Source organism: Pseudomonas sp. NBRC 111139 (assembly GCF_001753955.1).
In the GTDB taxonomy this organism is placed as follows: Bacteria; Pseudomonadota; Gammaproteobacteria; order Pseudomonadales; family Pseudomonadaceae; genus Aquipseudomonas; species Aquipseudomonas alloputida.
The window spans coordinates 113,136-170,806 of record NZ_BCBP01000014.1; the positions used below are offsets into that span (position 1 = coordinate 113,136).

Sequence of the window (57,671 nt, forward strand, 5' to 3'; positions counted from 1 at the left end):
ATACTCACCGCCCAGCGCCAGCCCCTGAAGCATGCGCAGGATCACCAGGATGATCGGTGCGGCGATGCCGATGCTGGCGTAGGTGGGCAACAACCCCACAGCGAAAGTGGACAGGCCCATCAGCACGATGGTGACCAGGAAGGTGTACTTGCGCCCGATCATGTCACCCAGGCGGCCGAACACCAGCGCGCCAAACGGCCGCACCAGAAAGCCCGCAGCAAAGGCCATCAGGGCGAAGATGAAAGCGGTGGTATCGTTCACGCCAGCGAAGAACTGCTTGCTGATGACCGCTGCCAGCGCACCATAGAGAAAAAAGTCATACCACTCGAAAACCGTCCCGAGGGATGACGCGAAAATGATCTTGCGTTCTTCACGGCGGCTGGAGCTGCTGGCCGCCGCACCCTGCTCTTGGATGTAATCCGACATCGTTGCTGTCCTCGGCCCTTAGGCCACAGTGATTATTCTTGTTGTTCCACTGTCGGCGACTTCTGACCGCAAGCCGCCGGTACTGCACGCACCCGGGTCAGGGCGTCGGTAACGCGTCTTCGTTCAGGTAGGTCTGGGTAGCAGCTCCTTTGAGGATCAGTTGCGCCGCCTTTTCGGCGATCATCAGGGTGGGGGAACAGGTATTGCCGGACGTTATCTGCGGCATGATCGAAGCATCAGCCACACGAAGACCGGGGATGCCATGCACGCGCAGCTGGTTATCCACAACGTCCATGGCACCGTTGCCCATGCGACAGGTACCGACCGGGTGGAAGATGGTGGTGCCGATCTTGCCAGCGGCCTCGAACAGTTCTTCCTCGCTTTGCAGCGCTGGGCCCGGCAAATATTCCTTGGGCTCGAAAGCGGCGAGGGCAGGGGCCTGGACGATGCGCCGGGTAAGGCGAATGGCATCGGCAGCAACCCGCAAGTCCTGCGGAGCACTGAGGTAATTGGGGTCGATCAGCGGCGTGCTGTTCATGTCGGTGCTGCAGATGTCGATGCGCCCGCGGCTGACCGGGCGCAGGTTGCACACCGAAGCCGTAAAGGCCGGGAACTGATGCAACGGCTCACCGAAGCGTTCCAGTGACAGCGGCTGCACGTGATACTGAAGGTTGGCGGTGGCCTGTTCAGGGCTTGAACGCACGAACGCGCCTAACTGGCTCGGCGCCATGGCCAGCGGCCCGCTACGGTCGTAGAGGTAACGCAGGCCCATGCCCATCTTGCCCCACAGGCTGTTGGCCATCTGGTTCAAGGTACGGGTGTTGCGGATCTGGTAAATCAGGCGCAGTTGCAGGTGGTCCTGCAAGTTGCCACCAACGCCTGGCATATCGTGGCGAACACCAATACCCAAGCTTTCCAGCAACTGACGCGGGCCGATGCCGGAGCGCTGGAGGATGCCCGGAGAACCAACCGCCCCAGCACAGAGAATGATCTCGCGGCGCGCCGCAAACTCATGCCAGGCCCCTTGCCAGAGCGCCTTCACCGCCCGTGCGCGGGTGTTGTCGAGCAGTACCTGGTCAACCTGCACGCCGGTCAGCACAGTGAGGTTGGCGCGATCCTTGATCGGCCGCAGGAAAGCTTTGGAAGCGTTCCAGCGCACACCACTGCGCTGGTTGACCTGAAAATATCCACAACCCTGGTTGTCGCCGGTGTTGAAATCGTCGACCTTGCCAATACCACTCTGCTCGGCGGCATCACGGAAAGCATCAAGGATCGGCCAGCTGTAGCGTTGGCGCTCGACCCGCCATTCGCCCTCCGCGCCGTGGTGCTCGCTGGCGCCGGCAAAGTGGTTTTCGCTGGCCTTGAACAGCGGTAACACATCTTTCCACGCCCAGCCGTCGTTGCCTTGCGCGGCCCAATGGTCATAGTCGGCGGCTTGGCCCCGCATGTAGATCATGCCGTTGATCGACGAACAGCCACCTAGCACCTTGCCCCTTGGATAACCCAAAGCGCGACCGCCGAGGCCAGGCTGTGCCTCGGTCTTGAAGCACCAGTCTGTGCGCGGGTTGCCGATGCAGTAGAGGTAACCGACGGGGATGTGGATCCAGGGATAATTGTCGCGGCCACCCGCCTCCAGCAGCAGCACGCGGCAGGAAGGGTCGGCGGACAAACGATTGGCCAGCAGGCATCCGGCGGGACCGGCCCCTACGACCACGTAGTCGAAGACAGAATCGGCTGATGGCATGTGCAACCTCGCGCCTGTTTTTTATTCTTGTCCCGATCCATCTTAGTGAGTAATTTCGTGGATGAAACACGAGATTTCGCGCAGCCGCTGTGCGTTTTAGCACAGTGGCAAGCCTGTACCGACCTTTTCGCGGGCTCGCCCGCACCTCAGGGATCACGTTACCTTCAGGGTGTTCACCGCACCTGTGGGGCATGCCCGTGAAGAGGCCGGAACGAACTGCCATAAAGGACAAGCATGTTCGACTGGAATGATCTGCGGTTTTTCCTCGAGTTGCAGCGCAGCGGCCGCCTGCTGACCGCCGCCAAGCGCCTGAACACTACCCACAGCACCGTGGCCCGGCATATCGAGAGCATCGAGCAGAGCCTGGGAACCGCGCTGTTCGTGCAGCATGCCCAGGGCTACGAGCTGACCCCCTCGGGCCAAGCCCTGCTCAAGCATGCCGAAGCCATGGAGAACGTCGCCTTGCTGGCACAGGAGGAAATCACCCAGGCCATCACCCCACTGGGCAAGATTCGCCTGGGGGTAACCGAAGGCATCGGCATCATGTTCTTCACCCCACGCATGAACGCGTTGTTCGAGCGCTACCCCGGCCTGGAGGTGGAACTGGTAGCGGTGCCGCGTTTCGTCAGCATCCTCAACCGCGAGGCAGAAATCAGCATCCATCTGGAGCGACCCAACGCCGATCTGCTGATCACCCGCAAACTCACCGACTACCGCTTGGCGCTGTACGCCAGCCAGGACTACCTGGACCGCGCACCGCCACTGCGCAACCGCGAAGACTTGGCCCGGCACAGCTGGATCGGCTACGTTGACGATTTGCTGTTCAGCCAGGAACTGCTGTTTCTCAACAGTTTCTGCCGAGCACCCAACGTGGTGTTTCGCAGCACCAGCGTGATCGCCCAGCAAGCCGCCGCCCGCGCCGGGCTGGGCATCGCCGTGCTGCCCAACTACATGGCCCGCCACGACCCGACACTGGTGCGCGTGCTGCCGGGAGAAACCATCCAGCGCAGCTACTGGATCTGCACCCGACGCGAGTTGCACAAGTCTGTGCGCCTGCGGGTGGTGTGGGACTACCTGCTGGCGTTGTGCGCGGCCGAACAAAGCGAGTTGCTAGCCGAGTAGTGCCTTGCCGGCCAACAACAGGGCAGCGGCCCAACCTGCCACGGCAAACATCTGCTGCAGACGCGGCCCGGCCAACCTGGCTGCCAAGGGTCGCGACAGCAGCAGGCCGAGCACCGCGCCGACGGCAAACGGGGCGCCAACCTGCCAGTGCATGACGCCCGCAAGGCTGGCGCTGACCACACTGCCGGTAGAGACCAAGGCAATCACCGCCAGCGAAGTGGAAACGATGCTGGCCATGCGCAGGTTGGTGTAGCGGTTCAGGGCAGGGATGATGACGAACCCCCCACCCACGCCGAGCAGGCCGGACAACAACCCGGACAAGGCACCCGTGAATGCCAATGCGCGCGCGCAGGGTAGGGTCCAGCGCAAACGCCCCTGCAACGGGTTCAGCACACACGGCTCGATAAAGCGATGAGCGTCATTGGCTTCGCCACGCAGTTCTTTGGCCGCCTTGCGCCAGATACGCAGGCAGGCATAAACCAGCACGCCGGCGAATACCAACTGCAACGGTGTATTCGGCAGGCGGTGCGCCAGCATCAGCCCGAACGGCGCTGCTGCCACACCAACCAACGCAATGAACAGCGCAGCCCGATAACGCACCAGCCCTTGGCGCAAGCCCAGCACTGCGCCAACCGCTGCAGCCAAACCTACAGCCAACAGGCCCACCGGTGCCGCTTCGACCATCGATAGCCCCAGGCCGAACACCAGCAAGGGTACAGCGAGAATGCCACCGCCTGCGCCGGTCAGCGCCAGCACAGCGCCGATGATTGCGCCAAGGCCCGCCCCTAACAGTTGATGCTCGATCACTGCCCACCCTCGGCTACCAGCTGCGGGCGTGCCAACCACTCGCGCCCCTTGAGCATGCCTTGCCAGTACAACGGTGGCAGCGCCTGTGCCTTGAGCAGCCAGGCCAGGCGTGTCGGCTTGCGGCCATCGAGTAACCAGTTGGGGAAGCTCGGTGCCAGCTTGCCGCCATAGGTGAATTCGGCCAGGACGATCTTGCCGCGCTCGACGGTAAGCGGGCACGAGCCATAGCCGTCGTACTGGGCCAGGGTCGCCAGCCTGCCCAGCGCCACCAGCACATTGTTGGCGACCACCGGTGCCTGCTTGCGCGCCGCAGCGGCGGTCTTGGCATTGCTGGTGTTAGCCACGTCACCCAGGGCATGAACGTTGGTGTATTTGCGATGGCGCAGGGTATGCGGATCGACGTCAACCCAGCCGGAGCTATCAGCCAAGGGGCTTTCGCGAATGAAGTCTGGCGCCACCTGTGGCGGTACCACGTGCAGCATGTCAAAGACCTCGATGCGCGTTTCGCTGCTGCCATCGGGCAAGGTACGCAAGAATGTAGCGCGCTTTCCCGGGCCGTCTACGGCAACCAACCTGTGGGAGAAGTTGAGGTCGACGGCGTATTTTTCGATGTACTTCATCAGCGCGGGCACGTAATCCGCGACACCGAACAGTACGGCACCCGCATTGTAGAAGCTGGCTTTCACCGCCCCCAAATGGCCATGGCGCAGCCAGTGGTCGCAAGACAGATACAGCGCCTTCTGTGGTGCACCGGCGCACTTGATCGGCATGGGCGGCTGGCTGAACAACGCGCGTCCTTGCTTGAGCTTTTGCACCAGTTCCCAGGTATAGGGTGCCAGGTCGTAGCGGTAGTTGGAGGTGACACCGTTGCGGCCCAGGGTCTCGCTGAGCCCATCGATGGCCGCCCAGTCTAGCTTGAGGCCGGGGCAGACGATCAGCTGTTCATAGCTGATGGCGCGACCATCATCGAGGATGACCAACTGGGCCAATGGGTCGAATCCCTTTACCCGCGCCTTGACCCAGCGCACACCGCGAGGAATGGTCGACGCCATGGTGCGGGCAGTGCTGGGTGCCTTGAACACACCGGCACCGACCATGGTCCAGCCGGGTTGGTAGTAGTGCACTTCGGCAGGGTCGATCAAGACCACGTCCAACGATGGGTCGCGGCTGATCAGGCTGGAAGCAGTGGCGATACCGGCGGCACCGGCACCGACGATGACCACCTTGTGGTGGTCGGTATTGGCAGGGGACAACAAGGCAGGCATGGCGGCAAATCCTGGAAATCTGATTATGGGGGCAGGGCGGTTACAGCTTGTTCAGCGGGATCTTCAGATAGCTCACGCCGTTCGCCTCTGGAGGGGGTAGCTGGCCGCTACGCATGTTCACCTGCACCGAAGGCAGGATCAGCACAGGCATTTCGAGCGTCTTGTCGCGGGCTTCGCGCATGGCAACGAAGCTGTCCTCATCGATACCCTGATGGATGTGAATGTTGCTGGCGCGCTGCTCGGCGACAGTAGTGACGTACTGCATGTCGCGGCCACCTGGCAGGTAGTCGTGGCACATGAACAACCGAGTCTGGTCGGGGAAAGCCAGCAGGCGACGGATTGAGCGGTACAAGGTGCGGGCATCGGCCCCGGGGAAGTCGCAGCGGGCGGTGCCGTAATCGGGCATAAACAAGGTGTCTCCAACGAACACCGCGATCTCGCCGGCATCTTCGATCATGAAACTCATGCACGCGGGTGTGTGCCCAGGCGTGTGCAACGCACGGGCCTGCAGGTTGCCAATACGGAAACCTTCCTCATCTTCGAGCAGCACATCGAACTGGCTGCCATCACGGGCGAAGCCGGGCTCTGCGTTGAACAAGGCGCCAAACACTTTCTGCACCTGGGTAATGTGCGCGCCAATTGCGGTATGGCCGCCCAGCTTTTCTTTCAGGTAGGCAGCCGCTGAAAGGTGGTCAGCGTGCACATGGGTTTCCAACACCCACCGCACGCTGGCATTCAGTTCATTCACACGCTCGACCAAGCGATCAGCCGAAGCGCTACAGGTGCGCCCGGACTTGGGGTCGTAATCCAGCACGCTGTCGATCAATGCGCATTGTCGGGTTTCACGGTCCATGACCAGGTAGCTGATGGTCGAGGTCGCCTCGTCGTAGAAGGCGTCCACGTGAAGGTTGTTGCCGATGATCATCACGTTCTCCAATTTATCCGCCCCGCCTTGTACAGGCGTAGGCAGTGACAGGAGCTTTATCAAGATGCATGCCAGGCTCTTTGCCACTCACTGGCCAGTAAAACCGGCCAGTTGCAGACCGCTGTGGGCAAAACTGGCAGCCCAGGTGGCAGTCGACTGACAGCCAATGGCAGTGTTTGGCAGTCCTTGTTACCCTGCGTCGGTCATCCATACGGTGCCGACATGCCTGAAGCCCATCCTCTCATCCTAGCTCTGGTTTCCTACCTCGAGCACGATGCCCTTCCGACCATCGTGTTGGACACCGACTACAACATCCTCGCCGCCAATGCGGCCTATCGCCGTCAGTTTGGCCGGCATGATCAGGCCCCACTGGGCGAGAAGTGCCACAGGGTTTCGCACCACTACGCTGTGCCGTGCGACCAGGCTGGCGAACATTGCCCGATGCGCAAGGCGTGGGACAGCAAGGTACCGGAGCGGGTATTGCACATTCATCACACACCACGCGGCCCGGAGCATGTGGATGTGGAGTTGCGGCCGATCCTGGATGAGCAGGGCAAGGTAGTTGCCTTTGTCGAACGCCTCACCACCATCACCCTCGCTTCGGCGCAGCCACAGGAGCAAGGGTTGGTCGGCCGCGCGCCAACCTTCAAGGCCGCGCTGGCCAGCCTGCAGCGTGCGGCACCGGCGCAGATCCCGGTGTTGCTGCAGGGGGAGTCGGGGACCGGCAAGGAGCTGTTCGCCCGTGCAGTGCACATGGGCAGCCCCAGGGCCAACGGCCCACTGGTGGTGGTCGACTGCACAGGCCTGACCGAGTCGTTGTTCGAGAGTGAACTGTTCGGCTATGAGAAGGGCGCGTTCACCGGGGCGAATCAGCGCAAGATCGGCTTGGCCGAGGCGGCGCATGGCGGCACCTTGTTCCTCGATGAAATTGGTGAAGTGCCGCTGGCGATGCAGGTGAAGTTGCTGCGCCTGATAGAGTCCGGGAGTTTCCGTCCCGTGGGCAGCCTGCGCACTGTGCATTCGGATTTCCGCCTGATATCGGCCACCCATAAACCACTTAAACAAATGGTCGCGGATGGCTCCTTCCGTGAAGACCTGTATTACCGCATCAGCGGCTTCCCGATTCGTCTGCCTGCATTGCGCGAACGGGTGGAAGATCTGCCGCTGCTCGCACAGAGCCTGCTGCAGCGCATGGCCGGCCAGCCGACGCCCAGGCTGAGTGAAGACGCCTTGCAGCAACTTGCGTTGCATCCGTTTCCGGGCAATATCCGCGAACTGCGCAACATTCTGGAACGCGCGCGTTTGTTTGCCGATGACGGTGTGATCAGGCCAGAGCATTTACCGGAAGACACTGGACTGACTGGCGCGGCTAAAGGAAGCGGCCGTCGCAATGACCTGGGTGAGCTGGCGCAGGCGCTGGAGCAGTTCAAAGGCTCGCGCAGTGAACTGGCCAGTCATCTTGGCATGAGTGAACGCACGCTGTATCGCCGCTTGAAAGCGCTCGGGCTGAACTGAAAGAACGCCAGACTTTACCGGACCTTTACCTGCGCCCTGACATTGAAAGGGAAAAATCGTGGTCTGATCAGTTAACCGAACCTGGCAATCAATACTTGCCAGGCGATTACAGGCAGAGGACCGCATCAAATGAAGAAAACCCTAACCGTGATCTGCGCCGCGCTCATGCTCAGCACACCGCTGGCAAGCTTCGCGCAACCGGGCCCGCCTGATCGGCATGATGGCGGCCCATCGCACCAAGGCAACCCGCCACAGGGTCAACCACAGCACCAGGGCCGACATGACAATGGCCCCGGTCCTGCTTACCGTGATCCAAACTTCCGCCCACAACAAGGCATGCCGATACCTCATAAGCAGTGGCAGCGTGGTCATGCCGTTGATCCACATTACCGTGGTGACCGTTACTGGGTAACTGACTGGAAAGCGCGCCACCTGTATGCGCCACCTCGTGATCATCGTTGGCTGTATGTGAATGGCGACTATGTGCTGGTGGCCATTGCCAGCGGTGTGATCGTGAACATTCTCACCGGCTACTGATTGTTTGCAGGCACTAAAAAGCCCGCATCAGCGGGCTTCTTAGTGTCTAGCGAATTACACCTGATCAGAAGTCCAGGTTCGACACCGACAGCGCGTTACTTTCGATGAAGTCACGACGCGGCTCGACCGCATCACCCATCAGGGTGTTGAAGATCTGGTCAGCTGCGATGGCATCTTCGATAGTGACCTTGAGCATACGGCGAACGGTCGGGTCCATGGTGGTTTCCCACAGTTGGTCCGGGTTCATCTCACCCAGCCCTTTGTATCGCTGAATCGTATGGCGCTTGGTGGTCTCGTTCATCAGCCAATCCAGGCCCTCTTTGAACTCGACGATTGCCTTGCGGCGTTCACCACGCTGCACGTACGCACCTTCACCCAACAGGCTCGAAAGCTTGGCACCAATGTTGACTACGGTACGGTAGTCATTGCTGCCGAAGAAATCACGGTTGAACGTGATGTAGCTGGCCAGACCGTGAGAGGTAATTTCCACTTCAGGCAGCCATACGTTGCGCTCTTTGTCTTCACGCAGGCTGGCGTTGTAAGCCAGGCCAGACTTCTGGCTGGAGTTCAGACGCGCCTGGAACTGGGCCAGCCAGGCCTGCATCACTGCGTGGTCACCCAACTGCTCCAGGGTCACCTCAGGCAGGTAGACGAAGTGCTCAGTCAGCTCTTCCGGGTACAAGCGCGACAGGCGCTTGAGAGTCTTCATGACACTACGGAACTCATTCACCAGCGCTTCCAGCTGCACACCGGAAACTGCTGGCGCCGATTCGTCCAGGTGCAGGCTGGCATCTTCCAGAGCCGACTGGGTCATGTACTCTTCCATGGCCTCATCGTCCTTGATGTACTGCTCCTGCTTGCCTCGTTTCACCTTGTACAGCGGCGGCTGGGCAATATAGATGTAGCCACGCTCGACCAGCTCCGGCAGCTGACGGAAGAAGAAGGTCAGCAGCAGCGTACGGATGTGCGAACCGTCAACGTCAGCATCGGTCATGATGATGATGTTGTGATAACGCAGTTTGTCGATGTTGTACTCTTCACGGCCGATACCACAGCCCAGCGCAGTGATCAGCGTGCCCACTTCCTGGGACGAAATCATCTTGTCGAAGCGCGCTTTCTCGACGTTGAGGATTTTACCCTTCAGCGGCAAGATCGCCTGGGTACGACGGTTGCGGCCTTGCTTGGCCGAGCCACCCGCAGAGTCACCCTCCACCAGGTACAGTTCGGAGAGAGCAGGATCCTTCTCTTGGCAGTCGGCCAGCTTGCCCGGCAGACCCGCGATATCCAGCGCACCTTTACGGCGGGTCATTTCACGGGCTTTACGGGCGGCTTCACGGGCGCGAGCTGCGTCGATCATCTTGCCAACGACGGCCTTCGCCTCGTTCGGGTTTTCCAAGAGGAAATCGGCGAAGTACTTGTTCATCTCCTGTTCCACGGCGGTTTTCACCTCCGAGGAGACCAGCTTGTCCTTGGTCTGCGAGCTGAACTTCGGGTCCGGTACCTTCACCGAGATGATTGCGGTCAGGCCTTCACGGGCGTCGTCGCCAGTGGTTGCCACCTTGTTCTTCTTGGCCAGGCCTTCCTGCTCAATGTAGCTGTTAAGGCTACGGGTCAGCGAGGAACGGAAGCCCACCAGGTGGGTGCCGCCATCTCGCTGCGGAATATTGTTGGTAAAGCACAGCAGGTTTTCGTTGAAGCTGTCGTTCCATTGCAGGGCGACTTCAACACCCACGCCATCGTCACGCTGAACGTTGAAGTGGAACACCTGGGAGTTGACCGGCGTCTTGTTGGTGTTCAAGTACTCGACGAACGCACGCAGACCGCCTTCGTACTTGAAGAACTCTTCCTTACCGCTGCGCTCGTCCTTCAGCAGAATGCCAACGCCCGAGTTAAGGAACGACAGCTCGCGGATGCGCTTGGCCAGGATGTCCCAGCTGAAGTGAATGTTCTTGAAGGTTTCAGCCGATGGTTTGAAGTGGATGTGGGTACCCGTGGTTTCACTGTCACCGACAACCGCCATAGGCGCTTGTGGAACACCGTGAACGTAAGTCTGTTCCCAGATCTTGCCGCTACGGCGAACGGTCAGAACCAGCTTCTCGGACAGGGCGTTCACAACCGACACACCTACACCGTGCAGACCGCCGGATACTTTGTAGGAGTTGTCGTCGAACTTACCGCCGGCGTGCAGCACAGTCATGATGACCTCGGCTGCGGAAACGCCTTCTTCCTTATGCACATCGACCGGAATGCCGCGACCGTTGTCGCGCACACTGATAGATTCGTCCGGGTGGATGATGACAGTGATGTCATCGCAGTGACCGGCGAGGGCTTCGTCGATCGAGTTGTCGACCACCTCGAAGACCATGTGGTGCAGGCCACTACCATCATCGGTGTCGCCAATGTACATGCCGGGACGCTTGCGTACGGCATCCAAACCTTTCAGCACCTTGATGCTGGAGGAGTCGTACGTTTGATTTTCGCTCATGCCTTCACTCCCGATGGTCGTGGGTCTGGGTGATACGGCCTTGTTCCACGTGGAACAAAGCAACTGGCGTTTCCGTCTGCCAGCCTTCCCTCAGTAATTCGTGATCTACACAGGTGATGAACACCTGGCAGCGTAATTCTTCAAGCAAGCGGCACAGTGCGCGGCGATGCTGGTCATCCAGTTCGGACGGCAAGTCATCCACGAGATAAATACAGTGACCGCGGCGAGCCTGACTAACGAGGTGGCCTTGGGCAATGCGCAATGCGCATACCACCAACTTTTGCTGACCACGCGACAGGATGTCGGCTGCGTTGTTGCCAGCCAACCGCAAACGCAGATCAGCACGCTGCGGACCGGCCTGGGTATGGCCCATCTGCTGATCGCGAAGGAGGGAGGAGGCGAGCACTTCTTGCAGTTCCCGGTCCTTGTCCCAGCCTCGGTAGTAGCTCAGGGTCAACCCGTCCAGCTCGACCAGTTCGCTCAGGGTTCGCTCGAAGACGGGCTTCAAGGCCTTGATGTAGTTGCGACGGTATTCATCTATTTCCGCGCTAGCCAGGCACAATTCCCGGTCCCAGGCGGCTTGCGAAGCTGGGTCAAGTGTACCATGACGCAACCATGAGTTCCGCTGCCGCAGCGCCTTCTGAAGGCGTTGCCAGGCGGGCAGAAAACGAGGTTCCACGTGGAACACCCCCCAGTCCAGAAACTGGCGGCGTATTTTTGGGGCACCTTCCAGCAGCCGGAAACTGTCTGGGTTGATGAGCTGGAGCGGCAGTAACTCAGCCAATTGCGCGGCGCTGCGCGCATTCTGCCCATCGATGCGGATAGTAAACTCCCCTTGTCGCTCACGGGACACACCCAGGTTGCTCGTACCACCCTGCGTCAGCTGAACCTCGCCGAAAACAGTACAGGCAGCCTGTTCGTACTGAATAACCGGATTCAGGCGGGTGCTGCGAAATGAACGGGCCAGCCCGAGCAAATGCACGGCTTCTAGCACGCTGGTCTTGCCGCTGCCGTTGGCGCCGTAAAGGATGTTGATGCGGGGGGAGGGTAAGAGTGTCACCGGGTGCAAGTTGCGCACCGCGGTGACCATGATACGTCGAAGGGACATTTCGCCTGCTACAGGTTACAGGCGCATCGGCATGACAACGTAGGAAGAATCGTCATTGCCAGCTTCCTGCAGCAGCGCACTGCTGTTTGAATCGGACAGGATCAGACGAACTTGCTCAGTAGTCATCACGCCCAGCACGTCCAGCAAATAGCTGACGTTGAAACCAATCTCCAGCGAGCTACCTTCGTAGTCCACGCTGATTTCTTCTTCAGCTTCTTCCTGCTCGGGGTTGTTAGCCTGGATCTTCAGTTGACCGGCAGCCAGCTGCAGGCGAATACCGCGGTACTTTTCGTTGGAAAGAATCGCAGTACGGCTGAAAGCTTCACGCAGCGCCTGGCGGTCTCCGACAACCAGCTTGTCACCGCCTTTGGGCAGTACGCGCTCGTAGTCCGGGAATTTGCCGTCCACCAGCTTGGAGGTAAAGGTGAACTCGCCGGTAGTGGCGCGGATGTGATGCTGGCCCAGCACGATGCTGACCATACCTTCAGGATCGGTCAGCAGGCGCGCCAACTCCAGGATGCCTTTACGCGGCACGATGACCTGGTGTCGATCCTCCTGCTCGATCGGCGCGCTCATCGAGCAAAGCGCCAGGCGGTGACCGTCGGTGGATACGGCGCGCAACGTGTTGCGGGAAACCTCAAGCAGCATGCCGTTGAGGTAATAGCGCACATCCTGCTGGGCCATGGCGAAGCTGGTTCGCTCGATCAGGCGGCGCAGCTTGCTCTGCTCCAGGTTGCAGGTCAGCGAACCCGGGCCTTCTTCCACAGTCGGGAAGTCGTTGGCAGGCAGGGTCGACAGGGTGAAGCGGCTGCGGCCGGCCTTTACCAACAACTTTTGCTCATCGACCTTGATATCGATCAGGGCGTCGTTAGGCAGGCTTTTGCAGATGTCCATCAGCTTGCGCGCCGGAACAGTGATCTCGCCAGGCTCGGCCGGCTCTTCCAGTTGCACGCGGCCTACCAGCTCGACTTCCAGGTCGGTACCGGTCAACGACAGTTGCTGGCCTTGTACGACCAGCAATACGTTGGACAGGACCGGCAAGGTCTGACGGCGCTCGACGACACCGGCGACCAGTTGCAGGGGTTTCAACAGGGCTTCGCGTTGAATGGTGAAATGCATGGTCTAGTCCCTTGCCTTCAATTAGCTGCGCAGACGGCCATCAGGTCGTCAGCGTCCGCAGCAGGTTCTTGTAGTCCTCGCGGATGTCCGCGTCGGATTCCTTCAGTTCATTGATTTTGCGGCAGGCGTGCAGCACGGTCGTATGGTCGCGACCACCGAACATGTCGCCGATTTCCGGCAGACTGTGGTTGGTCAACTCCTTGGACAGGGCCATGGCTACCTGACGCGGGCGCGCGACAGAACGCGAACGACGCTTGGACAACAGATCGGAGATCTTGATCTTGTAGTACTCAGCGACGGTACGCTGAATGTTATCCACACTGACCAGTTTGTCTTGCAGCGCCAACAGATCCTTGAGCGATTCACGAATCAGCTCGATGGTGATGTCACGGCCCATGAAATGCGAGTGAGCGATAACCCGCTTCAGTGCACCTTCCAGCTCACGGACGTTGGATCGAATGCGCTGAGCGATGAAAAAGGCTGCGTCATGCGGGAGCTCGACTTTGGCCTGGTCGGCCTTCTTCATCAGGATTGCTACGCGGGTCTCCAGCTCTGGCGGCTCGACAGCCACCGTCAGGCCCCAACCAAAGCGCGACTTCAGACGCTCTTCCAGGCCTTCGATTTCCTTGGGATAGCGGTCAGAGGTAAGGATTACCTGCTGGCCACCCTCAAGCAAGGCGTTGAAGGTGTGGAAAAACTCTTCTTGCGAGCGCTCTTTGCGAGCGAAGAACTGGATATCGTCGATCAGCAACGCGTCCACCGAGCGGTAGAAGCGCTTGAATTCGTTGATGGCATTGAGTTGCAACGCTTTGACCATGTCCGCGACGAAACGCTCCGAATGCAGGTACACGACCTTGGCGTTCGGATTCTTCTTCAGCAGATGGTTACCCACAGCATGCATAAGGTGGGTTTTACCCAAACCCACACCGCCATAAAGGAACAGTGGGTTGTAGCCATGCTTAGGGTTGTCCGCAACCTGCCAGGCAGCCGCGCGGGCGAGCTGGTTCGACTTACCTTCGACGAAAGTGTCAAAGGTAAAGGTCCGGTTCAGGTAACTGGTGTGCTTGAGCGCACCTTCAACCTGCACGGTGCGCTGTTCAGCCCGGCCACCACTGGGCGGCGCAGCAGCAGGCTCGGCCATGGCATCAAAGCTGTCACGCGAAGACGTCTCGACCAGTACAGGCTCGGCCGCAGCCACGGCAACGGGTTCAACCGCTGCTGCCGGAGCCGTCTTGTGTGCCTGAGTCTGCGCCAGCGAAGCCGCAACGGCAGCGCTGACCGGCGCGTTGGGCGCAGCCCTTGGGGCCGAGCTGCGACGGCTACCTATTAATAAGGAAAGGGCTGGTGCAATGCCGCTACCGTTCTCACCCAACAGCTCGAGCAAACGACCCAGGTACTTTTCATTGACCCAATCGAGAACGAAACGGTTAGGCGCATAGACGCGCAACTCGTCGCCTTCGGCTTCGACCTGTAGCGGACGGATCCAGGTGTTGAATTGCTGGGCAGGCAGTTCATCGCGCAGAAGCTCCACGCACTGCTGCCAAAGTTCCACTGACACGGATATCCCCTGAGTTTGAAAGCCGGATGAGGCAAAAACAAACCGCCATTGTACCGGTCGAGCGTTCAGTTATCCACATGTGGACACGTTAGGAACCACGACAAAACAGCCATTTATCGACCAAAACGGCTTTTCGCCTCTGTGAATAAGCCCTGTGGATAAACGCCCATGAGGGCTATGCACAACCCCAGCCCTTAGCCTGTTGATAACTCCACTGTGGATAACAGGTGTTTTCATCCACAGCTTTCGCTCACGATGGGAACAAGCGCAGCACGGGTTCAGAACAAAGTTGTAAAACTCTGTACACCCCGTAATTCATGGGCTAGCGCAGGTTATCCACAGAAGGTTATCCACTTAAGAGTTATAAGTTCTTCAAAAAAGCTTTTTATATGTCTCTTCTTTTTTTTCATGTTGTCCCCGATCCGTGTGTCCGATCAAGCACCCCTTGGGCACTGATCAACAGGCACCGTCCATCACATGCTCTATATGGAAAGACTGGTTGGAAATTGACCTATGGGCTTGCTTTCTCTAGAATCGCCGGTCTCTTAAAAAGGGGGCCATCCCGGCCCGTCGTCGACAAACCAGGTAACACGCCATGAAACGTACTTTCCAACCAAGCACCATCAAGCGCGCCCGCACCCACGGTTTCCGTGCCCGTATGGCTACCAAGAACGGCCGTGCTGTTCTGTCGCGTCGTCGTGCCAAAGGCCGTAAGCGTCTGGCCATTTGATTTTTCGGCACAGGTGGTGAGTCAGGACTTCAGTCGGGAAAAGCGACTGCTTACACCCCGGCATTTCAAAGCGGTCTTCGACTCCCCAACCGGCAAGGTTCCAGGGAAAAACCTGCTGATCCTTGCTCGCGAGAACGGCCTCGATCACCCACGCCTTGGCTTGGTAATCGGCAAGAAGAGTGTCAAGCTCGCCGTTCAACGCAACCGCCTCAAGCGCTTGATGCGCGATTCCTTTCGTCTGAACCAGCAATTGCTTGCCGGCCTGGACATCGTGATCGTCGCGCGCAAGGGATTGGGTGAGATAGAAAACCCGGAATTGCACCAACACTTTGGCAAACTCTGGAAACGCCTGGCGCGCAGCCGGCCGACACCAGCAGTCACCGCCAATTCCGCAGGGGTAGACAGCCAAGATGCGTAAACTGGCACTCGTTCCGATCCAGTTTTACCGTTACGCCATTAGTCCTCTGATGGCCAATCACTGTCGGTTTTTCCCCAGTTGCTCCTGTTACGCGTATGAAGCCATCGAAAACCATGGCATCTGGCGTGGTGGGTGGCTGGCCGTTCGTCGCCTGGGGCGTTGTCATCCGTGGAATGACGGCGGTTTCGACCCCGTTCCACCCGCTCCTTCCTCCCGAACTTCTTCGATAGCCGAGTAATCATGGATATTAAACGCACGATCCTGATCGCCGCGCTGGCAGTCGTGTCCTACGTCATGGTCCTGAAGTGGAACGATGACTACGGCCAGGCTGCCCTGCCGACTCAGAATACTGCTGCCAGCACTGTTGCTCCGGGCTTGCCCGATGGCGTGCCGGCCGGTAACAACGGTGCCAGCGCCGATGTACCGAGCGCCAACGCCGAATCGAGCCCTGCCGAACTGGCACCGGTCGCACTCAGCAAGGACCTGATCCGAGTCAAGACCGACGTTCTGGAACTGGCTATCGATCCGGTCGGTGGTGACATCGTCCAGCTGAACCTGCCGAAGTACCCACGCCGTCAAGACCACCCGAACATTCCATTCCAGTTGTTCGACAACGGTGGTGAGCGTGTTTACCTGGCACAAAGTGGTCTGACCGGCACCGATGGCCCGGATGCCCGCGCCAGCGGCCGTCCCCTGTATGCCGCCGAGCAGAAGAGCTACCAGCTGGCCGACGGCCAGGAACAACTGGTGGTAGACCTGAAGTTCAGTGACAACGGTGTCAACTACATCAAGCGTTTCAGCTTCAAGCGCGGTGAGTACGACCTGAATGTCAGCTACCTGATCGACAACCAGAGCGGCCAGGCCTGGAGCGGCAACATGTTTGCCCAGCTCAAGCGTGATGCCAGCGGCGATCCGTCCTCCAGTACTGCCACCGGCACCGCTACCTACCTGGGTGCGGCCCTGTGGACAGCTTCTGAGCCTTACAAAAAGGTCTCGATGAAGGACATCGACAAAGGTAGTTTGAAAGAAAATGTGTCCGGCGGTTGGGTTGCCTGGCTGCAGCACTACTTCGTGACCGCCTGGATTCCGGCCAAGTCGGACAACAACGTTGTCCAGACCCGCAAGGATAGCCAGGGCAACTACATCATCGGCTACACCGGCCCGGTTATCAGCGTACCGGCTGGCGGCAAGGTCGAAACCAGTGCCCTGCTGTACGCCGGCCCGAAGATCCAGTCCAAGCTGAAAGAGTTGTCCCCAGGCCTGGAATTGACCGTCGACTACGGCTTCCTGTGGTTTATCGCCCAACCGATCTTCTGGCTGCTGCAACATATCCACAGCCTGCTGGGTAACTGGGGCTGGTCGATCATCGTGCTGACCATGTTGATCAAAGGCCTGTTCTTCCCACTGTCGGCTGCCAGCTACCGCTCCATGGCGCGTATGCGTGCCGTTGCACCTAAGCTCGCCGCACTCAAGGAACGCTTCGGTGACGATCGCCAGAAGATGTCCCAGGCGATGATGGAGCTTTACAAGAAAGAGAAGATCAACCCACTGGGCGGCTGCCTGCCGATCCTGGTGCAGATGCCGGTATTCCTGGCCCTGTACTGGGTATTGCTGGAAAGCGTGGAAATGCGCCAGGCCCCATGGATACTGTGGATTACCGACCTGTCGATCAAGGATCCGTTCTTCATCCTGCCGATCATCATGGGCGCCACCATGTTCATCCAGCAGCGCCTGAACCCGACACCGCCGGATCCGATGCAGGCCAAGGTGATGAAAATGATGCCAATCATCTTCACCTTCTTCTTCCTGTGGTTCCCTGCCGGTCTGGTGCTGTACTGGGTTGTGAACAACTGCCTGTCGATTTCGCAGCAGTGGTACATCACTCGCCGTATCGAAGCAGCTACCAAAAAAGCTGCTGCTTGACGGGCTAATACGCTAGCCTGTGAATAAAAAACGCCCCCTAGTGGGGCGTTTTTGCTATCTGTCGTTTTTGTCGTAGAGGCTTTCGAGCATGAACACTGTGCGTGAAACCATCGCCGCCATCGCCACGGCCCAAGGCCGGGGCGGTGTGGGAATTGTCAGGTTGTCCGGCCCTCTGGCTGCCAAGGCCGGCCTGTTGATCACTGGCCGCACCCTGACCCCGCGGCATGCCCATTACGGTCCGTTCCGCGACGATGAAGGGCTGGTGCTGGACGAAGGGATTGCTCTGTTCTTTCCCGGGCCTAATTCGTTCACTGGTGAGGACGTGCTTGAACTGCAGGGACACGGCGGCCCGGTGGTTTTGGACATGCTGCTGCAGCGCTGTGTACAAGTCGGCTGTCGTCTGGCTCGCCCGGGCGAGTTCAGCGAGCGCGCCTTCCTCAACGACAAGCTCGACCTGGCGCAGGCCGAAGCCATCGCCGACCTGATCGAGGCCAGTTCCAGCCAAGCAGCGCGCAACGCCCTGCGCTCGCTGCAAGGGGAATTCTCCAAGCGTGTGCACAGCCTCACCGAGGCGTTGATTGCCTTGCGTATTTACGTCGAGGCGGCGATCGACTTTCCTGAGGAAGAGATCGACTTCCTCGCCGATGGCCATGTGCTGTCGATGCTTGATGCCGTGCGCAGCGAGTTATCCACTGTGCAGCGCGAGGCCGGGCAGGGCGCCTTGCTGCGTGACGGCATGACGGTAGTCATTGCTGGCCGACCGAATGCCGGTAAATCGAGCTTGCTGAACCAGCTGGCCGGGCGGGAAGCAGCCATCGTCACTGACATCGCCGGCACCACGCGGGATATCCTGCGCGAACATATCCACATCGACGGCATGCCGCTGCACGTTGTCGATACTGCCGGCTTGCGCGATACCGATGACCATGTGGAAAAGATCGGTGTGGAACGCGCCCTGAAGGCCATTGGCGAGGCAGACCGTGTGCTGCTGGTGGTCGACTCCACTGCGCCCGAGGCCAGCGATCCGTTCGCTTTGTGGCCGGAGTTTCTCGCTCAGCGGCCGGACCCGGCCAAGGTCACGTTGATTCGCAACAAGGCCGACCTGAGTGGTGAGCGGGTAGCGCTGGAACAGTGCGATGACGGCCATGTGACCATTACCCTGAGCGCCAAGGGCGACGACACAGGGCTGCAACTGCTCCGCGACCATCTGAAGGGCTGTATGGGTTACGAGCAGACTGCAGAGAGTGGCTTCAGCGCCCGCCGGCGCCATCTGGATGCTTTGCGCCAGGCCAGCGAGCACCTGGAGCACGGCCGTGCCCAATTGACCTTGGCGGGCGCGGGAGAGCTTCTGGCTGAGGACTTACGCCAGGCACAGCATGCGCTGGGGGAGATCACAGGAGCATTCAGCTCGGATGACCTGCTTGGGCGGATATTCTCCAGCTTCTGCATCGGCAAGTAATCCACAGCCAGGCAAGGCCAAGCGCCGCTCCTTAGGGAGCGGCTTTTTTTTGCCTGAAATTCGTTGCAGAAGATGAATGCAGGCCGATGACCCAAACACCTGTGGGGGCGGGCGGGGCCGCGAAGAAGCCCTTACAAGCTCCAGATCCCTGTGGATGTACCGACCCTTTCGCGGGCTCGACCGCTCCAACCTGACCATGTCTGGCCGCCAGCGCGATGAATTTTCCATGCTCGGCTTGAAAACTGTGCTCAGGAGCCCTGTGGAAAAGTCGCCTTCAGCTCAGTTGATAAGCGGGCTTTTTTTCTGAGGAAAAACCCGCCTGTGGGTAAACAGCCATTTAATCCACAGGCTAAAAGACGTTATCCATAGGCCTCATGGCACTCCAGACACAGGGTTTAATTTCTCTCTACATAGCGCCATTATTGGGATACATGACTTTATCCACAGATATCGCTGTGCATAAGAATAAACATAAAAACAAAGCTTTTTAAATTTCTTCTCTTTGATTTCTGTTGTTTGCCACTCATCCACAGACTGGTCAAAATTTGCTCAGACGGTTTCTTTAGTGGGGGTGAAGTCCCTATACTTGTCCGCTTACCTTCTCTATTCGCAAAAACAGGCACGAGGTGCGTGGTGGATTTCCCTTCCCGTTTTGACGTGATCGTCATCGGCGGCGGCCATGCCGGTACCGAGGCTGCGCTTGCGTCTGCACGCATGGGTGTGAAAACCCTGCTGCTGACCCATAACGTGGAAACCCTCGGTCACATGAGCTGCAACCCCGCCATCGGCGGTATTGGCAAAAGCCATCTGGTCAAAGAGATCGATGCGCTCGGCGGCGCCATGGCGCTAGCCACCGACAAGAGCGGCATCCAGTTCCGCGTTCTGAACAACCGCAAGGGCCCGGCCGTACGTGCCACCCGTGCGCAAGCCGACCGCGCCATCTACAAGGCAGTGGTACGTGAAATCCTGGAAAACCAGCCAAACCTGTGGATATTCCAGCAGTCCTGCGACGACCTGATCGTCGAGCAGGACCAGGTCAAAGGCGTGGTGACCCAGATGGGCCTGCGTTTCTTTGCCGAATCGGTGGTGCTGACTACCGGTACCTTCCTCGGCGGCCTTATCCACATTGGTCTGCAAAACCATTCCGGTGGTCGCGCCGGTGATCCACCTTCGATTGCCCTGGCCCACCGCATGCGTGAACTGCCGCTGCGCGTCGGCCGCCTGAAAACCGGTACCCCGCCACGCATTGACGGCCGCTCGGTGGACTTCTCGGTAATGACCGAACAGCCAGGCGATACGCCGATCCCGGTGATGTCGTTCATGGGCAATGCCGAAATGCACCCGCGTCAGGTGAGTTGCTGGATTACCCACACCAACGCGCGCACCCACGAGATCATTGCGTCGAACCTCGACCGTTCACCGATGTACTCGGGTGTGATCGAAGGTGTCGGTCCGCGCTACTGTCCGTCGATCGAAGACAAGATCCACCGCTTCGCCGACAAGGAAAGCCACCAGGTGTTCATTGAGCCGGAAGGCTTGAACACCCATGAGTTGTATCCCAACGGTATTTCCACTTCGCTGCCGTTCGACGTGCAGCTGGAGCTGGTCCGTTCGATCCGCGGCATGGAAAACGCCCACATCGTGCGCCCGGGCTATGCCATCGAGTACGACTACTTCGATCCCCGTGACCTCAAGTACAGCCTCGAGACCAAAGTCATCGGCGGCCTGTTCTTCGCCGGGCAGATCAACGGCACCACCGGGTACGAAGAAGCCGGCGCCCAGGGCCTGCTGGCCGGGACTAACGCCGCACTTCGGGCGCAGGGCCGTGACAGCTGGTGCCCGCGCCGCGACGAGGCATACATCGGCGTACTGGTGGACGACCTGATTACCTTGGGTACTCAGGAGCCGTACCGCATGTTTACCTCGCGTGCCGAGTACCGGCTGATACTGCGCGAAGACAACGCCGACCTGCGCCTGACCGAAAAGGGCCGTGAACTGGGCCTGATCGATGACCAGCGCTGGGCCGCGTTCTGCGCCAAGCGCGACGGTATCGAGCGTGAGGAACAGCGCCTGAAATCGACCTGGGTTCGGCCGAATACCGAGCAAGGCCAGGCCGTTGTGGATAAATTCGGCACTCCGCTGAGCCACGAGTACAGCTTGCTCAACCTGCTGGCGCGTCCCGAAATCGACTACGCCGGCCTGATCGAAGCGACTGGCGGTGAAGCAATCGATCCACAGGTTGCCGAGCAGGTCGAGATCCGCACCAAGTACGCCGGCTACATCGACCGTCAGCAGGATGAAATTGCCCGACTGCGCGCCAGCGAAGACACACGCCTGCCTGTGGATATCGACTACACGACGATTTCCGGCCTGTCCAAGGAGATACAGGGCAAGCTGAGCCAGACCCGTCCGGAGACGCTGGGCCAGGCTTCGCGTATCCCGGGTGTGACCCCGGCGGCGATTTCCCTGTTGCTGATTCACTTGAAAAAACGCGGCGCTGGCCGCGAATTGGAGCAAAGCGCTTGAGTTCCCTGGTCACCCCTCAACACGCTGAAGAGTTATCCACAGGTGCGCGCCAGCTTGGCGTCGAGCTGACTGCCGAGCAGCACGAGAAGCTGCTTGGCTACCTGGCTCTGTTGATCAAATGGAACAAAGCCTACAACCTGACTGCTGTGCGCGATCCGGACGAGATGGTTTCGCGTCACCTGCTCGACAGCCTTAGCGTCATGTCTTTTATCCACAACGATCGTGATAACTGGCTGGATGTTGGCAGCGGCGGTGGCATGCCCGGCATCCCGCTGGCTATCCTGCATCCACACAAGCGCGTCACCGTGCTGGACGCCAATGGCAAGAAGACCCGTTTCCTGACTCAGGTGAAAATGGAACTCAAGCTGGACAACCTCACGGTTATCCACAGCCGGGTCGAGGCCTTCCAGCCGGCACAACCGTTCGACGGAATCATCTCCCGCGCCTTCAGCAGCATGGAGAACTTCACCAACTGGACCCGCCACTTGGGCGACACCGGGACGCAATGGCTTGCAATGAAGGGGCTGCATCCTGCCGATGAACTGGTAGCATTGCCCGCAGACTTCACAGTGGAAAGCGAACAGGCCCTGACCGTTCCGGGTTGCCAGGGCCAGCGCCATCTGCTGATACTGCGCCGCAAGGCATGACTGGGAACACTCGCAACAATGGCTAAGGTATTCGCAATCGCGAACCAGAAAGGTGGTGTGGGCAAGACAACCACCTGTATCAATCTCGCCGCCTCGCTGGCTGCGACCAAGCGTCGTGTCCTGCTGATCGACCTCGATCCGCAGGGCAACGCCACCATGGGCAGCGGTGTGGACAAGCACGAGCTCGAGCATTCGGTCTACGACCTGCTGATCGGGGAGTGCGACTTGGCCCAGGCTATGCACTACTCCGAGCACGGAGGCTTCCAGTTGCTGCCGGCCAACCGTGACCTGACCGCCGCTGAGGTGGTGCTGCTGGAAATGCAGGTCAAGGAAAGCCGTCTGCGCAACGCCCTGGCGCCTATTCGCGATAACTACGACTACATCCTCATCGACTGCCCGCCGTCGCTGTCGATGCTCACGCTGAATGCTCTGGTCGCTTCCGATGGCGTGATTATCCCCATGCAGTGTGAGTACTACGCACTGGAAGGTCTCAGCGACCTTGTGGATAACATCAAGCGTATCGCCGCCCGGTTGAACCCGGAGTTGAAGATCGAGGGCCTGCTGCGGACCATGTACGATCCGCGTCTGAGCCTGAACAACGATGTTTCGGCACAGTTGAAGGAGCACTTTGGCCCTCAGCTGTACGACACGGTCATTCCGCGCAACATTCGCTTGGCCGAGGCCCCCAGCTTCGGCATGCCAGCCCTTGCTTACGACAAGCAATCGCGGGGCGCGCTGGCGTACCTGGCCCTGGCTGGGGAACTGGTACGCCGTCAACGCCGTCCATCACGCACTGCACAAACAACTTAAGGAATCCGTATGGCCGTCAAGAAACGGGGTCTCGGACGTGGGTTGGATGCACTGCTCAGTGGTCCTTCCGTCAGCGCGCTCGAAGAGCAGGCTGTGAAGATCGACCAGAAAGAACTGCAACACCTGCCGGTCGAGCTGGTCCAGCGCGGCAAGTATCAGCCTCGCCGGGACATGGACCCGGAGGCGCTGGAAGAGCTTGCGCACTCGATTCGCAACCATGGTGTGATGCAACCGATCGTGGTACGCCCGATTGGCGACAACCGATACGAGATCATCGCCGGTGAGCGCCGTTGGCGCGCTACCCAGCAGGCCGGCCTGGACACGATCCCGGCCATGGTCCGCGAAGTGCCCGACGAAGCCGCCATCGCCATGGCATTGATCGAGAACATCCAGCGCGAAGACCTCAACCCACTGGAAGAGGCCATGGCCCTGCAGCGCCTGCAACAGGAATTCGAGCTCACCCAGCAGCAGGTGGCTGACGCTGTGGGCAAGTCGCGGGTGACTGTGGCCAACCTGCTGCGCCTCATTACCTTGCCTGATGCGATCAAGACCATGCTCGCCCACGGTGATCTGGAGATGGGGCACGCCCGTGCATTGCTCGGCCTGGATGAAAATCGTCAGGAGGAGGGGGCGCGTCATGTTGTCGCACGTGGCCTCACCGTGCGCCAAACCGAGGCACTGGTCCGTCAGTGGCTCAGCGACAAGCCTGATCCGGTCGAACCGAGCAAACCTGATCCGGATATCGCACGCCTTGAACAGCGGCTCGCAGAGCGCCTGGGCTCGGCCGTGCAGATCCGTCATGGCAACAAGGGCAAAGGCCAGTTGGTTATTCGCTACAACTCGCTTGATGAGTTGCAAGGCGTGCTCGCTCACATCCGCTGAAACAATTCCTGTTGTAGCGCGAAGTCGGAAATCACTACCGAAGAGTTGAATAGGGGTTAATCCACCCCTATACTCTGCGCGCATTTTGTCGGCACAAATTATGCCAAGTCATAGCTGACTTGTTGGTCGACTTCCGAGGAGCAGTTGTGATGGAAATACGCACGCCAAACCGCCTGCCTTTCCATCGCTGGGCGGTTTTTCCGGTACTGCTGGCTCAATTTGTCGTACTGCTGCTGGCAACCTTGGTGGTGTGGCAGTGGAAAGGGTCGGTCAGTGGATATTCAGGCCTTTGCGGAGGTTTGATTGCCTGGCTGCCCAATGTGTATTTCGCCTGGAAGGCTTTTCGCTTCAGCGGGGCTCGGGCGGCACAAGCTATCGTCAAGTCGTTTTACGCTGGCGAGGCAGGCAAGATGATTTTGACGGCAGTGCTTTTTGCACTGACCTTTGCAGGAGTGAAGCCACTGGCGCCGCTAGCAGTATTCGGCGTCTTCGTGTTGACCCTTTTGGTCAGCTGGTTCGCGCCCCTGCTGATGAATAAAAGACTTTCGAGACCTTAGGGCGTTTGAGGCAACCATGGCAGCAGAAACCGCTTCGGGCTATATCCAGCACCACTTGCAGAACCTGACCTACGGTCAACTACCAGACGGCAGCTGGGGCTTCGCCCATTCGGCTGCAGAAGCCAAGGCAATGGGCTTCTGGGCGTTCCACCTGGACACCCTGGGTTGGTCCGTCGCGCTGGGTCTGATTTTCCTGTTGATCTTCCGCATGGCGGCCAAGAAGGCGACTTCCGGCCAACCTGGCGGTCTGCAGAACTTCGTTGAGGTGATGGTCGACTTCGTCAACGGCAGCGTGAAGGACTCCTTCCACGGCCGTAGCCCGGTAATCGCACCACTGGCGCTGACCATTTTCGTCTGGGTATTCCTGATGAACGCCGTCGACCTGGTACCGGTCGACTGGATTCCTCAGCTGGCCATCCTGATTTCCGGTGACCCGCACATTCCGTTCCGCGCCGTGTCGACCACCGACCCGAACGCGACCCTGGCCATGGCCTTCTGCGTCTTCGCCCTGATCATCTTCTACAGCATCAAGGTCAAGGGACTGGGCGGCTTCATCGGTGAGCTGACCCTGCACCCGTTTGGCAGCAAGAATATCTTCGTGCAGATCCTGCTGATTCCGGTCAACTTCCTGCTGGAATTCGTCACCCTGATCGCCAAACCGATCTCGCTGGCACTGCGTCTGTTCGGCAACATGTATGCTGGCGAGCTGGTGTTCATCCTGATCGCTGTAATGTTCGGCTCCGGCCTGCTGTGGCTCAGCGGCCTGGGTGTGGTGCTGCAATGGGCGTGGGCTGTGTTCCACATCCTGATCATCACCCTGCAAGCTTTCATCTTCATGATGCTGACCATCGTCTACCTGTCGATGGCTCACGAAGATAACCATTAAGACCGCCTGGCGTGTCTGATAGCCTTCCCTGCCTGTACGGGGGGAGGGCTTAAAAAGTCCGCAAGGGCATGCTGTACCAAACGATTTGTTTTACCGCTTCAAACTAAAAACCTAACCAATACGACGTAAAAGTCGGGAGGAAAGATGGAAACTGTAGTTGGTCTGACCGCTATCGCTGTTGCTCTGCTGATCGGCCTGGGTGCTCTGGGTACCGCCATTGGTTTCGGCCTGCTGGGTGGCAAATTCCTGGAAGGCGCTGCTCGTCAGCCAGAAATGGTTCCGATGCTGCAGGTCAAAATGTTCATCGTTGCCGGTCTGCTCGACGCCGTAACCATGATCGGTGTTGGTATCGCTCTGTTCTTCACCTTCGCGAATCCGTTCGTTGGTCAGATCGCCGGCTAATCACTCGTCACCACGAGTTGATGGCTGTATGAATTAAGACCGAGCGAGGTGTTGGCGTGAACATTAATGCAACCCTGATTGGCCAATCCGTTGCTTTCCTGATTTTTGTACTCTTCTGCATGAAGTATGTATGGCCTCCGGTCATCACTGCTCTGCAAGAGCGCCAAAAGAAGATTGCCGACGGCTTGGACGCTGCCAACCGCGCAGCTCGCGACCTGGAGCTGGCCCAAGAGAAAGCGGGTCAGCAACTGCGTGAAGCTAAAGCACAAGCAGCCGAAATCATCGAGCAAAGCAAGAAACGCGCTGCTCAGCTTGTCGAGGAAGCCCGTGAACAGGCCCGCGTCGAAGCTGACCGTGTGAAGGCTCAGGCTCTGGCCGAGATCGAACAGGAACTGAACAGCGCTAAAGACGCCCTGCGTGCCCAAGTGGGTGCTCTGGCCGTTGGAGGTGCTGAAAAGATCCTTGGCGCCACAATCGATCAAAACGCGCATGCGGAGCTGGTTAACAAACTGGCCGCTGAAATTTAAGCGAGGGCGATCATGGCAGAACTGACCACGTTGGCCCGACCTTACGCTAAGGCTGCCTTTGAGCATGCCCAGGCCCATCAGCAACTGGCCAATTGGTCAGCCATGCTCGGCCTGGCTGCTGCGGTGTCGCAAGACGACACCATGCAGCGCCTGCTCAAGGCCCCGCGACTGACGAGCGCAGAAAAGGCCGCCACGTTCATTGACGTGTGCGGTGACAAGTTCAATGCACAGGCACAGAATTTCATTCATGTTGCCGCGGAAAACGACCGTCTCCTGCTTCTGCCGGAGATTGCCGCCCTGTTCGACCTGTACAAGGCCGAGCAAGAGAAATCCGTGGACGTGGAAGTCACCAGTGCCTTCGCGTTGAACCAAGAACAGCAAGACAAACTCGCCAAGGTTCTCAGTGCACGGTTAGGCCAGGAAGTGCGCCTGCACGCGTCGGAGGATGCCAGCCTGATTGGCGGCGTCGTCATCCGCGCTGGTGACCTGGTAATCGATGGCTCTGTTCGCGGCAAAATCGCGAAACTGGCCGAAGCATTGAAATCTTGAGTTTGAAGGGGCAGCAGAGCAATGCAGCAACTCAATCCTTCCGAAATTAGTGAAATCATCAAGGGCCGCATCGATAACCTCGATGTGAGCTCCCAAGCCCGTAACGAAGGTACCGTCGTTTCGGTATCCGACGGTATCGTGCGGATCCACGGTCTGGCCGACGTCATGTACGGCGAAATGATCGAGTTCCCTGGCGGCGTCTACGGCATGGCCCTGAACCTGGAGCAAGACTCCGTAGGTGCAGTGATCCTGGGTGCATACGACACCCTCGCCGAAGGCATGAGCGCCAAGTGCACCGGCCGCATCCTGGAAGTTCCGGTTGGTAAGGAACTGCTGGGTCGCGTCGTCGACGCACTGGGCAACCCGATCGACGGCAAAGGTCCTCTGGGCAACACCCAGACCGACGCTGTCGAGAAAGTTGCTCCAGGCGTGATCTGGCGTAAGTCGGTAGACCAGCCTGTACAGACTGGTTACAAATCCGTCGACGCCATGATCCCTGTCGGCCGTGGCCAGCGTGAGCTGATCATTGGCGACCGTCAGATCGGCAAGACCGCCATGGCCATCGACGCCATCATCAACCAGAAAGACTCCGGTATTTTCTGCGTTTATGTTGCTGTCGGCCAGAAGCGTTCCACCGTTGCCAACATCGTTCGCAAGCTGGAAGAAAACGGCGCCCTGGCCAACACCATCGTGGTTGTTGCCAGTGCTTCGGAATCCGCCGCACTGCAATTCCTGGCGCCATACGCCGGTTGCACCATGGGCGAGTTCTTCCGCGACCGCGGTGAAGACGCACTGATCGTTTACGATGACCTGTCCAAGCAGGCCGTTGCCTACCGTCAGATCTCCCTGCTGCTGCGTCGTCCACCAGGACGCGAAGCATACCCAGGCGACGTGTTCTATCTCCACTCCCGTCTGCTGGAGCGTGCATCGCGCGTTTCGGAAGAGTACGTCGAGAAGTTCACCAACGGTGCTGTCACTGGCAAAACCGGTTCCCTGACCGCTCTGCCGATCATCGAAACCCAGGCTGGCGACGTTTCTGCGTTCGTTCCGACCAACGTGATTTCCATCACTGACGGTCAGATCTTCCTGGAATCGGCCATGTTCAACTCGGGCATCCGCCCTGCAGTGAACGCCGGTGTTTCGGTATCCCGCGTAGGTGGTGCCGCTCAGACCAAGATCATCAAGAAGCTGTCCGGTGGTATTCGTACCGCTCTGGCTCAGTACCGTGAATTGGCTGCATTCGCCCAGTTCGCGTCCGATCTGGACGAAGCGACCCGCAAGCAGCTGGAGCATGGTCAGCGCGTTACCGAGCTGATGAAGCAGAAGCAGTACGCGCCGATGTCCATCGCGGACATGGCTCTGTCGCTGTACGCCGCTGAGCGTGGCTTCCTGATCGACGTAGAAGTCTCCAAGATCGGCAGCTTCGAGCAAGCTCTGATCGCCTTCTTCAACCGTGATCACGCTGAACTGATGGCGAAGATCAACGTGAAGGGTGACTTCAACGACGAAATCGACGCAGGCCTGAAAGCCGGTATCGAGAAGTTCAAGGCCACCCAGACCTGGTAAGCCGCAGCGGGGGCTCAGGCCCCCGCTTGCTAACCTGATAGGTGATACATGGCAGGCGCAAAAGAGATTCGCAGTAAGATTGCGAGCATCAAAAGCACGCAAAAAATTACCAGCGCCATGGAGAAAGTGGCGGTCAGCAAGATGCGCAAGGCACAAATGCGCATGGCTGCTAGCCGTCCTTACGCGGAACGTATCCGCCAGGTGATCGGTCATCTGGCCAACGCCAACCCGGAATACCGCCACCCGTTCATGATCGAGCGCCCTGTAAAGCGCGCTGGTTATATCGTGGTGAGCAGTGACCGTGGTCTGTGCGGTGGCTTGAACACCAACCTGTTCAAGGCCCTGGTCAAGGACATGAGCGCAAACCGCGAACAGGGCGTGGAAATCGACCTGTGCGTGATCGGCAGCAAGGGTGCGACTTTCTTCCGCATCTTTGGCGGCAACGTCGTAGCAGCGATCAGCCACTTGGGCGAAGAGCCATCGATCAACGATCTGATCGGCTCCGTCAAAGTGATGCTGGACGCCTACCTGGACGGCCGTATCGATCGCCTCTCGGTGGTTTCGAACAAGTTCATCAATACCATGACCCAGAAGCCGACGGTCGAGCAATTGGTACCGTTGGTGGCAACCCCGGATCAGGATCTCAAGCATCACTGGGACTACCTGTACGAACCCGACGCAAAAGAGCTGCTGGACGGCTTGATGGTGCGCTACGTGGAGTCGCAGGTATACCAGGCGGTGGTCGAGAACAACGCTGCTGAACAAGCGGCCCGGATGATCGCCATGAAGAACGCCACAGACAACGCCGGTGATTTGATCAAAGAGCTTCAGTTGATCTACAACAAGGCGCGTCAGGCTGCGATCACCCAGGAGATCTCGGAAATCGTCGGCGGCGCTGCCGCGGTTTAACGGTTCACATATTCAGAGGATCCAGCTATGAGTAGCGGACGTATCGTTCAAATCATCGGCGCCGTCATCGACGTGGAATTCCCACGTGACGTCGTGCCGAGTGTATACAACGCGCTTAAAGTACAAGGCGCGGAAACCACCCTGGAAGTTCAGCAGCAGCTGGGCGACGGCGTGGTTCGTACCATTGCGATGGGCTCGACCGAAGGCCTGAAGCGCGGTCTGGATGTCGTCGACACCGGCGCTGCCATTTCCGTTCCAGTTGGTAAGGCCACCCTGGGCCGTATCATGGACGTACTGGGCAACCCGATCGACGAAGCCGGCCCGATCGGCGAAGAAGAGCGTCGCGGTATCCACCAGCCAGCGCCTTCGTTCGCTGACCAGGCAGGCGGCAACGACCTGCTGGAAACCGGCATCAAGGTTATCGACCTGGTTTGCCCGTTCGCCAAGGGTGGTAAGGTTGGTCTGTTCGGTGGTGCCGGTGTCGGCAAGACCGTAAACATGATGGAACTGATCCGTAACATCGCCATGGAACACAGCGGTTACTCCGTGTTCGCTGGTGTGGGTGAGCGTACTCGTGAGGGTAACGACTTCTACCACGAGATGAAGGACTCCAACGTTCTCGACAAAGTAGCGCTGGTCTACGGTCAGATGAACGAGCCACCAGGAAACCGTCTGCGTGTAGCGCTGACCGGCCTGACCATGGCCGAGAAGTTCCGTGACGAAGGTAACGACGTTCTGCTGTTCGTCGACAACATCTATCGTTACACCCTGGCCGGTACTGAAGTATCCGCACTGCTGGGCCGTATGCCTTCGGCAGTAGGTTACCAGCCGACCCTGGCTGAAGAGATGGGCGTTCTGCAAGAGCGCATCACCTCCACCAAGGAAGGTTCGATCACCTCCGTACAGGCCGTATATGTACCTGCGGACGACTTGACCGACCCGTCGCCAGCGACCACCTTCGCCCACTTGGACGCCACCGTCGTTCTGTCCCGTGATATCGCCTCCCTGGGTATCTACCCAGCGGTCGACCCACTGGACTCGACTTCGCGCCAGCTGGACCCGAACGTGATCGGCAACGAGCACTACGAGACCGCTCGTGGCGTTCAGTATGTTCTGCAGCGCTACAAAGAGCTGAAGGACATCATTGCGATCCTGGGTATGGACGAACTGTCCGAAGCCGACAAGCAACTGGTAGCCCGCGCTCGTAAGATCCAGCGCTTCCTGTCGCAGCCGTTCTTCGTGGCAGAAGTCTTCACCGGTTCGCCAGGTAAGTACGTTTCCCTGAAAGACACCATCGCTGGCTTCAGCGGCATCCTCAAAGGTGACTACGACCACCTGCCAGAACAAGCGTTCTACATGGTCGGCAGCATCGACGAAGCGATCGAGAAAGCCAAGAAACTGTAATTCCTGCGCCCCGCAAGGGGCGCTATCAGGTTGAGGCAAGCAGATGGCTATGACAGTCCATTGCGATATCGTCAGCGCGGAAGGAGAGATCTTCTCCGGCCTGGTCGAGATGGTGGTTGCGCACGGTAACCTGGGTGATCTTGGTATCGCTCCAGGCCATGCGCCGCTGATCACCAATCTCAAGCCTGGTCCGATCACGCTGACCAAGCAGGGTGGCGCACAAGAGGTGTTCTACATCTCTGGTGGTTTCCTCGAGGTTCAGCCGAACATGGTCAAGGTGCTTGCCGATACCGTGCAACGTGCTACAGACCTGGATGAAGCTCAGGCTCAGGAGGCCCTCAAGGCTGCCGAGAACGCCCTGAATCTGAAAGGCGCGGACTTCGACTACAGTGCCGCCGCCGCACGTCTGGCCGAGGCCGCAGCCCAGCTGCGTACCGTCCAGCAAATGCGCAAAGGCAAGTAATCGGCCCCGGCTGATAACTGCTGTTGCGATTGAGTAAAAGGGTAGCCTCGGCTACCCTTTTTCTTTTTCTGTTTTCTCCCCCCGGTCTTTCACTGACCGCCCAGGATTGGTAGCCAGTAATGTCACTCGATATCGTTATTCTCGCCGCCGGCCAAGGCACCCGCATGCGCTCGGCGCTGCCCAAAGTGTTGCACCCGGTAGCTGGCAATTCCATGCTCGGCCATGTTATCCACAGCGCGCGCCAACTTCAGCCGCAAGGTATTCATGTGGTCATTGGCCATGGTGCCGAGCTGGTTCGCGAGCGCTTGGCCGCTGACGACCTGAATTTCGTCATGCAGGATAAACAGCTGGGTACCGGTCATGCTGTTGCCCAGGCACTGCCAGCGCTGACCGCTGATACCGTGCTGGTGTTGTACGGCGACGTGCCGTTGATCGAAGTGGAGACCCTGCAGCGTCTGTTGGCGAAGGCCAACGATCAGCAGCTGGGACTGCTGACAGTCACCCTCGACGATCCGACCGGTTATGGCCGGATCGTGCGTGACGAGCAGGGCAGGGTAACTGCCATCGTTGAGCACAAGGACGCCAACGACGCGCAAAAAGCGATCAAGGAAGGCAACACCGGCATTCTGGCGCTGCCAGCCGCGCGTCTGGCTGACTGGATGGGCCGGCTGTCGAACAACAACGCCCAGGGCGAGTATTACCTGACCGACGTAATTGCCATGGCAGTGGCCGATGGCTTGGTGGTGGCAACTGAACAGCCACACGACGCTATGGAAGTGCAGGGCGCCAACGACCGCCGCCAGCTCTCCGAGCTGGAGCGTCACTACCAGTTGCGTGAAGGCCGCCGTCTGATGGCTCAGGGGGTTACCCTGCGTGACCCGGCACGCTTCGATGTTCGGGGTGAAGTCAGCGTTGGTCGTGATGTGCTGATCGACATCAACGTGATTCTCGAAGGCAAGGTGGTCATCGAAGACGATGTGCAGATCGGCCCTAACTGCGTGATCAAGAACACGACCCTGCGCAAAGGCGCGGTGGTCAAGGCCAACAGCCACCTCGAAGGCGCTGTGATGGGCGAAGGCAGCGATGCTGGCCCGTTCGCCCGCCTGCGTCCGGGCAGCGTACTGGACGCCAAGGCCCATGTGGGTAACTTCGTCGAACTGAAAAACGCCCACCTGGGTGAAGGGGCCAAGGCTGGTCACCTGACCTACCTGGGGGATGCCGAAATCGGTGCGCGCACCAATATCGGCGCCGGCACCATCACCTGCAACTACGATGGCGCCAACAAGTTCAAGACCGTGATGGGTGAAGACGTGTTCATCGGTTCGAACAACTCGCTGGTGGCGCCTGTGGAAATCAAGGCCGGCGCGACCACCGCAGCCGGCTCGACCATCACCCAGGCCGTAGAAGCGGGTGACCTGGCTGTAGCCCGTGCGCGCCAGCGCAACATTTCGGGCTGGAAGCGCCCGGAGAAGATCAAGAAGAGCTGAGTTATTCACAGCCGTTTCGATCGAAAGCCGACTTATGTGAATAAGTCGGCTTTTTTATTGGCGCTGCCGCGCCAAAAGGACCGCGTCAAAGCAGAAGCAAACAATCCACAGGTCAGCGACAGCTTGACGAATCGCGCGTCTTAGGTTTTGATTGCAACCACTAACTTTCGAATCGAAACTTAAACGCACATGTCGAAACGAAACACACCACAACGGCGACACAATATTCTGGCTCTGCTCAGCGAGCAGGGTGAGGTAAGTGTGGACGCGTTGGCCAAGCGTTTCGCCACCTCGGAAGTGACCATTCGCAAAGACCTCGCCGCCTTGGAAACCAACGGCTTGTTATTACGCCGCTACGGTGGTGCGGTGCCGGTGCCGCAAGAGTTGCTGGGTGAACCGGCACAACCCGTCTCTTCCTATAAAAAGGCCATTGCGCGTGCTGCCGTGGGGCGTATCCGCGAACATGCGCGCATTATCATCGACAGCGGCAGCACTACGGCGGCAATGATCCCCGAACTGGGGCGCCAGCCAGGCCTGGTGGTGATGACCAATTCGCTCAATGTGGCCCGTGCAATCTGCGACCTCGAACACGAGCCGGTGCTGCTGATGACCGGTGGCACCTGGGACCCGCATTCCGAATCGTTCCAGGGCCAGGTCGCGGAGCAGGTACTGCGCTCCTACGATTTCGACCAATTATTCATCGGTGCCGACGGCATCGACCTCGGCCGGGGTACCACTACCTTCAACGAGTTGCTTGGGCTGAGTCGGGTCATGGCCGAAGTCGCCCGTGAAGTGATCGTGATGGTCGAGTCGGACAAGGTAGGGCGCAAGATCCCTAACCTCGAGCTGCCCTGGGGCAGTGTGCACACCCTTATTACAGATGAACGCCTGCCAGCAGCAGCGCGCGAACAAATTCAAGCCCGCGGCATCAACCTGATCTGCGCCGCGATCAGCCAGGAGCAATAAAACATGTGTGGAATCGTTGGTGCTGTCGCCGAGCGTAATATCACAGCCATCCTGATCGAAGGCCTTAAGCGTCTTGAATACCGCGGTTACGACAGCGCCGGTTTGGCTGTACTCACCCAGAACGGTGAACTGCAGCGCCGCCGCCGCATCGGCAAGGTCAGCGAGCTGGAGGTTGCTGTTGCTGATGACCCATTGGCAGGCCAGCTGGGTATTGCCCACACTCGCTGGGCTACCCACGGTGCGCCGACTGAAGGCAACGCCCACCCGCACTTCTCGGGCAATGACGTGGCCGTGGTGCACAACGGCATCATCGAGAACCACGAGGAGCTGCGCGAAGAGCTGAAGGGCCTGGGCTATGTCTTCACTTCGCAGACCGATACCGAAGTCATCGTCCACCTGATCCACCACACCCTGAAGAGCATTCCAGACCTGACCGACGCCCTTAAGGCGGCGGTGAAGCGCCTGCACGGCGCATACGGCCTCGCGCTGATCAGTGCCAAGCAGCCGGACCGCCTGGTGGCCGCACGCAGTGGTAGCCCGCTGGTTATCGGTCTGGGCCTTGGCGAGAACTTCCTGGCGTCCGACCAGCTGGCGCTGCGTCAGGTTACTGACCGCTTCATGTACCTGGAAGAAGGCGACATCGCTGAAATCCGCCGTGATCAGGTCTCTATCTGGGACCAGCAGGGCAACAAGGTCCAGCGCGAAACCGTGCAGTACCACGAAGGTGCCGAGGCTGCCGACAAGGGCGCTTACCGCCACTTCATGCTCAAGGAAATTCACGAGCAGCCAAGCGTTGTTCAGCGCACGCTTGAAGGCCGCCTGGGCAAGGACAACGTGCTGGTCCAGGCCTTTGGCCCGCAAGCTGCCGACCTGTTTGCCAAGGTGCGCAACGTGCAGATCGTTGCCTGTGGCACCAGCTACCACGCCGGTATGGTTGCGCGTTACTGGCTGGAAAGCCTGGCCGGCATCCCATGCCAGGTAGAAGTGGCCAGCGAGTTCCGCTACCGCAAGGTGGTGGTGCAGGCGGACACGCTGTTCGTCTCCATCTCGCAGTCCGGCGAAACCGCCGATACCTTGGCCGCACTGCGCAACGCCAAGGAGTTGGGTTTCCTCGGCAGCCTGGCGATCTGCAACGTGGGTATCAGCTCGCTGGTACGCGAGTCGGACTTGACCCTGCTGACCTTGGCCGGCCCTGAAATCGGCGTGGCTTCGACCAAAGCATTCACCACCCAGCTGGTTTCGCTGATGCTGCTGACCCTGGCCCTTGGTCAGGTGCGCGGTACGCTGGAAGCCGGTGTCGAAGCTGAGCTGGTTGAAGAGCTGCGTCGACTGCCTACCCGCCTGGGCGAAGCCCTGGCCATGGATGCCACCGTCGAGAAAATTGCCGAGCTGTTCGCCGACAAGCACCATACCCTGTTCCTTGGCCGCGGCGCGCAGTACCCGGTGGCGATGGAAGGTGCTCTCAAGCTTAAGGAAATCTCCTACATCCACGCCGAAGCGTACCCTGCAGGCGAGTTGAAGCACGGCCCGCTGGCGTTGGTGGACAACGACATGCCGGTGGTTACCGTTGCACCCAACAACGAACTGCTGGAGAAGCTGAAGTCCAACCTGCAGGAAGTGCGTGCCCGTGGTGGCGAGTTGGTAGTGTTCGCCGACGAGCACGCTGGCATGACCAATGGCGAAGGCACCCACGTGATCAAGGTGCCGCACATTGCCGATGCCCTGGCGCCAATCCTGTACACCATCCCGCTGCAGTTGCTGTCTTATTACGTGGCCGTGCTAAAGGGGACCGACGTTGACCAGCCGCGTAATCTGGCCAAGTCGGTGACTGTCGAGTAACGGGTAGTCAGGTGTTGATCAACTGGATTTAGAGAATTAAAACTGTCGGAAGCGGCCGAGGATTCCTCGGTTCGCTTTCCGTTCAGTGGCTTCTCACATTAATCAGTTCAAGGCGCCTCGCAGAGAGAGTAGGCCCACTCCGGGGCCTGCTCATCTATATTAAAACGCAAGTCATGTGTATGACTTAACCGCCACTTGTTGCAGTCGACGGTATTCAAGCGCCAGCAGATACAAACAGCTAGGGACGACAATTAGGTCAATTCCGATATGGAACAAGCTAAATGGGTTGTTATGCACAAGCAGGTAGCGGCATGCACCCATGATACCTCCCGCCAAAGGCAGATAAGAACCCAGCCACAGGCCTAGTGTGCCAGGTTTTAGGAGGTATATGCCTACAATAAGATAGATCGCCCCGAACGTTGCAGCACCAATTACGTTTAGCGCGAAACCATAAACCACTAGTTGTGACAAATGGGTTACACCGGATAGCAACATGAGAGCCGCCGACAGTTTTCGTATTCCTTTGAGAGTATTTGAACTCATGGTGTTAATCCCTTTAGAGTTTAGTGGCGATGGCGCGGAACGCTGCTAGAGTTTCTTCCGAAGTTTTCTTGGGGTCGTACGCAGGATTGGTACTCAGCTGAACCACCACCAACTGCTTGGGCTGATTGACATAAAGGTATTGTCCGCCAAAGCCTATTCCCATGAACTCTCCATCTCCGCCAACCGGAACCCACCACTGGTGGCTGTAACCAAACAGAGGGCGCTCTGGCAATTGCTGCAGGAAAGGTTCGGAAGGGTGCATGCTTTCATTTATCCAGGCCTTGCTGATCAGCTGTTGGCCTTGCCACTCTCCGCCATGAGCCAATAGCATCCCCATGCGGCCAAGGTCGCGCAGGCGTGCATTCAAACCCACCCAGGCATGCTCTATCGCCTTGCTCTTATCGGTCTGATCGAGGAGCCAGTAGGCACTGCTCTCTGTGCCTATTCGCGACCAAATATTGTTCTCCATGAACTGCGATAGGGAGGTGCCGGTAACACGCTCGACAAGCATCCCCAGAACCTGAGTATTGGTATTGATATAGGTGAATCGCTCACCGTGATGGCTGCGCTCGCTGTACAGTGCAGTAGTAGGATGCTGCCGGATTGACTGATTGCAGCCGAAGCTCTTACCTGCGGCGGCTTCAATGTCTCTTCCACGGCCCGCGGCTTCGGGGTTCTGTCCTGCGAATTGCATTGCGGTGGTCATGTCCAGCACCTGGCGGACCGTGGCTGTGGCATAAGCACTGTGTGCCAGTTCCGGTAAATAGCGGGTTATTGGGTCGTCCAGGCTAGCGATCTTTCCTTGCTCCACGGCGACACCGACCAGCAAGCCAACTAGGGACTTGGTCATCGAGTTGATCAAGAAATGGCTCTGCTGCGAAGCGCCGTTGAAGTACTGCTCTTGCAGAATCTGCCCATCGTGCAGAACCAGAAAAGCGTTGCTGCGCGTGCTTTTCAGAAAGTCGTCGAGACTGCGTTCCTTGCCTTCATAGCTGTAGTCGACCTTGCCCAGAGGCTGGCCTGCGGTTAGCGCGAAAGGCTTGGCCGCAGCGGGGATTTCGCGAGACGGGAAGTGCTGATAAGCGTTCCGATAATTCTGCGGTGCCGATGCGGTGGCCGTGGAGAAGTAGCTTGCAACTGCCTCTATATTCTTGGGCCCACAGACGCTGTCGGCAGCGGCGGCAGGCAGTACTGTGCCCCCGGCGAGAGAGAGAACCAAACCTAGGCTCAGCCCCCCTTGTTTTGCTGTGCGACTGAGGCTGACAGCCGTTTGAGTTAATGGGTCTATTTTTTTTGTTGTGAACATTGAGGTACTCCGGCGCCTGAGAAATAAGTTGTGCGTACGTAATGGACGCTCGACTGCCAAGGCTAGAGTAGGCGGGCAGATAGATAACTAACAGTTCATTATATTCATTGATTGATGCATTTTAAGTATCGGTTATTGAAAGCACACAATAGGCTTGTGTTCAGGCCAGCGTAGGCAGTAGCTCCTGACACAGCTCTATGAAGCGTTGTGCGGCTGGAGAGCGAGAACGGCCAGCCAGCTCGATGGCGCATAGCTCGATCATGAGTTCCAGCCCGGCGATATCCAGTATCACCAGACTGCCTTCGTCCAGCTCTGCTTGGAACTGTCGTTCCGGTGCAACCATCACGGCATCTGTCTCTAGCGTTATCTGTTTGAGCACGTGGAAGTCGCTGCACAGCACGCTGATGTTCAGTTCGGCTAGCGCGGGGTGTCGCTTGTACACGGGATGGCTTGGCGAAAGCTCAGTGGCTGAAACCAGGGGGAAATTCATCAGTTCCGTCAGAGGAATGCCTTGCTGTTGTGTCAGCGGGTGGCCGCTCCTTACGACGAGCGAAATTCTCAAGCGCTGGAGCTCTTGCCATATCAGCCCTTCAAAGTGTCGATAGCTGCCCACGCCGGCAATCACCAGATCGTAGCTGCAGTTTGTCAGGCCGTAGGCAAGTTCTTCCGAAACCCCCTCGCGGATTTGCACCTGTATATGGGGGTGCTGCTTTACGAACTTGGGTAAGACCGTGCACAAGATCAGCTCCCGGGAGGCCCGCCCCATACCAATCGACAGCTTCCCCGATTCTAGGTTGCGGTAAAGCCCCGCTTCGCGTTCGAGCTCTTCTACCTCCAGCAACAAGTGGGCACAGCGGTCCCTGATTTTTAGATAAAAATCGGTGGCCTGCATACCGCTCTTGCTCCTGTCAAACAGCCGTACTCCAAAGGCCTCCTCTAGATTTCCGAGGCTGCGAGTCAGTGCCGGCTGGGTGATGTACAAGGCCTCGGCAGCGCGGTGGATGCTTCCATGTTGATGAATGGCCATCAGGTGTTTGAGCTGTTTGAGGGTGAGCATGGTGATTCCTAAAATGCATCGATAAATAATTTTTTTAAACTATTTATATTTATTTCACAAGCCTAGACTCCGGCGCACACAACAAATACAAACGCCATATCACGGGTTCTCGGTACCCTGAGCCAAAAGATCAGGCGCAGCCTTAGCCCGTGCAGTCGGCCTAGCCAGTGAGAATTACTCATGCGCCAGTCTCCGTTCTCGATGCAAGCAATGCGCTCAATTACTCCCATGGTTCTCGCCGCCCATATTTTCTGCGGCCTCATGCTGCTGCAGACGCCGGGTTTGAGTGAGGCACGTGAGTTGATGGTGAAAGAAGACCAGCGCAGCATTCATGTTGAGGTGCTCGGCGAGGGCCTGCCCGTGGTGCTCATTCCCTCGCTGGGCCGTGGCGCGCAGGACTTCGATGATCTGAAGATGCGTCTGGTTGATGCCGGTTATCAGGTAATCCTGCCGCAACCGCGCGGCATTGGCCAAAGCAGCGGACTCACTGTGGGACTGACGCTGCAAGACCTCGCAGCGGATGTGTACGCGGTCAGCAAGGCCGTGACCAACAGCCCTGTTATCGTGGTAGGCCATGCTTTTGGTAACCGAGTGGCACGTACGTTCGCCAGCGAGTATCCGCAACAAACCAAGGGCGTGATCCTGCTAGCGGCCGGTGGTTCGACCAACATCCCCAAAGAAATAGTCAAAGCCCTGCGCGACAGCTTCAGGACGGATCTGCCTGAGGCGGAACATCTTGAGGCTGTCCGCTTGGCCTTCTTTGCTGAAGGCAATGAACCGGCGGCTTGGCGTGACGGCTGGTACCCCGAGGTGGCGATTTATCAGGAAGCCGCTACGAAGGCCACCCCGCTCCAGAGTTGGTGGGCGGGCGGTGTGGCACCCATGCTGGTAATCCAGCCTCTGGAAGATCGCGTGGCCCCGCCGGCAAATGCCGACAAGCTGCTCAAGGCCTACCCCGAACGGGTGAAAGTTCAGAAGCTTGCCTACGCCGGCCATGCGCTGTTGCCCGAACAACCGCAACAGGTCGCCGACACAATTATCAGTTGGCTGCGCGAGCGTTTCTGAGGCCGATCCTTCACTCACAACTGCGATTGTCTGGCCGGTTTTCGGTGGCTTGAGTTGAGTTAGTTAGCCCTAGAAAACCGAACCGCAGTCCTCGCCCGGTCTTACCGACTTGCGACGATACAAGTAGCACCCCATCCAATAACAACAATAAGGAGGGAGTCGCATGACTTCACTCGCCAACTTCTCCATGCATAGTCGTAGCTGGCTGGGCAAAGCCGCCCTGACCTTGACCCCCTTGGCCTGCGCCATTTCGTTGCAAGCTAATGCCGGCGAATTTGAGTGGGGCGAGATTAGTGGCCGCGCCAACGGCAGCGTCACCACCGGGGCTATTTGGAGCGCGGAAAATCCTAATCGGAATTTGATCTTCCAGGGCAATGCCGACCACAACGGGTATGGCTCAGCAGGCCAATTCAACCCCACTGGTGCACGTAACGCCGACGACAGCCGCCTCAACTACAAAAAAGATGATTTGGTGTCTTCGCCGACCACCCTGCTCGGCGAAGTTGAACTCAACTGGCGCAACTTCGGTGCCTTTGTGCGCGCCAAGGCCTGGTATGACTACACCTTGGAAAACTCCAAGGTCGAACACGGCCACTCGCCCAATAGCTATGAGCCGGACAGCAAACTGGACGACAGTCACTTCGACGAAATGGCCAAGTTTCAGGGCGCCGAGCTGCTGGACGCCTATGTGTTTGGCGACTTCGATCTTGCCGATCACCCGCTGCATCTGCGCGCCGGCAATCAGGTGATCAACTGGGGAGAGGGGCTGTTCTTCCAGAACGGCCTGAACGCCGTTAACCCGGTGGACGTGGCCGCCCTGCGCCGCCCCGGCGCGCAGTTGAAGGAAGCCCTGCTGCCGGTACCGCTGCTGTATGCCAACTTTGGCCTGACCGACGCCCTCAGCGTAGAGGCCTTCTATCAGTTGCAATGGCGTCAGTCGGTGCTGGAAGGCTGTGGGACCTACTTCGCACTCAACGACTATTTTCCCGAGGGTTGCTACGGCATATCGCGCGGGTCCCTCGCGCAGAATCCGAACGACCAGGTTGGTTATGCCCAAGACTTCATCATTCACCGAGCCGAGGACGACGAGGCGCGCAACAGTGGCCAATTCGGCCTGGCCGCCCGCTACTATGCTGACAGCCTGGGTGCAGAGTTCGGCGCCTATGCGATGAATATTCACTCCCGCGCCCCCACCCCCAGCGTGATGACCGCCCAGCGCGCGGCAGGCGGTGCTGGCTGGATTGCCGGTCAGCAGGCCACTAACGTCGAGTATTACGCAGCCTTCCCCGAGGATATCCGCATCTTCGGCCTGAGCTTCTCCACCACACTGCTTGGCACCTCGGTGTTCGGCGAATACAGCTATCGGCCGAACCAGCCGGCAGCCCTGCATTCCGGTGACATTATTCCGGCCTTCGCCGGTAACCCAGTCGCCACTGCAGGGTTGATCGGCGAGAACCTGACTCTCGGCCAGGACGCCATCAATGCCACGTCCGGCTCACGCTTCAATGGCTACGACCGTCTGGAAATCTCGCAACTATCGCTGGGCTTTATCAAAACGGTATCGCAGGTACTAGGTGCGGACAACCTCAGTTTGATGGGCGAGGTGGCTGCCAAGTACATACACAATCTGCCAAGCCTCGATGATCGTCGTTATGGCCGCACCGATTCCTTTGGCACCAACTTCGCCGCCAATCAGGGCCTCGGCTCGGCAGGCTGCACGGTAGGGGTCAATGCGCGCTACCAGAAGGAAGTCTGCAGCAACGAAGGCTTCGTTACCGATTTCTCCTGGGGCTATCGCTTACGCGCCCAGTTGAACTATCCGGGTCTGTTCGCCGGGATCAACGTTTCGCCCTTCGTAGCCTTCGGTCAGGACGTGAATGGCACCTCCTATGACGGCAACTTCTTCGAGGATCGCCTGCTGGGCTCGTTCGGCGTCAAGGCTGACTACCTGCAGAACTACTCCGCCGAACTGTCCTGGGCCGGCTCCGGCAACTCCTTCTGGGCCCCAACCGATAAAGACTTTATCGCCCTCAGCCTGCGCGCAGGCTTCTAAGTAAAGAGGTATGCAGATGAATCAGCACCTATTGTCCAGCGTCATTCTCGGCGCACTCATCAGCCTCGCCAGCGGCTCCGCGCTGGCCAAGCTAGACGCCGCCGAAGTGGCGCGCCTGGGCCAGGACCTGACCCCGGTCGGGGCCGAGAAAGCCGGCAATGCCAGCGGCACCATCCCGGCTTGGGACGGCGGTCTGACCACACCGCCTGCTGGCTTCGACGCTAGCAAGGGTTATCTCGACCCATTCGCCAACGAACAGCCGCTGTACACCGTGAGCAAGGCCAACATGGGGCAGTACGCCGATCAGCTGAGCGTCGGCCATAAGGCCATGCTGGAGAAGTACCCCGACTACAAGATGGCGGTCTACCCGAGTCATCGCACCGCGGCGCTGCCCCAGACCGAGTACGTGCAGATCGCCAAGGAGGCCGGCATCGTCGAACTGGCGGTAAGTGGCAATGGTATGTCCCGTTACGATAAGACCTCGGTGCCTTTTCCGATTCCCAAGACTGGTCTGGAGGTAATGTGGAATCATCTGGTGCGTTATCGCGTGGGTGGTTTTATCGACTATCCCACCGAGATGGTGGTGCAATCCGACGGCAGCTTCACCCCGGTGCGGCGTGTGCGCAAGGTCGTCATGGCAACTGCCTTGGGTAATCCTGAACCAAACCGTTTGTTCTACCTCTGGAACAACGTGACCTCACCGGAAAGCGTGGCGGGCGCCCAGACCCTGATCCACGAGCCCATCGACCAGACCAAGGAATCCCGTCTGGCCTGGACCTACAATCCTGGCCAGCGCCGCGTGTTGCGGGCTCCTGAAGTGTCCTATGACACCCCGGTCAGCACCTCTGACGGTCTGCGTACCAATGATTCGGCTGACCTGTACAACGGCGCCCCAGACAAGTACGACTGGAAGCTGGTCGGCAAAAAAGAAATGCTGGTGCCCTACAACACTTACAAGCTGGCGGACCGCACGCTGAAGTATAAGCAGATCATCCAGGCCAACCACCTGAACCAGGACCTGATGCGCTACGAGCCGCACCGTGTCTGGGTGGTCGAAGCTACCCTGAAACCGGGCGAGCGGCACATCTACGCCAAGCGTGTGTTCTACATCGACGAGGACAGTTGGGGCATCCTCGCGGTCGACCTCTACGACGGTCGCGGTGAGCTATGGCGTATGCAGGAGGCTCATAGCCTGCAGCGCTACGATGTGCTGTCGAGCATTCAGATCAGCGACGTCATCTACGACCTGCAGGCCCGCCGCTACCTCGCCTACGGCCTGGAGAACGAGGAGAAGCTCACCGAGTTTGGCGTCAAGGCCAGCATCAAGGACTTCAGCCCTGCCGCGCTGCGCCGCAGCGGTCGCTAAGCCAGCACTACTCCAAGTGGTACTTGGGTCGGGCGGCGTGAGCCCTCGGCCCTTTTTAATTCGTAGGTTTAGTTTTGAGGGCTTCCCGTTATGAAGACGCTCACCTGCCTGGTGTTGGCGCTCGGCCTGAGCGCCAGTTTCGCATATGCGCACGGTCCGGCAGCACTGTCCGACCGCCTGGAGCGGCCGGCGCGGCTTTCGCCACTGGCGGCCCAGTCGTTGTTCACCGACTCTCAGGTAGTGGACGGGCAAGTGGTGCTAGTCGGCCAGGATGGGCGGGTGCTAGTGCGCGCCGCCAACGGCAGCCTCAGCCAGGCCCGTGTGCCAGTCGAGGTGCTGTTGACCGCGGTGCATTTTGTCGATGCGCAGCAGGGCTGGGCTGTCGGTCATGACGGCGTGATTTTGCATAGCGTGGATGGCGGAAGGAGCTGGCAGAAGCAGCTCGATGGTCGTGCCATCAATGATTTGGCGAAGGCTTGGGCTGAGTCTGAGGTGACCCGGCTTGAGACGGCCAGTGCCGCGGCGGCGGATGACGAGGCGCTGAGCACAGCTCTGGAGAGCGCCCAATTCGCCCTCGAAGACATTCAGGCCGGCAGTGAGTATGGTCCGTCGCGGCCTCTGCTGGATGTCTGGTTCAAGAATGCCAAAGAAGGCTGGGCGGTGGGCGCCTATGGAATGTTTTTGCACACCGTTGATGGCGGTCAGCACTGGCAGTTCCTCGCCGGCCCGGAAAACCCCGAGCGCTTGCATCTAAACGGCTTACTCGGGCTGGCTGACGGCGGTTTGCTGGTAGCAGGCGAGGGAGGGCAGCTGCACCGATCCAGCGACGGCGGCCAGCATTGGGAGACGCTTGACTCCGGCAGCAATGCTTCGCTGTACAAGTTGTTGCAACTGAACGGAGGTCGCCTGCTAGTGCTCGGCTTCGGCGGCACGCTGCTGAGCAGTGACGATCAAGGTGCCAGCTGGCAACCCCTGAGCGCACCGGCCCGAGCCGGTCTGTATGGCGCTGCACAACTGGTCGACGGCAGCCTGCTGCTCGGTGGTCATGGTGGTGTGCTCCTGCACAGCGAGGACGGCCGGAGTTTTGAACTCTGGCAGTTGCCGGGCAGGAAGAATGCCTGGCTGAGCGTAGCCGAAGCTGCACCTGGACAATTGGTTCTAAGTGGTAACGGAGGCCTGCTGGCCTTGTCGTTGGCCGAGTTGAAGGAGCAAAAGCAATGACCATGCCGCAATCCTTGCCGGACAACCTGACTACTCTGAACCGCCTGGTCGCTATCAGCGAGCGCGTCCTGTTCCGCAATCGTCCCGCGGTGCTTGGGTTTTTTCTGTTGGTATCGCTGCTGCTGGCCTATTGCGCCTTGTCAGTACGCCCGGATGCTAGCTTCTCGCGGATGATTCCTACTGGCCACCCGTTCATCGCTAACTACCTGAAGTTCGAAGAGGTGCTGCGTCCGCAGAGCAACGTGCTGCGGGTGGTGGTTGAAAACGCCGAAGGCGAGATCCTCAATCAACAGTTCTTGGAAACCCTGCGTAAGGTCAACGACAAGATCTTCTATCTGCCGGGCGTCGACCGCGGTAACTTGAAGTCGCTTTGGACCCCGAACGCCATGTGGGCGGAGGTTACCACCGAGGGGCTGCGCGCCGGTCGGGTGATCCCCGACACCTACGACGGCGGGCCCGAGTCGCTGGCCCAGGTGCGGCAGAACATCCAGCGCGCCAACATGATCGGCAGCTACGTCGCCAACGATTTCAAGTCGGCGGTGATCCGCGTGCCCCTGCTGGAAAACGATCCGGACAGCGGCAAGCCGCTTGACTACGGCGCTTTCGCCAAGGCCATGGAACAGCAGGTGCGCGAGCACTTTGCCGATCAGGGTGTGAACATCCGCGTCATCGGCTTTGCCCAGATCATCGGCGAACTGCTTGACTCCGCCAGCGACATCGCGCTGTTCTTCGCCGTCACTGTTGGCCTGATCACGCTGCTGCTGTACTTCTATTGCCATTGCTGGCGCAGCACCATGGTGACGGTACTGACCTGTCTGCTGACAGTGGTCTGGCTGCTCGGCTTGCTCAGTCTGGGTAATTTTGGCCTGGACCCGTACTCGATCCTGGTGCCGTTCCTGATTTTCGCTATCGGCATTAGTCACGCGGTGCAGAACATCAACTTGATGATGAGCGAGATGGGGCAGGGCGCTACGCCGCTGGAGGCCTCGCAACGTACCTTCCGCGCGCTGTTCATCCCCGGTTCGACGGCGTTGATCGCCGATGCCGTGGGCTTCATCACGCTGCTGGTGATTGACATCGGCGTGATCAAGCAACTGGCCATCACCGCTAGCATCGGCGTGTTCGTTGCTCTGTTCACGAAGATGTTCCTGTTGCCAGTGCTGATGTCCTACGTCGGTATCAGTCCGCGCGGCCTGCGCCAGCAGGAAAAACGCGCCAACTCCTCCTGGCCGGTGTTCCGTCGTGTGGCGCGGGTGGTCGAGCCGCGTTTCGCTATAGCGCTGGTGCTCGGCAGCCTGCTCCTGCTCGGCTATGGCTACCACGCCAGGCAGGACCTGAAGATCGGCGATTTAGACAAGGGGGCGCCGGAGTTCCGCCCAGAGTCCCGCTACAACCAGGACAACGCCTACCTGCTGGACCACTACAGCACCAGCACCGATGTCTATGTGGTGATATTCAAAACCCCACAGGAGCAGTGTGCGCGTTTCGCCGCCGCCGACCTCGCGACCCAGTTGGAGCAGACTCTACAGGAAGTCGAAGGTGTCGAGTCGGTGCAGTCGCTGTACCGCACTATGCGCTTCAACATACTCGCGCGTAACGAAGGCAATCCGAAATGGGCCGAGTTCTCCCGCGACCAGTTCGTGATGAACAACGCCCGCTCCGGCGTCGCCGCCGAGTTCGTCGACCCCAACTGCAGCGTTGCCCCAATCAGCCTGTACCTGGCTGATCACAAGGCCGAAACACTGACCCGGGTAGTCAACGCGGTCGAAGCGTTCAGCAAGCAGTACAGCACCGGCGACTTTGAAATCCTCCAGGCCGCTGGTAATGCCGGGATTGAGGCGGCCACCAACATTGTCATCAAATTCTCCGAGCCACTGATGCTGTTCCTGGTGTTCGTGATCATCTCGCTGGTGGTCTGGTGGGAATTCAGGTCGCTGAAAGTGACTTTCGCCCTGATGGCTCCGCTGTACCTGTCCACGGTGCTGTGCGAGGCAGTGATGGCAAAGATGGGGCTGGGCGTGAAGATCGCGACGTTGCCGGTGATCGCTCTCGGCGTCGGCATCGGCGTGGACTATGGCATCTATCTGTACAGCCGCATGGAGGGCTTCCTTCACCAGGGCCTGAGGTTGCGTGCGGCGTTCTTTGAGGCGCTGAAAACCACCGGCACCTCGGTGGCTTTTACCGGCCTCACCCTGGCACTGGGGGTGGCCACCTGGGTGTTCTCGGCACTGAAGTTCCAGGCCGACATGGGCCTGCTGCTAGTGCTGCTGTTTCTCTGGAACATGGTCGGCGCGTTGCTGCTGATGCCTGCGCTGCTGTCACTGCTGGTCTTCAACAAAAGCAATCGCTGAGCGGTATGCCTCGCGCTTACCAAGTGTCAGTGCGAGGCAGCGAGGTACTGCCAGGCCTGAATCCAAGGACATAACCGCACAGAACACAACGATCAACTGCACTGTTGCTGTGAACATAAACCGTTGTTTAGGAGTGGGTTTTCATGACCGATAATTTTTGGAAGGACAAGTATCCCGTTGGGGTTGCTGCTGAAATAAACCCTGACCAGTATCCGAATATCCAGGCGGTACTGAAAGAGTCCTGCCAACGTTTTGCCGACAAACCAGCTTTCAGCAACTTGGGTAGAACCATCACCTATGCGGAGCTGTACGAGTTGTCGGACACCTTTGCTGTCTATTTGCAGCAGTACACCGACTTGCAACCTGGTGATCGTATCGCCGTGCAAATGCCCAATGTGCTGCAGTATCCGGTGGTGGTCTTTGGTGCCTTGCGTGCTGGCCTGGTGGTGGTGAACACCAATCCGTTATACACCGCTCGGGAAATGGAACATCAATTTAACGACTCCGGTGCCAAGGCCTTGGTTTGCCTTGCCAACATGGCCTACTTGGCCGAACAAGTGCTACCTAAAACCGGCATCGAAACCGTTATCGTCACCGAAATCGGTGACCTGCTTTCGCCATTCAAGCGTGTGCTGGTAAACACCATGGTCAAACATGTGAAGAGGATGGTGCCGGCCTATAAGCTGCCGCACGCCATTCCGTTCACTACAGCGATGGTACAAGGGCGGGGAAAAACGGCTAAAGCGGTCAATCCGAGCAGCGCTGATATTGCCATATTGCAATACACCGGCGGCACCACGGGCGTAGCTAAGGGAGCGATGCTGACTCACCGCAACCTGATCGCCAACATGCTGCAGGCCAAGGCGTTGATGGGTTCGGAAATGCGTGAGGGCGTCGAAGTGCTGATTGCGCCATTGCCGCTGTACCACATCTATGCGTTCACCTTTCACTGCATGGCAATGATGCTGATGGGTGGGCATAACGTGTTGATTACTAATCCGCGTGATTTGCCAGCGATGACCAAAGATCTGGCCAAGCACCCGTTCACTGGTTTTGTCGGCCTCAACACTTTGTTTGTCGCCCTGTGCAACAACGAGGCGTTTCGTCAGTTGGATTTCTCCAACTTAAAAGCCACGTTCTCGGGCGGTATGGCATTGCAAGTCGCCACGGCCGAGCGTTGGACGCAGGTCACCGGTTGTTCGATTTGCGAAGGCTTTGGCATGACCGAAACCAGTTCACTCGCTTCGGTAAATCCGTTTAGTAACATCCAGATTGGCACTATAGGCATCCCGGTGCCTTCGACTCAGTGCAAAGTAATCGACGAAGCCGGCAAAGACCTGCCACTTGGGGCGCGCGGCGAGCTGTGTGTTAAGGGACCACAGGTGATGAAGGGCTATTGGCAACGTCAGGAAGCCACCGACGAAATCCTCGACAAGGATGGGTGGTTGAAGACTGGTGATATCGCGGTAATTCAGGCCGACGGCTTCATGCGCATCGTCGATCGTAAGAAGGACATGATTCTGGTGTCTGGCTTCAATGTTTACCCTAACGAACTGGAGGACGTGCTGGCCACCTTACCAGGCGTATTGCAGTGTGCCGCTATCGGTATTCCGGACGAGAAATCCGGTGAAGCGATCAAGCTGCTGGTGGTGGTTAAACCGGGCAGTGAGCTGAGTACAGAGCAGGTTATGGAGCACATGCGCGCTAACGTCACCGGCTACAAGGTACCTAAGGCGGTGGAGTTCCGTGAAACCTTACCGACCACCAACGTCGGAAAGATTTTGCGCCGTGAACTGCGTGACGAAGCGCTGCGCAAACACGCTGCATCGGCGGATAAGGTCCAAGCCTGAAGAGAAAACTTCAGTGGGACACCCTACTGAAGGGGCGAGGTTCGGAATTGACCGTCTAATGGGAGTTTGAAGGTGTCTTCGAAACCAGGGGTGATTCAATGGCATTAAAAGTGATTGGGATATTGCCTATTCAGGGAACGAATATCTTTCTGCAAATGTGCAGTATAGTGAACCGGTTGCTTCGTTCTGCCCTGAATGCGTTAGAGAGGAAACCGCCACTCCAGTGAGCGGATGATAATAAAAATGAGTGGAACCCCTGCCTGTGAAAATCCAGCCTCTTCCGCCGCTCAACAGTCTTCATGCGTTTGAGTCTGCGGCACGCCACTTGAGCTTTACCCTTGCCGCCAAGGAATTGAATGTTACCCAGGGTGCAATTAGCCGTCAGGTTCGCCTTCTTGAGGACTACCTGGGCAAGGCACTATTCACCCGTACCACCCGCAGCATGTCCCTGACCCCCACCGGCGCGCAGTATTACGAAACGGTGCGTGAATGCATGCTTCACCTGGCACGCGCCACCGGCGATATACGCCAGTGGCAAGGCAACCAACAAGTCACCGTTGCCACCAGTACCGCCATGGCGTCGCTGTGGTTACTGCCCAAGGTGTCGGAATTCCAGAGTGCCCATGAAAACATCGACCTGCGGATCATCGCCCACGATCATGTGAAGGATTACGCCAGGCTCGACAGCGACCTGGCGCTTTACTACTGCAACCCACCGCCCAAGGACATGGCTGTCACGCCGCTGTTCTCGGAAGAAATCTTCCTGGTGTGCAGCCCGACCTATCTGGCCAGGCATCCGCAACTGAGCAGCATCGAAGGGTTGTCGTCGTGTACCTGGCTCTGGCTTGAAGACTCCCAGCGCGACTGGGTAGGTTGGCCCGAATGGTTCAAGCGCCTGGGATACGAGCCCATGACCCCCAAGCATCGCGTCAATATCAACAGCTACGGTATGCTGATCCAGTCGGCGATCAGTGGCCAGGGCGTGGCCCTGGCCTGGGGCAACCTGGTGGACGATGCGTTGAGCACCGGTGCGCTGGTCAAGCCCAACGATGTGGTACTCCAGACCGACGCCAAGTTCTGCCTGCTGGAGTCGTCCACCGAGCGTGGTCCTCGTGAAAGCGTGCGGCTGTTCCGGGACTGGTTGATGGCCCTGCCTTCGGTGCAGAAATAGCCTGGCCAAAACACAAGACCGACAGCTGATGGCTGTCGGTCTTGTGTCTTCCAGGGTGGCTTTAGGTTAGCTGGCTTTCTTCGCTGTCAGCCCCATATCAAGCCCCTCGCAGGCCAAGGGCCCAGCCACCGGCGTGATGCCTTGCGGGTGAATCCCTGGTATAGGCAGGCGCCCACCCGGCGGCGTATCAAGCAGGCCGTCAGCCATCTCCTGGCGCAAGCTGCGCATCAGGGTGTAACTAATCAGCAGGATGAACCCCGCAATCGGCAATCCCGCCGCAATGCTCGCCATCTGGATCGCCTTGAGCCCCCCCGCCATCAGCAGAGCCATGGCTATAGCACCTTCCAGGATGCACCAGAGCAGGCGGATACTCTGCGGCGGGTTGGCGCTGCCCATGGAGTTCAACGTACACAGCACCTGGGTGCCGGAGTCGGCCGAGGTGATGAAGTACGTCGCCAGCAGGATACAGACCAGCACGCTCAGCACCTTGCCCAACGTACCGGCGTCGATCTTGTGCAGCAGGGTGAACATGGCAGCGGTGGTTTCCTGCTTGGTCGCCAGCAATACCGTGCCACCTTCGAACTTGGCCTTGTCGCCCTGCAGCTCACCACTGGCAACCAGTTCTGCGTGCTGCTGACGATCGAGCTGCTCAGCCTTGAGCGCGGTACCACCGAACACCGACATCCAGATGATCGTCACCAGGGTGGGTACCAACAGCGCGCCGGCGATCAGTTCACGGATGCTGCGGCCTTTGGAAATTCGCGCAATGAACAGACCGACAAACGGGCCCCAGGTCATCCACCACGGCCAGTAGAACGCCGTCCACCAGTTCTGCCAGCCGCTGTCCTTCTGGGTATCGCTCCAAAAGCTCAGACCCACTACATGGCTGGCGTAGTCGCCGGTGCTCTCCAACATCAGGTTGATGATGTAGCGGGTTGGCCCCAGCAGCAGGATCAACACCACCAGCACCACCGACAACAGCATATTCCATTCCGAAAGGCGCTTCATGCCACGCGACACGCCGGCCATCACCGATACGGTAGTAACCAGGGTAATGAGCACGATCAGGGTGATCTGCACCCCCAGGCTGATGGGCAGGTCAAACACCTGGCTCAGCCCGGTGTTCATTTGCACCACGCCCAGGCCCAGCGACTGGGATACACCGAACGCGGTAATCACCACGGCAAGGATGTCCACCACATGTCCGATGGGCCCATAGATGCGCTCACCAATCAGCGGGTAAAGGATCGAGCGCATGCTCAGCGGCAAGCCCTTGCGATAGGCAAAGTAAGCAAGGCCCAGGCCAACGATGGTGAAAATAGCCCAGGGATGCAGGCCCCAGTGGAATAGGGTAATTCGCATAGCTGTGGTGGCGGCTTCGTCGGTGAGGCCTGTGGCGAACGGGTTGCCAGCGTAATGCCACATGGGTTCGGCAACCGACCAGAAGATCAGTCCGATGCCCATGCCGCCACTGAACAACATGGCGATCCAGGAGCCGAAGCTGAACTCGGGTTTGTCGTCGTCTCGCCCAAGCTTCATAGACCCAAACTTGCTGCACATCAGATAGATCAGTAGCCCCAGCACACCCGTGACGGAAATCAGGTAGAACCATTTGAAATTCTGCAGGATGAAGTCGGATGCACGTTGAAAAACCGCTGCTGCATGTTCGGCAAACAGGGCGCAAAACAGCACAAAGGCTACTACGGCCAGTAACGACCAGATCGTCACGGTGGGATTGAGGCCTTTGAGCAGGCCAGATTCGGCACGCATTGGTTATCCCCTATTGTTTTTGTTCAAGGGTTTGATGTCACGGTTTGGGTAGAGCCGCTGCCACAGGCAGGTGCCGGATCCCTGGCGGCGGTCTTCCCGCAGGCCCAAGGCGCGGTACGCTCTCTCGGGCCCTATCAAAATGGGAGAATTACCCGCTCTTCGACAAACCATTTCTAGTCATTAATTGATTACCAAAAGTCATTAATCTGAAAATTCCAGAGCCTGGCAGTTCATCAACGATTATCTACCACTACCGTCATCGACGAATAAATCATTAATGATAAAAACTGATAAATAGCGTTGAAATAAATCGTTTGTCGCGCCCTTCTTCTCTTGCTGAAACTGGCACCAGGCATCAAGGCATTGCCTGCCGTGCATCTAACAAGAGAAAACAAAAAATGACCGTATCGACTGACTCCCGCCTTATTCCCGTCCACGTCTTGGAAACCGTTCTGGCGCCTATCCATGAAGCTCATGGCCTGACCAACGAGTTCTACACCGACCAGCGCTATTTCGAACTCGAGCGCGACGAAGTGCTGGGGCGTAACTGGGCGTGTATAGGTTTTGCCAGCGACTTGCCGACCAACAGCTACGTCAAGCCGGTCGATTTCATGGGCCTGCCGCTGCTGATGATGCGCAACCGTGAAGGCCTGGTGCAGGTGTTTCACAACGTCTGCAGCCACCGCGGCGTGAAACTGGTTCAACAGGCGGGTGAAGTGCAGGGTGTGATCCGCTGCCCCTACCACTCCTGGACCTACGACCTGAACGGAGGTCTCAAAGGCACTCCGCACATTGGCGGGATCAACCAGCACAAAGACGAACGTTTCGCATGCGAGAAACACGGCCTGAAGGCGCTGCGCACCACGATCTGGATGGACATGGTGTTCATCAACCTGTCTGGCGAGGCACCGGCGCTTGAAGAGCAACTGCAGCCGTTGACCGAACGCTGGACTCAGTTCCTGGGCAATGACGGCATGAGTCTGCTGCGTCGTGAAGCGAACGGTGGTGCTATGAGCATCGAGGTCAACTGCAACTGGAAGCTAGCAGTCGAGAACTACTGTGAGGCCTACCACCTGCCGTGGGTGCACCCGAGCCTGAACAGCTACTCGCGCCTGGAAGACCACTACAACATCATGTTCGAGGAATTCGCTGGCCAAGGCAGCCACGCCTACAACCTCTCGGCCGTTGCCGGTACCCATTTGCCGATCTTCCCATCCTGGCCACAGGACCGCCTGCGCACTGCTGAGTACGTGGCGTTCTTCCCCAATGTGCTGCTGGGCATCCAGGCCGACCATGCGTTCGCCATGATGCTCGAGCCTGTGGCGCCGGGTAAAACCATCGAGCACCTGCGCCTGTTCTACGTGGGTGACGAAGCGCTCGACAGCCGTTACGACGCCTCGCGCAAAGCGGTAATGGAATCCTGGCGCGTAGTGTTCGCCGAAGACATCGCCTCGGTCGAAGGCATGCAGAAGGGCCGCTCCTCGCCTGGTTACAGCGGCGGTGCGTTCTCGCCGGAAATGGATCTGCCGACTCACTACTTCCACAAGTGGGCTGCCCGCCAGTTGCTTGACTGTGCTCAACGCGCCTGAGGTGATCATCATGCATCCGATAGCTCCGCACTGGCTGAACTTCATCGACGGCCAGTGGACCGACAGTGAGCAGCACCTGAGCATCCACAACCCTGGCACCACGGACCTTGTGGCGACCATCGCCCAAGCCAGTGTGGCCGACGCCGAATGCGCCCTGCAGGCGGCTCGGCGCTGTGCTGACAGCAACGCTCTGAACCGTGTGCGTCCTGCGCAGCGGGTGACCTGGTTGCTTGAGGTTGCCGCGCAGATTCGTGCGATCACCGACGAAGGGGCGTGGGTGCTTTGCCAGGAAAACGGCAAGAGCCTGCGTGATGCCCGTGACGAATTCATCGAGGCCGCGCGCTACTTCGAATACTACGCCGGCATGGCCGACAAGATTGAAGGGAAGTCGATTCCGCTGGGCGACGGCTACATAGATTTCACCGTCTACGACCCCTTGGGCGTGTCGCTGCAGATCGTGCCGTGGAATTTCCCGGTATCCATCTGCGCCCGCTCCCTGGCCCCTGCCTTGGCGGCCGGCAACGCGGTAGTGATCAAGTCGCCGGAACTGTCGCCACTGGGCCTGTGCGTGCTGATGCAGGCCATCGAGCGTGCCGGCCTGCCACAGGGGGCCGTCAATCTGATCTGCGGCCGTGGTCGTGAAGTGGGTGCCTACCTGGCCGGCCATCGCGATGTCGACCAGATCGTCTTCACAGGTTCCGTCGGCACCGGCCAGAGCATTCTGCGCAGTGCCGCCGAACACGCGATTCCCAGCGTCATGGAGCTGGGCGGGAAGTCGGCGGCCCTAGTGTTCCCGGATGCCGATCGTGAGCAACTGATCAGTAGCGTTAAAAGCGGCATCTTCTTCAATGCCGGCCAGGTGTGCTCTGCCATGTCGCGCTTGCTGGTACATCGCTCTATCTACGACGAGGTTGTAGCTGACGTGGTAGCGATGGCCGAGGGGCTGACCGTGGGCCTGGGCCAGGACAACCCTGACCACACCCCCGTGATTTCTGCTGCTCAGCTCGAAGGCATCGAGGCCTTGTGCCGACGTGCCCAGCAGCAAGGCGCGGTGGTCGCAACCGGCGGCGAGGCCATCAGCGGCCTGAGCGGGCATTACATGGCGCCAACCGTATTGCGCGATGTGACTGCGCAGATGGAGATCGCCCAGACTGAAGTCTTCGGCCCTGTGCTGGCAGTAATTCCCTTCGACAGCGAAGAGGAGGCCCTCGCCATTGCCAACGGCACCGTGTTCGGTCTGGTGGCCGGCGTATTCACCCAGGACCTCAATCGCGCCCTGCGCTGTGCCCGGCGACTGTGCACCGGCCAGGTGTTCGTCAACGAATGGTATGCCGGTGGCATCGAAACGCCGTTCGGCGGCGTCGGGCTCTCGGGCTTCGGACGGGAAAAAGGCCAGGAGGCGCTCTACAGCTACGTCAGGACCAAGAACCTGGCCGTGCGTATCAAGGGCGAGTGAGGAGGCAGCATGATGAAAACCTGGCTCTGCATCATCTGTGGTCTGATCTACGACGAAGCCAAAGGTTGGCCCGACGACGGCATTGCCCCCGGTACCCGCTGGGAGGACGTGCCCGAAGACTGGCTATGCCCTGAGTGCAAGGTCGGCAAAGCCGACTTTGAAATGATCGAACTCAGCACCCCGATCGCAGCAGTGGCTACCGCGCCGGTTATCCAGGCGCAACCACTGGTTGCCGCTCGTCCCGCCCAACCGGTGGTCATCATCGGTAGCGGCCATGCCGGCTACGGCCTGGCACAGGCCCTGCGCAAGGCCGCCCCGCAGTTGGAGATTCGCGTACTGACCCAGGAATCGGGCCATCTTTATTCCAAGCCCGCGCTATCCATCGCCCTGGCTCAGGGGCGCACCGCCGCAGCCCTGGCCACCGAAACGCCGCTGGCGATCGAACAGAGGCTTGGCATTCGTATCTATACCGGCTGCAAAGTCGAACGCATCGATGCCCAGGCGCAGCGCTTGTACACCAGCCTCGGCGAAATGGACTACGGCCAACTGGTGCTAGCCAGTGGTGCTTCTCCCGTGCGGTTGCCTATCGAGGGCCGCGCCGAGGCACTGCTCAGTGTCAACAACCTGCAGGATTACCAGGCGTTCCGCCAACGCCTTGATGGCGTGCGCAGAGTGGCCATTCTGGGCGACGGTTTGATCGGCTGCGAGTTTGCCAACGACCTTGCGAGCAATGGCTATCAGGTTCGGGTAATCGGCCTGGGTGCCTGGCCCATGGAACGCCTGCTGCCCGAGGCGGCAGGCCAGCACTTGCAGCAAGCGCTATCGGGGTTGGGGGTGCAATGGAGCCTGCGTACCACCTTGCAGTGCATCGAGCCGGACGGCGAAGGCTACCGACTGACCCTTGCCGACGGTCAGGTCGTCGGTGCAGACCTGGTGCTCAGTGCAGTGGGCTTGCGCCCCAACCTTGAGCTGGCGCTGGAAGCCGGCCTGGACTGTGGCCGCGGGATCAAGGTCGACGCACAACTACAGACCTCACAACCGGGCATCTATGCCTTGGGCGATTGCGTCGAGATCAACGGCCAGTTGCTGCCTTACCTCGCGCCGATCAACGAAGGCATTCGTGCCCTCGCCAAGACCTTGCTGGGCCAACCGACCGCCGCCCACTACCCATTGGCGCCCGTGACGGTGAAAACCCCGGTCGCCCCTCTGTGCCTGCTGACACCTCCCGGTGGTTGCGAGGGCCAATGGCGCTGCGATGCGACCAGCGATGGATTGAGCGCTGCGTTTCATGACCACGCAGGTGCCCTGCGCGGGTTCGTGCTGCTCGGCCGTCAGGCACAAATGCAACGAAATACCTGGCTGCAAAACTGCCAGGACACCCAACAAAATGTGGCCTGAGGCTGAACCATGAACAGTATCGTCAATCTGCCTCACGATGACCGCAATTGCGGCTGGTATGCCGCGCTGCCTGAACAGGCGCCGAGCAAGCGCCTAAGTGGCGAACATAACGCCGATTATGTGGTGATCGGTGCTGGCTTTGCTGGGCTTGCCGCCGCACGGCGCCTGGCCGAGCACCTGCCGCAGTCGCGCATTGTTTTGGTAGATGCCCAGCGAATCGCCTACGGCGCCTCCGGGCGCAACTCGGGTTTCGTCATCGACCTGCCGCACAAATTCGCCCTCGAACATCCCGATCCTCAGCATAAACAACGGCTCTTGGGCCTAAACCGCTCAGCCATCGATCAACTGCAAACATTGATCGGCCGTCACGGCATCGAATGCCAGTGGTCCCATGCGGGAAAATACCAGGGCGCGGTGGGAGAACGTGGCCAGGGTTATCTGGATCACTTTGAAAAACTGATGGCCGACCTGGGTGAGCCCTATCGCGTGGTCGGGCGTGACGAACTAGCCGGTGTACTCGGTAGCCGCTACTACAGCCGCGCCATCTACACCCCCGGTTGCTACCTGATGCAGCCTGCTGCCCTGGTACGTGGCCTGGGTAATTCGCTTCCCGGCAACGTCGAAGTGCTTGAAGAGTCGCCAATCCGCACACTCCAGAAAGACCCCTGCGGCACGTGGCTGGTGCGGGGCGACAACGGGCTGATCCGGAGCCCGCAGGTATTGCTGGGCACGAGCATCTTCACCCAGGAGTTCGGCTACTTGCGCAACCGACTCCTGCCGGTGATGACCTTCGCCAGTTGGACGCGACCACTGAGCGACGTCGAGATGGCGACGGTTGGTGCCCAGGCCGACTGGGGCCTCACCCCTGCCGACCACGCCGGTACCACCGTACGAATGACCCAGGACCGGCGCCTGATCATCCGCAATACCTACAAGCATGTCCCTCGCTACGGTCGCAGCGTCACCGATGCTACCCGCAACAAGATTCGCGATGACCATCGCAAGGCCTTCGAGGCGCGCTATCCGCAACTGGCCCAAGTGCCGTTTACCCATACCTGGGGTGGGGTCTATGCGATCTCACGCAACTTTACCAACTATTTCGGCCAACTCGATCAGGGTGTTTACGCCACCGCCTGCGACAACGGCGTGGGCGCGGCCTGGGGCACCATTTCCGGAACGCTCCTGGCAGACATGGCGGTGGGGGCGGACTCCCAGCAATTGAGTGACATCCGCGCAGTGACTGGCCTGCCCTCCCGTAACCCGCCTGAGCCGTTCTTGGGTATGGGGGTGCGGGCCCGGATCCGCTGGGCCGCGTTCAACAGTAGGAGCGAAGTATGACCCGCACACTCAGCGGAAAAGGCCCGGTGCGTCTGGTCGACCACCGGAACCTGGACTTTGTCCACCGGGGCGGGCCGCCTGGCGGCGCCTCGGTAGCGCGTGCTGTCAGTAATGAGGTGTCGCCCAACCTGGGTATCGGCTTTGCCCGCTGGGAAGGTGCTGAAGTGGCCTGGACGGTGCTCTATGACGAAGTGATTTTTGTCATTGAGGGCTGTTTTGAACTCCAGGCCAACGGCGAGGTGTACCGCGTGTCGCCAGGTCAGGTGCTGTGGATTCCCGAAGGCACGGAGCTGGTGTACGCAGGCCACGCGCTGTTCGGTTATGTGGTGTACCCGGGTGATTGGAAACAGCGCCACGGCCTTGCCTGACTACCGACCACCCTGGTCTGGGGAATCCAATTGTTCGCATTATCCAAACGGTTCGGCACGATTTATGTCGCTGCCTTGTTGATGCAGCTGGGTTCCAGCCTGCTGATGACCTACCTGGCCCTGCGCCTGAATGCTTCCGGTGTGGCGCAGGTATGGGGTGGTGCGCTTATGGCCGCCAACGCGCTGGGCATGGTGTTGGGAGCCCGCT

The 57,671-nt window shown here is 59.0% G+C and carries 50 protein-coding genes and 1 pseudogene (2 of these 51 cut by a window edge); 38 read left to right on the top strand and 13 right to left on the bottom strand.

What is annotated here, in order from left to right; genetic code table 11:
- Positions 1-426, bottom strand: partial view of an MFS transporter gene (locus BJQ17_RS00625; RefSeq protein WP_011953118.1) — the start only. It extends 1,194 nt beyond the left edge of the window; the window shows 426 of its 1,620 coding nt (coding positions 1-426); the start codon lies at positions 424-426; its stop codon lies off the left edge, out of view.
- 97 nt (positions 427-523) lie between these two features.
- Positions 524-2,170, bottom strand: a complete 1,647-nt coding sequence (locus BJQ17_RS00630) for a GMC family oxidoreductase (protein WP_070095366.1) — start codon at positions 2,168-2,170, stop codon at positions 524-526.
- Positions 2,171-2,404: 234 nt separating this feature from the next.
- Between BJQ17_RS00630 and BJQ17_RS00635 the strand changes: the two genes are divergently transcribed.
- The gene (locus BJQ17_RS00635; protein WP_003253138.1) at positions 2,405-3,292 is read left to right on the top strand and encodes a LysR family transcriptional regulator; all 888 of its coding nucleotides are present in this window, start codon (positions 2,405-2,407) and stop codon (positions 3,290-3,292) included.
- On the opposite strand, the gene BJQ17_RS00640 is transcribed toward BJQ17_RS00635, so the two are convergent.
- The 3 genes from BJQ17_RS00640 to BJQ17_RS00650 are packed head-to-tail and all read right to left on the bottom strand — an operon-like array spanning position 3,281 to position 6,289.
- Positions 3,281-4,099: a sulfite exporter TauE/SafE family protein gene (locus tag BJQ17_RS00640; protein ID WP_047603759.1), complete on the bottom strand. Its 819-nt coding sequence runs from the start codon at positions 4,097-4,099 to the stop codon at positions 3,281-3,283. The genes BJQ17_RS00635 and BJQ17_RS00640 overlap by 12 nt on opposite strands.
- Complete coding sequence (locus BJQ17_RS00645; RefSeq protein WP_070095367.1) at positions 4,096-5,364, bottom strand: FAD/NAD(P)-binding oxidoreductase; 1,269 nt, start codon at positions 5,362-5,364, stop codon at positions 4,096-4,098. Before BJQ17_RS00645 ends, BJQ17_RS00640 begins: the two co-directional genes overlap by 4 nt.
- 40 nt (positions 5,365-5,404) lie before the next feature.
- A complete protein-coding gene (locus BJQ17_RS00650; RefSeq protein WP_003253146.1) occupies positions 5,405-6,289 on the bottom strand; it encodes an MBL fold metallo-hydrolase in 885 nt (294 codons plus the stop codon).
- Between the two features lie 222 nt (positions 6,290-6,511).
- Between BJQ17_RS00650 and BJQ17_RS00655 the strand changes: the two genes are divergently transcribed.
- Together BJQ17_RS00655 and BJQ17_RS00660 are read left to right on the top strand one after the other, a co-directional pair.
- Positions 6,512-7,804, top strand: coding sequence for a sigma-54-dependent Fis family transcriptional regulator (locus tag BJQ17_RS00655; protein ID WP_003253147.1), 1,293 nt, complete (start codon positions 6,512-6,514; stop codon positions 7,802-7,804).
- A 129-nt stretch (positions 7,805-7,933) separates the two neighbouring features.
- A complete protein-coding gene (locus BJQ17_RS00660) occupies positions 7,934-8,341 on the top strand; it encodes an RcnB family protein (protein ID WP_070095368.1) in 408 nt (135 codons plus the stop codon).
- A 64-nt stretch (positions 8,342-8,405) separates the two neighbouring features.
- Here the strand turns inward: BJQ17_RS00660 and gyrB are convergent, their stop codons facing one another.
- From gyrB to dnaA, 4 genes are read right to left on the bottom strand one after another with little or no spacing between them, the layout of a single operon-like run.
- Positions 8,406-10,826, bottom strand: coding sequence for a DNA topoisomerase (ATP-hydrolyzing) subunit B (gene gyrB, locus BJQ17_RS00665; protein WP_003253152.1), 2,421 nt, complete (start codon positions 10,824-10,826; stop codon positions 8,406-8,408).
- A 4-nt stretch (positions 10,827-10,830) separates the two neighbouring features.
- Entirely contained in the window at positions 10,831-11,934 is a 1,104-nt protein-coding gene (recF, locus tag BJQ17_RS00670; protein WP_019750113.1) for a DNA replication/repair protein RecF, read from the bottom strand.
- A 15-nt stretch (positions 11,935-11,949) separates the two neighbouring features.
- A complete protein-coding gene (gene dnaN / locus BJQ17_RS00675) occupies positions 11,950-13,053 on the bottom strand; it encodes a DNA polymerase III subunit beta (protein WP_003253156.1) in 1,104 nt (367 codons plus the stop codon).
- A 40-nt stretch (positions 13,054-13,093) separates the two neighbouring features.
- Complete coding sequence (gene dnaA, locus BJQ17_RS00680) at positions 13,094-14,611, bottom strand: chromosomal replication initiator protein DnaA (protein ID WP_003253158.1); 1,518 nt, start codon at positions 14,609-14,611, stop codon at positions 13,094-13,096.
- 595 nt (positions 14,612-15,206) lie between these two features.
- Between dnaA and rpmH the strand changes: the two genes are divergently transcribed.
- The 21 genes from rpmH (at position 15,207) to glmS (ending at position 35,561) form a co-directional block, all read left to right on the top strand.
- Positions 15,207-15,341 (top strand): 50S ribosomal protein L34, encoded by a 135-nt coding sequence (gene rpmH / locus BJQ17_RS29550; RefSeq protein WP_003253163.1) that lies wholly within the window; start codon positions 15,207-15,209, stop codon positions 15,339-15,341.
- Between the two features lie 13 nt (positions 15,342-15,354).
- Positions 15,355-15,759, top strand: coding sequence for a ribonuclease P protein component (gene rnpA / locus BJQ17_RS00685; RefSeq protein WP_003253166.1), 405 nt, complete (start codon positions 15,355-15,357; stop codon positions 15,757-15,759).
- Complete coding sequence (gene yidD / locus BJQ17_RS29555; protein ID WP_003253169.1) at positions 15,752-15,997, top strand: membrane protein insertion efficiency factor YidD; 246 nt, start codon at positions 15,752-15,754, stop codon at positions 15,995-15,997. Before rnpA ends, yidD begins: the two co-directional genes overlap by 8 nt.
- A gap of 2 nt (positions 15,998-15,999) precedes the next feature.
- Entirely contained in the window at positions 16,000-17,682 is a 1,683-nt protein-coding gene (yidC, locus tag BJQ17_RS00690) for a membrane protein insertase YidC (protein WP_003253171.1), read from the top strand.
- Between the two features lie 88 nt (positions 17,683-17,770).
- Complete coding sequence (gene mnmE, locus BJQ17_RS00695) at positions 17,771-19,141, top strand: tRNA uridine-5-carboxymethylaminomethyl(34) synthesis GTPase MnmE (protein WP_003253174.1); 1,371 nt, start codon at positions 17,771-17,773, stop codon at positions 19,139-19,141.
- Between the two features lie 633 nt (positions 19,142-19,774).
- On the top strand, positions 19,775-21,667 hold the full coding sequence (gene mnmG / locus BJQ17_RS00700; protein ID WP_003253177.1) for a tRNA uridine-5-carboxymethylaminomethyl(34) synthesis enzyme MnmG: 1,893 nt from the start codon (positions 19,775-19,777) through the stop codon (positions 21,665-21,667).
- Positions 21,664-22,314, top strand: a complete 651-nt coding sequence (gene rsmG / locus BJQ17_RS00705) for a 16S rRNA (guanine(527)-N(7))-methyltransferase RsmG (RefSeq protein ID WP_003253179.1) — start codon at positions 21,664-21,666, stop codon at positions 22,312-22,314. Before mnmG ends, rsmG begins: the two co-directional genes overlap by 4 nt.
- An 18-nt stretch (positions 22,315-22,332) precedes the next feature.
- Positions 22,333-23,124 (top strand): ParA family protein, encoded by a 792-nt coding sequence (locus BJQ17_RS00710; RefSeq protein WP_003253182.1) that lies wholly within the window; start codon positions 22,333-22,335, stop codon positions 23,122-23,124.
- Between the two features lie 9 nt (positions 23,125-23,133).
- Positions 23,134-24,006, top strand: coding sequence for a ParB/RepB/Spo0J family partition protein (locus tag BJQ17_RS00715; protein ID WP_003253185.1), 873 nt, complete (start codon positions 23,134-23,136; stop codon positions 24,004-24,006).
- A gap of 149 nt (positions 24,007-24,155) precedes the next feature.
- Entirely contained in the window at positions 24,156-24,563 is a 408-nt protein-coding gene (locus BJQ17_RS00720) for a F0F1 ATP synthase subunit I (RefSeq protein WP_003253187.1), read from the top strand.
- A 16-nt stretch (positions 24,564-24,579) separates the two neighbouring features.
- Positions 24,580-25,449 carry a F0F1 ATP synthase subunit A gene (gene atpB, locus BJQ17_RS00725; protein WP_003253188.1) on the top strand — a complete coding sequence of 290 codons (870 nt, stop codon included), beginning with the start codon at positions 24,580-24,582 and terminating at the stop codon, positions 25,447-25,449.
- A gap of 144 nt (positions 25,450-25,593) precedes the next feature.
- On the top strand, positions 25,594-25,851 hold the full coding sequence (gene atpE / locus BJQ17_RS00730) for a F0F1 ATP synthase subunit C (RefSeq protein ID WP_003097235.1): 258 nt from the start codon (positions 25,594-25,596) through the stop codon (positions 25,849-25,851).
- A 56-nt stretch (positions 25,852-25,907) separates the two neighbouring features.
- The gene (locus BJQ17_RS00735) at positions 25,908-26,378 is read left to right on the top strand and encodes a F0F1 ATP synthase subunit B (RefSeq protein ID WP_003253189.1); all 471 of its coding nucleotides are present in this window, start codon (positions 25,908-25,910) and stop codon (positions 26,376-26,378) included.
- A gap of 12 nt (positions 26,379-26,390) precedes the next feature.
- The gene (locus BJQ17_RS00740) at positions 26,391-26,927 is read left to right on the top strand and encodes a F0F1 ATP synthase subunit delta (protein ID WP_003253191.1); all 537 of its coding nucleotides are present in this window, start codon (positions 26,391-26,393) and stop codon (positions 26,925-26,927) included.
- A 21-nt stretch (positions 26,928-26,948) separates the two neighbouring features.
- Entirely contained in the window at positions 26,949-28,493 is a 1,545-nt protein-coding gene (gene atpA, locus BJQ17_RS00745) for a F0F1 ATP synthase subunit alpha (RefSeq protein ID WP_003253193.1), read from the top strand.
- 48 nt (positions 28,494-28,541) lie between these two features.
- Positions 28,542-29,402, top strand: a complete 861-nt coding sequence (atpG, locus tag BJQ17_RS00750; protein WP_003253195.1) for a F0F1 ATP synthase subunit gamma — start codon at positions 28,542-28,544, stop codon at positions 29,400-29,402.
- Positions 29,403-29,429: 27 nt separating this feature from the next.
- Positions 29,430-30,806 carry a F0F1 ATP synthase subunit beta gene (gene atpD / locus BJQ17_RS00755; RefSeq protein ID WP_003253197.1) on the top strand — a complete coding sequence of 459 codons (1,377 nt, stop codon included), beginning with the start codon at positions 29,430-29,432 and terminating at the stop codon, positions 30,804-30,806.
- Positions 30,807-30,849: 43 nt separating this feature from the next.
- Positions 30,850-31,269: a F0F1 ATP synthase subunit epsilon gene (locus BJQ17_RS00760; RefSeq protein ID WP_003253199.1), complete on the top strand. Its 420-nt coding sequence runs from the start codon at positions 30,850-30,852 to the stop codon at positions 31,267-31,269.
- A gap of 119 nt (positions 31,270-31,388) precedes the next feature.
- A complete protein-coding gene (glmU, locus tag BJQ17_RS00765) occupies positions 31,389-32,756 on the top strand; it encodes a bifunctional UDP-N-acetylglucosamine diphosphorylase/glucosamine-1-phosphate N-acetyltransferase GlmU (protein ID WP_003253201.1) in 1,368 nt (455 codons plus the stop codon).
- Between the two features lie 189 nt (positions 32,757-32,945).
- On the top strand, positions 32,946-33,722 hold the full coding sequence (locus BJQ17_RS00770; RefSeq protein WP_003253204.1) for a DeoR/GlpR family DNA-binding transcription regulator: 777 nt from the start codon (positions 32,946-32,948) through the stop codon (positions 33,720-33,722).
- Between the two features lie 3 nt (positions 33,723-33,725).
- Positions 33,726-35,561 carry a glutamine--fructose-6-phosphate transaminase (isomerizing) gene (gene glmS, locus BJQ17_RS00775; RefSeq protein WP_004575180.1) on the top strand — a complete coding sequence of 612 codons (1,836 nt, stop codon included), beginning with the start codon at positions 33,726-33,728 and terminating at the stop codon, positions 35,559-35,561.
- A 171-nt stretch (positions 35,562-35,732) separates the two neighbouring features.
- On the opposite strand, the gene BJQ17_RS30780 is transcribed toward glmS, so the two are convergent.
- From BJQ17_RS30780 to BJQ17_RS00785, 3 genes are all read right to left on the bottom strand, one after another.
- Complete coding sequence (locus tag BJQ17_RS30780) at positions 35,733-36,104, bottom strand: hypothetical protein (protein ID WP_139139740.1); 372 nt, start codon at positions 36,102-36,104, stop codon at positions 35,733-35,735.
- Positions 36,105-36,117: 13 nt separating this feature from the next.
- A complete protein-coding gene (locus tag BJQ17_RS00780; protein WP_070095369.1) occupies positions 36,118-37,410 on the bottom strand; it encodes a serine hydrolase in 1,293 nt (430 codons plus the stop codon).
- A gap of 160 nt (positions 37,411-37,570) precedes the next feature.
- Positions 37,571-38,467, bottom strand: coding sequence for a LysR family transcriptional regulator (locus BJQ17_RS00785; RefSeq protein ID WP_003253209.1), 897 nt, complete (start codon positions 38,465-38,467; stop codon positions 37,571-37,573).
- 180 nt (positions 38,468-38,647) lie between these two features.
- Between BJQ17_RS00785 and BJQ17_RS00790 the strand changes: the two genes are divergently transcribed.
- The 7 genes from BJQ17_RS00790 to BJQ17_RS00820 all read left to right on the top strand — a co-directional run bounded on the left by BJQ17_RS00790 (position 38,648) and on the right by BJQ17_RS00820 (position 49,544).
- Complete coding sequence (locus BJQ17_RS00790) at positions 38,648-39,532, top strand: alpha/beta fold hydrolase (protein WP_173881342.1); 885 nt, start codon at positions 38,648-38,650, stop codon at positions 39,530-39,532.
- A 163-nt stretch (positions 39,533-39,695) separates the two neighbouring features.
- A complete protein-coding gene (locus BJQ17_RS00795) occupies positions 39,696-41,585 on the top strand; it encodes a DUF1302 domain-containing protein (protein WP_003253214.1) in 1,890 nt (629 codons plus the stop codon).
- A 10-nt stretch (positions 41,586-41,595) separates the two neighbouring features.
- Positions 41,596-42,951 carry a DUF1329 domain-containing protein gene (locus BJQ17_RS00800; RefSeq protein ID WP_100774163.1) on the top strand — a complete coding sequence of 452 codons (1,356 nt, stop codon included), beginning with the start codon at positions 41,596-41,598 and terminating at the stop codon, positions 42,949-42,951.
- A gap of 90 nt (positions 42,952-43,041) precedes the next feature.
- Positions 43,042-44,172, top strand: a complete 1,131-nt coding sequence (locus tag BJQ17_RS00805) for a YCF48-related protein (RefSeq protein ID WP_070095370.1) — start codon at positions 43,042-43,044, stop codon at positions 44,170-44,172.
- A gap of 2 nt (positions 44,173-44,174) precedes the next feature.
- Entirely contained in the window at positions 44,175-46,523 is a 2,349-nt protein-coding gene (locus BJQ17_RS00810; protein WP_064615151.1) for an RND family transporter, read from the top strand.
- Between the two features lie 143 nt (positions 46,524-46,666).
- Positions 46,667-48,373, top strand: a complete 1,707-nt coding sequence (fadD1, locus tag BJQ17_RS00815; RefSeq protein WP_070095371.1) for a long-chain-fatty-acid--CoA ligase FadD1 — start codon at positions 46,667-46,669, stop codon at positions 48,371-48,373.
- A 262-nt stretch (positions 48,374-48,635) separates the two neighbouring features.
- A complete protein-coding gene (locus BJQ17_RS00820; protein ID WP_003253225.1) occupies positions 48,636-49,544 on the top strand; it encodes a LysR substrate-binding domain-containing protein in 909 nt (302 codons plus the stop codon).
- A gap of 66 nt (positions 49,545-49,610) precedes the next feature.
- Here the strand turns inward: BJQ17_RS00820 and BJQ17_RS00825 are convergent, their stop codons facing one another.
- The gene (locus BJQ17_RS00825) at positions 49,611-51,314 is read right to left on the bottom strand and encodes a BCCT family transporter (RefSeq protein ID WP_003253226.1); all 1,704 of its coding nucleotides are present in this window, start codon (positions 51,312-51,314) and stop codon (positions 49,611-49,613) included.
- Positions 51,315-51,712: 398 nt separating this feature from the next.
- Between BJQ17_RS00825 and BJQ17_RS00830 the strand changes: the two genes are divergently transcribed.
- The 7 genes and pseudogenes from BJQ17_RS00830 to BJQ17_RS00855 form a co-directional block, all read left to right on the top strand.
- The gene (locus BJQ17_RS00830; RefSeq protein ID WP_003253228.1) at positions 51,713-52,903 is read left to right on the top strand and encodes an aromatic ring-hydroxylating dioxygenase subunit alpha; all 1,191 of its coding nucleotides are present in this window, start codon (positions 51,713-51,715) and stop codon (positions 52,901-52,903) included.
- Between the two features lie 10 nt (positions 52,904-52,913).
- Entirely contained in the window at positions 52,914-54,359 is a 1,446-nt protein-coding gene (locus BJQ17_RS00835) for an aldehyde dehydrogenase family protein (RefSeq protein WP_010955853.1), read from the top strand.
- 12 nt (positions 54,360-54,371) lie between these two features.
- Positions 54,372-54,533 (top strand): annotated as a pseudogene (locus BJQ17_RS31950) (rubredoxin); the annotation flags it as partial.
- A complete protein-coding gene (locus tag BJQ17_RS00840; RefSeq protein WP_227743113.1) occupies positions 54,522-55,757 on the top strand; it encodes an NAD(P)/FAD-dependent oxidoreductase in 1,236 nt (411 codons plus the stop codon). The pseudogene BJQ17_RS31950 and the gene BJQ17_RS00840, both read left to right, overlap by 12 nt.
- A 9-nt stretch (positions 55,758-55,766) precedes the next feature.
- Positions 55,767-57,095: an FAD-binding oxidoreductase gene (locus tag BJQ17_RS00845; RefSeq protein WP_003253234.1), complete on the top strand. Its 1,329-nt coding sequence runs from the start codon at positions 55,767-55,769 to the stop codon at positions 57,093-57,095.
- Complete coding sequence (locus tag BJQ17_RS00850; protein ID WP_003253236.1) at positions 57,092-57,463, top strand: ethanolamine utilization protein EutQ; 372 nt, start codon at positions 57,092-57,094, stop codon at positions 57,461-57,463. The genes BJQ17_RS00845 and BJQ17_RS00850 overlap by 4 nt, the downstream gene beginning before the upstream one ends.
- A gap of 30 nt (positions 57,464-57,493) precedes the next feature.
- Positions 57,494-57,671, top strand: partial view of an MFS transporter gene (locus tag BJQ17_RS00855; protein ID WP_003253239.1) — the beginning only. It continues 980 nt past the right edge of the window; only the first 178 of its 1,158 coding nucleotides appear in the window; its start codon is at positions 57,494-57,496; the stop codon falls past the right edge of the window.

Bases quoted from the DNA above. Each gene is read 5' to 3' on its own strand.
- glmU (WP_003253201.1), top strand. From the start codon at position 31,389: ATGTCACTCGATATCGTTATTCTCGCCGCCGGCCAAGGCACCCGCATG.
- BJQ17_RS00760 (WP_003253199.1), top strand. From the start codon at position 30,850: ATGGCTATGACAGTCCATTGCGATATCGTCAGCGCGGAAGGAGAGATC.
- BJQ17_RS00770 (WP_003253204.1), top strand. From the start codon at position 32,946: ATGTCGAAACGAAACACACCACAACGGCGACACAATATTCTGGCTCTG.
- BJQ17_RS00720 (WP_003253187.1), top strand. From the start codon at position 24,156: ATGGAAATACGCACGCCAAACCGCCTGCCTTTCCATCGCTGGGCGGTT.
- BJQ17_RS00645 (WP_070095367.1), bottom strand. From the start codon at position 5,364: ATGCCTGCCTTGTTGTCCCCTGCCAATACCGACCACCACAAGGTGGTC.
- BJQ17_RS00740 (WP_003253191.1), top strand. From the start codon at position 26,391: ATGGCAGAACTGACCACGTTGGCCCGACCTTACGCTAAGGCTGCCTTT.
- BJQ17_RS00635 (WP_003253138.1), top strand. From the start codon at position 2,405: ATGTTCGACTGGAATGATCTGCGGTTTTTCCTCGAGTTGCAGCGCAGC.
- BJQ17_RS00710 (WP_003253182.1), top strand. From the start codon at position 22,333: ATGGCTAAGGTATTCGCAATCGCGAACCAGAAAGGTGGTGTGGGCAAG.
- atpE (WP_003097235.1), top strand. From the start codon at position 25,594: ATGGAAACTGTAGTTGGTCTGACCGCTATCGCTGTTGCTCTGCTGATC.
- BJQ17_RS00790 (WP_173881342.1), top strand. From the start codon at position 38,648: ATGCGCCAGTCTCCGTTCTCGATGCAAGCAATGCGCTCAATTACTCCC.
- BJQ17_RS00830 (WP_003253228.1), top strand. From the start codon at position 51,713: ATGACCGTATCGACTGACTCCCGCCTTATTCCCGTCCACGTCTTGGAA.
- BJQ17_RS00650 (WP_003253146.1), bottom strand. From the start codon at position 6,289: ATGATCATCGGCAACAACCTTCACGTGGACGCCTTCTACGACGAGGCG.
- atpA (WP_003253193.1), top strand. From the start codon at position 26,949: ATGCAGCAACTCAATCCTTCCGAAATTAGTGAAATCATCAAGGGCCGC.
- BJQ17_RS00825 (WP_003253226.1), bottom strand. From the start codon at position 51,314: ATGCGTGCCGAATCTGGCCTGCTCAAAGGCCTCAATCCCACCGTGACG.
- BJQ17_RS00630 (WP_070095366.1), bottom strand. From the start codon at position 2,170: ATGCCATCAGCCGATTCTGTCTTCGACTACGTGGTCGTAGGGGCCGGT.
- BJQ17_RS00845 (WP_003253234.1), top strand. From the start codon at position 55,767: ATGAACAGTATCGTCAATCTGCCTCACGATGACCGCAATTGCGGCTGG.
- BJQ17_RS00780 (WP_070095369.1), bottom strand. From the start codon at position 37,410: ATGTTCACAACAAAAAAAATAGACCCATTAACTCAAACGGCTGTCAGC.
- mnmE (WP_003253174.1), top strand. From the start codon at position 17,771: ATGAACACTGTGCGTGAAACCATCGCCGCCATCGCCACGGCCCAAGGC.
- BJQ17_RS00655 (WP_003253147.1), top strand. From the start codon at position 6,512: ATGCCTGAAGCCCATCCTCTCATCCTAGCTCTGGTTTCCTACCTCGAG.
- BJQ17_RS00835 (WP_010955853.1), top strand. From the start codon at position 52,914: ATGCATCCGATAGCTCCGCACTGGCTGAACTTCATCGACGGCCAGTGG.
- BJQ17_RS00715 (WP_003253185.1), top strand. From the start codon at position 23,134: ATGGCCGTCAAGAAACGGGGTCTCGGACGTGGGTTGGATGCACTGCTC.
- yidD (WP_003253169.1), top strand. From the start codon at position 15,752: ATGCGTAAACTGGCACTCGTTCCGATCCAGTTTTACCGTTACGCCATT.
- BJQ17_RS00810 (WP_064615151.1), top strand. From the start codon at position 44,175: ATGCCGCAATCCTTGCCGGACAACCTGACTACTCTGAACCGCCTGGTC.
- atpG (WP_003253195.1), top strand. From the start codon at position 28,542: ATGGCAGGCGCAAAAGAGATTCGCAGTAAGATTGCGAGCATCAAAAGC.
- BJQ17_RS00800 (WP_100774163.1), top strand. From the start codon at position 41,596: ATGCAGATGAATCAGCACCTATTGTCCAGCGTCATTCTCGGCGCACTC.
- glmS (WP_004575180.1), top strand. From the start codon at position 33,726: ATGTGTGGAATCGTTGGTGCTGTCGCCGAGCGTAATATCACAGCCATC.
- atpB (WP_003253188.1), top strand. From the start codon at position 24,580: ATGGCAGCAGAAACCGCTTCGGGCTATATCCAGCACCACTTGCAGAAC.
- atpD (WP_003253197.1), top strand. From the start codon at position 29,430: ATGAGTAGCGGACGTATCGTTCAAATCATCGGCGCCGTCATCGACGTG.
- BJQ17_RS00795 (WP_003253214.1), top strand. From the start codon at position 39,696: ATGACTTCACTCGCCAACTTCTCCATGCATAGTCGTAGCTGGCTGGGC.
- dnaN (WP_003253156.1), bottom strand. From the start codon at position 13,053: ATGCATTTCACCATTCAACGCGAAGCCCTGTTGAAACCCCTGCAACTG.
- BJQ17_RS30780 (WP_139139740.1), bottom strand. From the start codon at position 36,104: ATGAGTTCAAATACTCTCAAAGGAATACGAAAACTGTCGGCGGCTCTC.
- BJQ17_RS00850 (WP_003253236.1), top strand. From the start codon at position 57,092: ATGACCCGCACACTCAGCGGAAAAGGCCCGGTGCGTCTGGTCGACCAC.
- BJQ17_RS00660 (WP_070095368.1), top strand. From the start codon at position 7,934: ATGAAGAAAACCCTAACCGTGATCTGCGCCGCGCTCATGCTCAGCACA.
- rpmH (WP_003253163.1), top strand. From the start codon at position 15,207: ATGAAACGTACTTTCCAACCAAGCACCATCAAGCGCGCCCGCACCCAC.
- recF (WP_019750113.1), bottom strand. From the start codon at position 11,934: ATGTCCCTTCGACGTATCATGGTCACCGCGGTGCGCAACTTGCACCCG.
- BJQ17_RS00805 (WP_070095370.1), top strand. From the start codon at position 43,042: ATGAAGACGCTCACCTGCCTGGTGTTGGCGCTCGGCCTGAGCGCCAGT.
- BJQ17_RS00785 (WP_003253209.1), bottom strand. From the start codon at position 38,467: ATGCTCACCCTCAAACAGCTCAAACACCTGATGGCCATTCATCAACAT.
- BJQ17_RS00840 (WP_227743113.1), top strand. From the start codon at position 54,522: ATGATCGAACTCAGCACCCCGATCGCAGCAGTGGCTACCGCGCCGGTT.
- yidC (WP_003253171.1), top strand. From the start codon at position 16,000: ATGGATATTAAACGCACGATCCTGATCGCCGCGCTGGCAGTCGTGTCC.
- fadD1 (WP_070095371.1), top strand. From the start codon at position 46,667: ATGACCGATAATTTTTGGAAGGACAAGTATCCCGTTGGGGTTGCTGCT.
- gyrB (WP_003253152.1), bottom strand. From the start codon at position 10,826: ATGAGCGAAAATCAAACGTACGACTCCTCCAGCATCAAGGTGCTGAAA.